A 57,671-nucleotide genomic window follows, 5' to 3' on the forward strand; every position below is an offset into this window, starting at 1 on the left:
CATTCGTATCTTGAAAAGCCTCTGCTCTATTTGAATCAATGTCTTGATAGTCGATTATGTATGAAAACTGTTCCTTCGTAAAATCCATTCTTTCACCATTAATTACATTATAAAAATGCCAGCCTTCATTAAGCCAAGTTTTAAAAATTTCGCCTCCAAGAAAATCATTCACTACTAATGTGGTGACTCCACATTGTCCTCTTGCTGGATTATCTTTACTCCATTTTGAGCTTGATTGATGTGACCATGATTTTTTTAAAGCTATTAATAATTCTTTTTTTGTATACATTCCTCAACAACCTTTTCCAACTATTTTTAGTGAGGAATTCATTATTTATCCACACAAAAAATCGTATTAATACTTGAATAAAAAGCATGTTTTGATAAATCTCCATCAAAACATGCTAACACTTACCTATTATCCACCATGTCTATAGCCTTCTTCTGAGCCCATTGCATCTGATTTTGTTACATGTACAGTACCAAACGGATGATTTGGAGGAGCATAAATTGTGAAAAGCTTTAACGGCTTATTTCCTATATTTATGACATTATGCCATGTTCCCGCTGGAACCATTATGGCAGAGTCTTCACTCACATTTCTTTGAAAGTTTAAATAATCCTTAGTTGGACCCATTTGAGATATGCCTTGCCCTTCTTCAATACAGATAAATTGATCCACATGAGGATGCACCTCTAAGCCAATATCATCCCCAACATTGATGCTCATAACGGTTACTTGTAAATGCTTCCCTGTCCACAATGCTGTGCGATAGTTTTTATTTTGCTTTGAAGCCTCTTCTATATCAACAACAAAGGGTTTCTGTCCAAAATCCTTCCGGACATTTCTCCAATCATCGGAACAATCGCTTCGCCCCCCTTGTTCCATCTGATTGGGATAGGCCCAATAAGCGGGTTGGTAATTATAATGATACATTTGGTAATTTCCATAATAAGGATGATACATTGCCTCAATCCCCTTTCACATTATAAAATTATCCTATGCAAGTAGGGAAAGGAATGTACATTCATGAAAGTACTTAACAGTCGAGCTTATAAAAATTATAAAGGGGTGGAATTACATGTATAATCGTTTTAATGGAAAAATTAGAGCAAACTACAGCTATAAAATGGTTTCCAGGACGAGGGGTTGAAGAGAATTGGATTAATGAAGCAGAGGAGGAACTTGGATTTACCTTACCGCCCTCCTATTGCTGGTGGCTGAGAAACTATGGTAATGCATTTCTTGATGATAGCTATATTCAAACGTTAACTTCATCAGAGTTTCGAGATATTTCTGATGAGGATTGGTGTAAACAGCATCCTCATAGGCTAGCGTTATTTGTCCCTGACTCGGGTGAGCTGTACTATTTTGATACCTCATCAAAAGATTCAGATGGTGAATTTAAGATTATGTGCTATGACCTAATGAATGGAATTATATATGAATATGCCCCTACTTTTGCAGATTTTCTTGAAAAATTAATCGGTGAACGTATCTGAGATGACAACATTAAAAGTTGCCTGGATTCGTTTAGCTATCGAGGCAACTTCAAGTTATTATGGGGACAATTCCTTTTGTACATGTAATCGAAATTTCTCATCTGTTAAAAACTTCAATTGAAAGCTATTCATGTTTTTAGATAGCTTTGTCTGTTCTATCCTATTAAGATTATTGGCAAAAAAGGCGATTTCCGTTTGATTACCCTCCTTATCCTTTGTATACGCTGCTAATGTCAATACAAAAGCAGTAGAACCTCCCTTTTGACCTCCATGTAAAAGCCATTTTTGATTTTTTGGGTTTTGCATTAATTGTTCCATTACAGGATCTAGATATTTATGCACATCTTCATTAAAGTAATTTTTATGATTTAGCTTCTCTAAAATTGTTATATAATCTGCTGTTGTTGCCCTTATCAAACGATCAGACCAGATCTTTTGAAAATCCATATCTAGGGTTTGAAGAGATTTTTTCTTTTCCTCATTACTTAGGGGCTTTTTTAACCAAGCTTCATGAATAGACAATGCCCTTTCCCTATATTCTGTCATATCCATAGCCTTCATAGCTGTTAAGGTTTCCTTTTTTGTTAGACCCTTTTCTTTCATTAATTGAGTAGGTATGTACAATGAACTTACTATTGGATACAAAGGTTCATGATCCACTAAATTTAATTGCTCTAATACCTTATTAATATTTTCTAGGCCTAATAGCTCCATTAAAAATTCTGTATTTGCATTCGAACTATAGGCTATCATACCATTGGCTACTTCACTCAAGGATACAAAATTATTCTCTATTTTGTTATCTTGCTTTAATTGGTTTAGCCATACTTCATGTGCCCCACCATCTGTTTTGGGGATATAAAAAGTTTGTAGATCCTCTAAACTTACTAGTTGTTGAGAATTTATACGCCCCTCCGCTGCCTGTTGTGCATATTCTATCGCTACAATAATTTTAACTGTACTCGCTAACGGAAGAGGCTTCTTTGTATTAATATCTACCCATTTTTGTTGATTGTAATGAATCGCTAAGGATACTTGTTCATTATCTTTATTTTCCTTTATGAATTGTAGGACATAGTCGGGGTTATCCTTATTGAGGTCTTTCTGAAATATCCAAAATACTATGCCTATCGCTATTCCAATACAAGCAAATAGACCTCCAATAATCCAAAAAACTGTTTTCAAAATTACTACCTCCATGATTAACAGCAAAATGAAACTCTACTACCTTGTGGTGATTAATCATATTATACCCGAAATTATCATAATTATGGTAATTTTACTATATTCTAAACTGACATAAAGGAAGGCTAGCTCATTTTTAACCAGCCTTTACTAATTAATACTGCCTTAATGAATCAAGGAGGCTCTTAAATTATTGATTCCGTTTTCAACATAAGCCTTTAAGCACGTTAATGTATACACCCAGCCTTCCTTTTGCTGCATCATTTTAGCTACAACATCTGGATCTTCTTCATTTAATCCTGATTCCCTGACTTCAATAATTGTCCCTGACCCAAGCTCTGTAAGTGTAATGGTTACCACTGTCCCCTCGCCATGCTCCTCACCCCATGAAAATACTATTTTCTGATTGTTTTCCATTTCAAGTACAGTTATAACGCCTTTTGCATTGTATTCTTCATATCTTAATAAGATTCTTTTACCCTTTTCCCATCTTTCCGAGCTGCTGGAGAACCAAAAGTTTCCGATTTTATCTGGAGATACAATAGCTTCAAATACCTCGTTGGCAGGCATATTAATGATTAATTTAGTCAATACAAGCGTATTTAGCATTCTTCATCATCCTTTTTTTCATTAGTATGCTCCATTGTTATAGATTTCTTTAAAAATTAGGTTTACGATTAATAAATATTATTGATAAACGTTCTAAAAACGATATAAACTTGATATAGAAAAAATCAAACGTTTTGGTGGTGTGTGTAATGAAAAAATACTTTATGGATATATTCATTATTGCCGTTGGGTCACTGCTTTTTGCACTGGCCGTCAACCTATTTGTCATTCCAAATGATTTAGGTGAGGGTGGCGTTACAGGTTTAACGATTATTGCGTACTATCTGTTTGGATGGTCACCAAGTATTGTAAGCTTTGTGCTAAATGCGGCTTTATTAGTGGTTGGCTATAAATTTTTAAGTAGGCAAACAACGATTTATACGATTATTGCCGTTTCTCTCCATTCGCTTTTCTTACATTTGACAGAATCATGGTCCATTGCTTCAAATGAAATTATTGTGAATACTATTTTTGGCGGGGTATTTGCTGGAGTCGGTATCGGTTTAATAATTAGAGTTGGTGGAACAACAGCAGGTTCTACAATCTTAGCAAGAATAACAAATAAGTATCTTGGCTGGAGTATTAGCTATGGTCTTTTATTCTTTGATTTAATTGTCGCTTTTTCATCGTATTTTATTATTGGGGCAGAGGCATTAATGCTGACTATTATTATGCTCTATGTTGGAACAAAGGTGATGGAATTTGTTATTGAGGGTGTCAATCCTAAAAAAGCAGTTACCATTATTTCGAAAAAGCCAGAAGACATTGCGAGTCATGTAAACGGCTTTATGAATCGTGGCGTTACAGTGCTATCAGGACATGGCTATTATACAAAGGAACAAAAAGAAATACTTTATATTGTAATTAGTAAGCAAGAGGTCGTAAAACTCAAGAAAATTGTTAAAGAAATCGATAAGGATGCCTTTATTGCCATTCACGATGTCAGAGATGTTTTTGGACATGGATTTATAGAGTTATCTAAATCTTAAATAGAACGTTTAAACACCTTTTGTTGAAGTGCAAAAGGTGTTTTTTATACCAAGCAACCTACCACTGATTTATCGTCTTACCTGTAAGGATGTTTCTATTATTTTATCTAATAGGTTTGCATAGCTAATCCCCGCCCCAAGTGCGCTTTTTGGGAGTAGGCTGTTTTTTGTCATACCTGGTAATGTATTGACCTCCATAACATACGGAATGCCATCTTTGATTAACATATCAATTCTAGCATAAACACAGCATTTTAAAGCGTTATAGCTGGCTATTGCAGCTTCCGCAACACGTTCATGTATGGCAGTCGGAAGTTCTATTACCTCCTCAATTGTAGAAGCATCATTATATTTCGCCTCATAGTCAAAAAACTGTGTGGTATGTCGAATCGACAATATTGGTAATAGCTCACCACCCATTATCGAGCAGGTTATTTCCTCCCCCTCAATAAACTTTTCGATAATAATTTCAGCATCCCATTTGAATACTTCTGAAACCGCAGATACTAAGGCATCTTTATCATTTACTATTTTAACCCCTACACTGGAGCCACCCGAATTTGGTTTTATTACTAACGGATATCCCATTTTATCCACTTCATCTAGCCGCAGCTCTTCCATAGTCGAAAGATGGAGCCAATCTGGCGTTTCAATTCCTTCATAACGAAGAATTTTTTTCGATATATTTTTATCCATACAAATACCACTTGCTAGCATACCACTGCCAGTATACGGCACATCTAAGGTCTCAAGTACACCTTGTATCGTGCCATCTTCTCCAAATTTGCCATGAAGCGCTAACAGAGCAATATCAATGTTTCTTACCTTCTCTATAAGCTCTGTTTTGTCGTGTAGTTCAATTGCGACAACCTCATATTTATTTTTATCTAAATGGGCAATCATTTCATTCCCTGTCATGATAGAGACCTGCTTTTCAGAGGAAATTCCACCCATAATAACGCCAACTCGCATTTATTCAACTCCCCATTTCATTTTTCAAGGTATCTCCAATAATCTTAATTCCATGGACAATATCCTCTTCTTTTAACCGAGAAAAACCTAATCGAAAAGTATTACTACCTTCGCCATTGCTATAAAAAACATCCCCAGGATAAAAAACAACTCCTCTTTGATAGCACTTTTCCAATAGTGTACGAGCATTTATTCCTTGCTCTAACTCAATAAAAAGATGAAGGCCGCCATCTCCAGTCATTCTTTTAAAGGGAATGTATTTTTTGCAAGCTTGACGGGCTAGTTCATATTTTTTCTTATAGACTGACTTAGCCTTTTTTAAATATTTTTCGAAATAGCCATCCTGTAAATATTGATAAAGTACAGCTTGATCTAATGTTGATGTATGAATAGTCCGTGCCCTTTTCACACTTTCCAAACAATGAATAAGCTCCCTATCTGCTAAAATCCAGCCAACTCGTAAGCCTGGAAAAAGGATTTTTGAAAAGCTACTGATATAAATAACATTGTTACCTGCACCAATAAAGGTTATTAGCGGTGCTAAATGAGAGCCTGAATAACGTAATTCCTCATTAAAGCCATCTTCTACAATCGGAATTTGGTATTTAGAAAAAAGGCTAATGATTTCAGCCCTTTTTTCAGAGGAGGTCACAATTCCTGTTGGATTATGATAGGACGGAATCAAATAAGCAAAATCGAAATCCTTTGCTGCCAAGCTTTTTTCAACCTGATGTATATCGATACCATCATCCCTCATGTCAATTCCGTGGATATCAAAGCCATGCAAACGAAAAAGCTTTAAAGCGGCGTGATGAGTAGGATTTTCGCAAATCACACGCCCAGATTTTTTAGCAAAGGAAGATAGCAAAATGTCCAAACCCTCGGTAAAGCCATTTGTAATTAAAATATCCTTATTGGAAATATCGACTCCCTTCCTTTCCATATAGTGAAGAAGGTATTCGATTAGCGGTTTATAGCCCTTGGCGTAGCCGTAATTCAATACGATATCTCCTTCAAGGGACATCCGAGTTAAAAAGGCTCTTTTGAAATTTTCCATATCAAAAAGCTTTTCTTCTGGGGCAACACTGTTGAAGGAAATCATGCCTTTTTCCCAGTGACTATCCTCCTGCTTCATCAAATCTAATTCATCAGCTAATAAAGTAACCTTATTAAGCCTCTCCCTCCAATGAAGCTCCACAGATGTGGTTTTCACTGTTACGACCTTTCCTACGAAATTCCCTTTTCCTTTCACTGCATAGATAATGCCATCTTGCTCTAAATCTGCATATGCATTTAGTACTGTATTTCTACTGACCGATAATAATTTACTAAGTTCACGGGTAGATGGAAGCTTCTGATGCTCCAGCAGATGTCCCTTGATAATCATTTCTTTTAAATAATCCTTTAATTGAATATAAACAGGACGATCACCCACAAGCTTAAAATCATTAAACACTTCCTGACCCCCTTGCTTTATTTTTGCATAACTGTCTTTCACTCAAAAGGTCCACAGCATATGGAATTTTCTTTAGCAGTGGTTGCTACTTTTCCTAGTTTTAATCTAAAAAACCTTCTGTCGCTGACATTGACAAAAGTAAGGAAGCCATTCGTAGTATTTTTCGAATGGCTTTTTCATAGCATTAGAATTATGAATAAGATTTCTAAAAATGTCAGTATATTTTCCCATTAACATCACAATTAAATTCAATGGTGAATGCTTTTTCGAAATGTAAACCATTATAGTCAAAATTTCCTTCAATACGAATACTAAAAGTTCTACCACCATCTATTAAAGAAACTCTATAGGATGTTTGCTCCCATGTGCCCCTAGGATAAGCCAGCTTTGTTGAGATATTGTCAGCTTTTATAAACAATTGTCGATCATAAATCTCATTATATTGTGTCTCAAAATGTCCTGTAACTTCTATGGTTTTCAAAATATCCGGGAAGTAAATATACGTTGTTTTAGTTGTACTGCCATCTGCATTGGTAATTACAGGTTCTGGTGTTATTAACATATTATCAATTTTCTCACGTTCTGTAGCCAAGTGCTCCTCTAACCATGAATGAACGTCATTTTCAAATTGTTGTGGTGTAATCCAATATTCATCTTTATATTCCTCTATTGGTACAACCCCAAAGGATAAACCTGTTTTTTTCTGCATCGCTCTATCTATAATTTCTAAATATTGCTCATAATATTGTCTTTTTTCTTCATCCGTAAGCGAAAGCGGTTCTTTTGGAGTTTCTTCCACAGACTGGGCTGGTGGTTCAATAATTTGCTGTTGCCCTTCATCCGTAATAGACATTGAGGTATCATTTAAGGGCGGGCTAACTTTTTCTACCGATTGAATTATAGGTAATAGGCTAATTCCTATTAGAATAGCAGCAACTATTGAAACAATTAAGGGCTTAACATGATATTTAGGCTGATGGGACTTCTGTATTTTTGTACGAATATTTGCCTTTTCCTTCTCTGATAATTTTATAGAAGCAGGAAGAGATCGCTCCAGTTCATGTTTAATATTCATATTCAATTTCTCCCTCCTCTATCGTTATTTTTGCTAATTTTCTCCCCCGTGCTAGCCGTGTTTTTATTGTGTTAGGAGAGCATTTTAAAACATCGGCCATTTCAGTAATTGAAAGTTCAACATAATAATGTAGCCATAATACTTCTCGGTATTTAATTGGTAAAGAGCTCACTAGTTCGCCTATTGATTGATTTTGCTCCTTCTGCAAATAGTCCACTTCAAGGGATTCACGCTTTAACCATGTCCTTACTTTTTCCGTCACTTCCAATTTTCTATAGTGCCAGCTTTTTAAATAATTTTGACACTCGTTCACAGCTATTCGATATAAATACGTTTTTATGGAGGAACGCCCTTCAAAGGTCTCTAAGCTTTTATAAAATTTAATAAAGACATCCTGTACAATATCTTCTGTTTTCTGTAATTCTTTTACATATGTATAAACCAACCGCTTTAAATAATCACCATGTTGCTCCATCGCCTCATACAGCAATTGCTCTTTGTCATCACTAGTCAAAGCATAACCTCCCCTCTTATAAAGTTAGACAAACCTGGAAATGAACCGGTTTCATTTTATCAAAAGGAAAATACTCACTTTTTCTATGGTATAGTATGTTTATGGTTAATTTTTCTAAGATTGAAAGGGGCTACGAAATGGAAGAGATTTTAACGATTTCGAATTTAACGAAAAGTTATGGGAACAAGGAAATATTAAAGGGGATTGACCTCCATGCATCTAGAGGAGAAATTATAGGCTATATTGGCCCTAATGGTGCTGGTAAAAGCACAACTGTGAAAATAATTTTAGGGCTAGAGGGTGACTATGGTGGAGATATCAGGCTCTTTGGTGAGAGCATTAAAGAAAATCAACTAGCCTATAAACGAAGAATTGGTTATGTGCCAGAAATCGCTGATGTTTATGATAATTTAACAGGCTACGAGTATTTAACCTTTATTGGACAGTTATACGGACTTGATTTAGAAGTAGCCGCTGACAAATCAAAGTCCCTAATGGAATTGTTCGGTGTTGGAGAAGCCTACCACGCTAGAATTTCCTCTTATTCTAAGGGAATGCGACAAAAGCTATTAATTATCGCCAGTCTATTACATAATCCAGACATCCTATTTTTAGATGAACCCATTAATGGCTTAGACGCAAATAGTGTCATGATTTTTAAGGAAATCTTAACACAGTTAGCTGCCCAAGGAAAAACGATATTCTATTCATCCCACATTATGGATGTCGTAGAGAAAATCAGTAGCCGAATTATCCTGTTGTACGACGGGAAAATTGCTGCTGATGGTACGTTTGCGGAGCTGCAAGCAGAGAATACAGAGGGAACATTGGAAAGAATTTTCAATCAATTGACAGGCTTCCACGAACATCAGGAAATTGGTGAGAAATTTGTTTCCATTGTACAAGAGGTACGATGATGACAGATTTTAAAACCCTACTGTTGCTTGATAAATTCCGCATTATTTTTATCAAATTGGGCATTGATTATGACATGATGAGGAAAATCCTCCATGTAAAATTAACAATGGATGAGCGTAAAGTACCGACAATATTTAACCAGAACAAGAAGAAGGAAGATCAAAAATACGGCTATATTAAGTCCTTATGGATTTATGTTTTGTTCGGGCTTATACTCATTCCACTGATGAGCTTTGGTCAAAATTTCCTTTTCCAGATGAGTATTTCATATGCCATGATTATTTTTTTAATTATGACATCCTTGATTTCGGACTTTTCATCAGTCCTACTGGATGTACGCGACAGAAGTATCCTTTCGACTAAGCCAATCTCTACAAAAACGATTAATGCCGCAAAGTTTATGCATATTTTCATCTATTTAACTTATTTAACAGTGGCATTAACAGCCATTCCACTTGTCGTTAGCCTCATCAAACAAGGACTTGCATTCTTTATTTTAACAGTGTTTGAAATTTTTCTAATCAACCTATTTATTGTAGCGCTTACCGCCATTCTCTATATGATGATTCTACGATTTTTTGATGGAGAAAAGCTGAAGGATATGATCAATTATGTTCAAATTGGACTATCCTTAATGCTGATGATTGGCTATCAAGTACTGATTAGATCCTTTGAATTTGTCAATTTAGATATGACGGTAGTATTTCATTGGTGGAGTATTTTCCTTATACCAATGTGGTTCGCCGCTCCCTATGAGTTGCTATTAAATGGTAACCAATCCTTAATGACTATAGTTTTTTGTTTGCTAGCAATCATCATACCTATTATTTCAATATGGCTATATATCAAACTAGTGCCAACCTTTGAACGTAATTTGCAAAAGCTATTAAATACAAGCAAGTCAAAAAAAGAAAGGAAGAATCGACTAAAGACATTTTTGTTAAACATCATTTGTGGAACTAATGAAGAAAGAGCTTTCTACCGCTTCGCCTCCCTGATGATGAAACAAGAGCGAGAGTTTAAACTAAAAGTATATCCATCTTTAGGCTTTTCCTTTGTCATTCCATTCATTTTTATGTTTACTTTTTCTAGGTCTGAGGAAGTTGATTATTCTGTTAGCATGAGCTATTTAAATATCTATTTCAGCATGCTAATTATTCCGTCAGCTGTGCTTATGCTTAGTTATTCAGCGAAATATAAAGCTGCTTGGATTTATAAGGTCTTTCCACTTAAAGATTATACAGACCTAAAAAAAGGTAGCTTAAAAGCATTTTTGATTAAATTGTATATTCCATTATATATTGTACTAAGCCTCATTTTCTGCTTCATCTACGGTCCGAGAATTATTCCAGATTTACTGATTGTTTTAGTGACGAGCTGCTTGTACACCGTCATTTGTTATATCACTATAGGGGGTAACATTCCTTTCACAAAGCCCTTTAATGATATTGGCGATGCCCAGAGCTGGAAATCTCTTATATTGCTTCCTCCATTAGGTGCTCTAGCGGGATTGCATTACTTCCTTGCAGCTCAAGTTTCTTATGGAGTATTAATTTATTTATTCGTGCTTGTCATCACGAATTTCTTTCTATGGAAACTTGTATTTAAGCGCACATAAAAGGCTTGAGCCTAGATTACTGGGCTCAAGCCTTTTTATTTTAAAAAACTTTCTTCTCATATATACGAATAGATAATAGCCATGATCCAATATATAAAATAACAGTTGTAAGAATAGCTAAGAAATACATTTGCGCTTCTTGTAAAGTCAAGAACTTTCGTGCTAGTTCTCTTAATATATCATTTACAGGAACTAGTAAACTAATTGTTAACATATAGATACCCAATAAAACACCTAAAGCAATCAATAAATAATGCGTTTTAAATTTATAGGAGATTGGAAACATGAATGATATAGCGACCATAACTAGACCAATAATAAACAACATTTCTTTCCATATAAAAAGACCCCCTTTTCCATTTATGAGGAAATCCCCCGCATAAATCATGAAAACAAATATTGTTGTAAATATCAGTGAACCTATATATTTTGAACTGACAATTTCCTTTCTCGTATATGGTAGAGAATTGAGCAGAATATTAGCGTTGTCTTTTTCATCGTAAGCGAAAGCATTTAGTATAAATATTACACTATAAAGAAATCCCAAAGGTATTAGGGAGGGTACACCTGCCAATAAGTAGATTATTATAGTAGCAATGTAAAATAAAATTATTTTCTTTTGTATTAAAACATCCTTAAGTATAAGGTTAATCATCCAATTACCATCCTTTTTTTCGTATATTGCATATGAGGGTACGCTTTTTCACAATAACCGTATCTCCAAATATATTCACCACACGAATTTAACAGCTGTCTCCATCACTCATTCTCTGTATACAATAGTGTAAGCATTTCTTTGAGTTCTGCTAAGTCAATGTTCATTTCTTTAGCATTTTGAATGGCAATCAACAGATTTTCTTCGACTACCTTTATTTTTCTTTCTCTCATCATTTCCTTATTTTGTTCAGAGATGAACGAACCTTTTCCCACAATAGAATAAATAAACCCGTTTTTCTCTAGCTCTTCATAAGCACGTTTTGTTGTAATAACGCTAATTTCTAAATCCTTTGCAAGCTGGCGCATAGAGGGCAATGACTGCCCTTCTTGTAGTTCACCTGTTAAAATAAGCTTTTTGATTTGAGCATAAATCTGCTCATAAATCGGCTCTTTTGAACTGTTTGAAATAATTATTTGCATACAAATACCTCTTCTTTATTTTTATGTGATTAGCACATGAAGACATCAGTTATTTTCGTTAGCATGAACCATTAGAATTTTTATTTCAACACACTAATTATTTCGTCCGCTGTAAAATGGAATTTATAATGTCTTTCACATAAAGATTACATTGTATATTGTTTAGAGTATAATTTTCTGCCTCACGGAAATTATCCGTTTATTGATAGAGGACCTTGTTTAAGCACGTAAACAGCTTGAGCCTACATCGCTGGACTCAAGCTGTTTCTTTTAAAAAACTTTTCTCGCATATATACGAATAGATAGAAGCCACGATCCAACATATAAAATAATGATTGTAAGGATAGCTACGAAATACATTTGCGTTTCTTGTAAAGTCATGAACTTTTGTATCAATTCTCTTAATGTACCATTAAGACTAGGGGATAAAAATTTAATGATTAAAATATATATTCCAAATAAAGCACCTACAGCAATCATTAAAGATTGCGTTTTAAATTTATAAAAGATTGGTAGTATAAATGACAAAGTGACCATAACAAGACCGATAATTAGCAATATATCTTTCCATAAAAACAATACCTCTTTTCCATTTAAGAAGAAATCACCTATAGAAGTAATGAATATAATTAGTGATGTATATACCAATGCACCTATATATTTCGAACTAACGATTTCCTTTCTCGTATATGGCAGCGAATTAAGCAAAATATTAGCGTTATCTTTTTCATCATAAGCAAAGGTCTGAGTGATAAAAGCCATACTATATAAGAATCCTATCTTTACTAGGGACACATCTATAAATAAATAAAGTATAATTGTAGCAATGTATATTAAAATTAATTTCTTTTGAATTAAAACATCCTTAAGGATTAGATTAACCATCCCATTACCATCCTTTTTTCGTATAGTACATAATATCTTCAAGCGTTGGTTTTTCCATAATGACAGAATCCCCAAATATGCTCGCCACACGATTTTTATCCGCAGTTAATGCCTCAAACCCTGTGTTCGATTTTCGGATGGCAACAAACTCTCGTTCCGTTTCCTGATCCAATAAATTCAATGTCCCTTTGACAATGGCATACTCCTCTTCAATCTTGTAAAATTCCTTTGTGAATATATGCTCACCATTATGAACAAAGGTAATATAATCCGCAATTCGATCTAAATCAGTTGTTATATGAGTCGAGAAGAAAATCGTTTTATCTTCATCTTGCATTAATTCATGTAGAATATTTAGTAGCTCTCTACGAAATATCGGATCAAGCCCAGCAGTTGGCTCATCCATAATAATTAATTCTGCATGATGAGCTAGGGCTATGGCTAATGAAGCTTTCATCTTCATCCCCTTCGAAAAGGTCTTCATATTTTTATTCAATGGTAGTTCGAACTGATCAACATAACGTTGAAAGGCGTTATCATCCCAGTTTTTATAGGCTGGTTTAATAATCCTTTTCATATCCTTTAATGTTACATTTTCATAAAAGACATTTTCGTCATAGACAAAGCCAATACGTTCCTTTATTTCTTTTTCATGCTTCTTGTAATTCATGCCGAACACTGAAACAGTGCCACTATCTTGCTTTAGTAAGTTCATAATCAATTTGATTGTTGTAGATTTCCCTGCACCATTTCCACCGATAAATCCAGTTACAAAACCCTTTTTCACGTTGATAGAGAAATCCTTTATCTGAAATCCCTTAAAAGATTTATGAACATGCTGTAATTCAATGACATTTTCCATCATCCATCCTCCGTATACAATAATGTAAGTATTTCCCTTGAGCTCCTTAAGGCAAATGTTCCTCGCCTAAACAATGTATATATACTTTATATACAATATACACACCATAAACTTGTTTTGCAAGTTTTAATTTTTTAATGTTCAATATAAAATTTCTATTTACATAGTAAATCAATATGTAATTGTAACGTACGTTTCTCTTATCGAAGTATAAAGGCATACAGTCAAATTAAATGACTGTATGCCTATAATCCTTTCTTCCCCGATGGCAATTTAAATCAACACACAAATAGCCTAGAGATTATTACATTTTAAAGATTCTGCTTAAAAGTTAGAACTTTCTATAAATTTTTCTGACTCGTCAGCAATTCGCTTAAATTCAACATCATGAATATAGTGTGCGCAATCTAATTTTATGAATTCACCATCTTTATACTTACTAATAAAATCCTTTTGAAAGTCAAGCCATGTATCCTTATCCCAGCCTGTTCCTTGCCCATTCGATGAAAATAAAAGTATAGGGACATTTGGAATTTCTAATGTCTCTACCTTTTTTGCATTTGCCTTTATGTTCTTCACTTCATTAATCATATTTTTAGTTACTGTTCTGCGATAAAAAATTACCCTATACAGTTCCTTCTCTTCCTCAGTCAGATTCCCATACTTCATCGCATCACTCTCAGAAAGATCTGGAATCCATCTTGTAATACCAATCTTTGCAGCAAGGGCGCTTAAATGAACCATTGGCATATTTATAGCATAATCCTCATATGCAGCAGGAACAGCCATATCCAATCCAACGATTGCTTTTACCTCGTCTGGATAAATCTGAGCCCAATACAGAGCTTCAATCCCAGACATTGAATGAGGAAATAAAATATAGGGTCCCTCAACACCTGATTTTAATAGAGCTTCCCTTGTTTCCTGTAAAATCGTCTCTATATCTCGATTAACATCTGTAATGTCACTAAATCCATAGCCTGCCTTTTCAACGACAGCAATTTTATATTTGTCACTTAACAAGGAATACAATGATTTAAAATCTAAAACAGGTGCACTGGTGCCGCCTCCAGACATAAATACTAGTGTTTCTTTACCTTTTCCTTCTATGTATACATGCATTTTATGGTCATTAACCTCTACCATCTTCCCAAAGGGTGTAAATCGATTTTCTTCTTTTGATAATTGTATTTGATGATACGTATAACTAGTTGTAATGGTTAACAGAAATAATGCCATTAATATGAGTAACATTTGTACAATTCTTTTGAACACCCGCTTGTTATTCATCCCTCTCCTAAGCTAACCAGAATTATTTTGATTTTTTAAAGTCACCTCTATCTAAATACATTAAAAATAAGAAGCCTACAAAGCTAATTCCTAAAAGGATAGCTGCCCATGTTGTTTTAAAGTTTACAATGAAACTAAACAATGTAAAGATAGCTAATAAAATATAGCTATAGGGTTTTTTCAAAAATTTCACTGTTTTAAATGTCACTCCTTTTATTCTTAACGTTCTAATATATAGGAGACAAATCGTAACTCCTGACCATTCATTTCAAATTTCTCGTCACTGATACTTACCTGTTTAAATCCATTTCTTTCAAGTACTCGCTGGGAAGCAATATTATGAGTTGTTGTTTTTGCCTTCAACTTCTTGATAGTGCCCTCTGTTTCTAATAATAGCTTTAAAGCTCTAGCTCCTATCCCATTTCCCCCGTACTCTTCACCCACTCTATAGCCGATTTCAGCAGAATTATTAGTTGCATCAATATCCACTAAATTTATCCTTCCTACAATATTACCCATGTTGTCTCTAATTAAATAAAATATTGATTTTTGTTCCTGTTGCTCTGCTAAAAGCTCTTTATGTCTCTCTTGAAATGTTTCAAATTTATAATAATCTTCCCCACGGCTTGGTACCATTTGCTCAAAAAATAATCGATTATTCTTTTCAAAAATAAATAATTCTTGCGCATCATTTTCCTGTAATTTATAAATAGATATTTCCAAATTTACTCGCCCCTCTTGTCTTTATCAAAAGATGTTTTCTGTTGTATAATTTGTTACAAAATAACAGATAATCTTTAAATATTATCTTAACGAAGAGTTTAGATATTATCAAACTTTTAAAGAAGGCTCGTTAGTTGATAGAACTTATATAGAGGAGAAATGATTTTATGAAACGCATTTTAGCATGGATTGTCGCTCTTGCTTTGCTAATTGGTACAGGTGTCTATTATTATGTAAACGTAGATAAGGATTATGTGTACTTACATGAATTCTATGATTTCCCTATCCCAAAGGAAGCAACGTTAGAGAGTGAAAGTGCGAATGGAAATGGCTTTACATGGGGAAAATCCACAGGTACAGAGGTTCCTCTTGGCTATCGTATAATGATTAAAAAGAGTGGATGGAAGCAGGTTAAAATGGATGGTCATAATGTCATTTATAAAAAAGATGACAAAGTAATAAATCTATCATTAGCAAATAAATATATCGGCGTCCTGAAATAGAAGATAAAAATTTACTTCTATAATCTAGTAAAGCTGATTCATCATTTTGAATCAGCTTACTGAGCAACATAATTTATATCAATTTACTTTCTTTCAGTAAATCATACATGATGGTATCTTTCGTTTTATGAATACCTATTTTCCCTATTTGCTTTAAGATAATGGTGCAACTATGAGATATATTAACAAATAATACAAATTTGCTTGCAACACAAGTTGGTTCTAACATTAGCATGAGCTGTTAAGCGTGTATTAATTCTTACTGGTTAATGTTAATTTTCCAAAGCCTTTAATAGTTAAACTTACTTGCTTTTTTTCATCCCAAATACTATAAGGATATACTAAATTAACTATAGTTTTCCCATCTATTGATTTTATATTGGCTCCTCGTGCATAAAAGGACTCTCCCTTTTCATTTGTTAATGCCCATTCAAAAAATTGATTTTCATCCTCATAAAGATCTGCGTCGACTATTAAAGATACATGCATAGAGCCATTCGTAAGGGTTGCTGATTGAAGTTGAATGCCCTCAACAGCTTTTTCCGCTTCAAATGATTGTGTTACAACCTTCATTGGTTTCAATGTAAATGGCCATTCTCCATTAATTGAAACAATCCCTTTATTTTCTGTAATGAAATGAATTGTTTCAATTACTAATTGAGCGTTATCTAGAGAAGGCCACGCCCGTTCATTCGACTGTAATAGAAGTTCATAAATTATGGTTTCATTGGTTCCTTTCAGCATTTGCTCCTCAGCATTATCCGTAAAACCTTTTGAAGTAAGAGGCTTTGTATCTGAAATAAGGGCATCAATTTCTTTTCCCGTAGAATCATACATACGGTATTCAATGCCTACGTGATTAATATCCTTTATATCCATATTTTTCGGCAAAATTTCCATTTGCAACCCTACACGGTAAGCATCAGTAAATATATTTTCAAGTGTAACCGTAATATCTTGTGAACTTTGCGATACACCGACATATTGCACTTCTCCATTTTGACTAGCAAGTTCAATCCCAGCGTCATCAAACCCTAAAAACGCTTTTAGTTTGGCCATCGCTGTATCATTAGATAAAATCACACCCAAAGCGAGCACTACACATGCTGCCGCAGCTGAAATAGGCTTCAACCAACGTTTTTTTGTCTTTTTCTTTGATTTAGAACGAATCTCGGTATAGGAACGATTAAAAGCTTTCTGCACAATATCTGGTATTTCTTGCTCTCTATTCATTTCCTCATGTAAACGCTCGTCTAATGATTTTTTCATAGTAATTGTGCCTCCTCAACATAATAATTATTTTTCAGATATTGCTTCGCTCTGGAAATCCTCGACTTAATCGTCCCTTCTGATTCATGAAGAAATTCGCTTATTTCTCTTGTCGTGAGTCCATTCACATAATAAAGTGTTAAAGCAATGCGATAGCTCTCATCTAGACTCTCTAATGCTTCATCGAGCTCAAGAGAAATTTGATCTTGGTGTCGCAGTTCATGAAAAGTCGTCACATCCAGAGGCACAGTACGCTGATCCTGCCTGATAAATCGGTAGCAGTTATTTAAAAGAATTCGACAAATCCATGTATTAAAATATTTCGCTTCTTTTAGAGAATCTATTTTTTCAAACGCTGTCAGAATCGTATCTTGTAGAAGGTCTGCAATATCCTCATCTTTCAAACCAAGTCGTTTAGCCGTCCGATAAAGTGTCATTTCGTATTGACGGATTAATTGTATAAAAGCTTCTCCATCTCCCTTCTTTGCTTTTTTCACTAGAAACTCGGATTGCATGTCATCACCTCTTTTTTCTCTTATATACCGTTAGAGCATTTTGATTGATAGTTAGTTGCATTCATTGATTGATTATTTAATAACACTAAAAAGCAACAAACGAAACAAATTTTCAAGCAATTAATCCTTCTATTCATGTACTTAAAAAAAGCTTACTGTTTATCTCCAAAAATAGGTATTTTTGACGTATTTAAAGCTTCATAAAATTGTCGGAAAATAAAAGGACTTTTAGACCCCAATTCGTCACAATATAAGTAATAAGTCTATTAATTTTTATTGACATACTTGTTTTATTGCATAATACTATACTTAAAATTTGAGTTTTTATAGGTATAAAGTTCCGAAAAACTCGAAGGGGGAAAAATATGAAAAGTAAAAGTATTAAGCGACGATTATTGTTTTTTACATTAGGTTTGCTGTTATTGTCATCTGTAATCAATTCTGTATTAGGCGTGTGGATTGTTGGGAAAAATAGTAAAGAAGTTTTAATTGAGAAAGCCAATGAACAGGTCTATGAAATCGCAAAGCAAGCAGAAACTATATTAAATTCCAAGAGTGATCCCATCCAATCTTTACAAGACTTTGTGGAGTTAAAGGCACAACAAGATAATGTGACCTATGCCATTGTCATTGATACCAATGTAAAGGCTGTGGCGCACAGCGATAAAGGAAAATTAGGAAAAACATATGATGATACATACACAATCGATGGTGCTAAACACGGAAAAAAGCAATTTACAAGATGGTATGCGGAGGTTCAAGGTATATGGACATATGACATCATGGAGCCTATATATAAAGATGGCGAGCTGTATGGAGTAATTGATATAGGAGTGCCTGAAAGTGGTATTCAATCTATTACAAACTCCGTACTAGGCTATCAGATTATTACAGGGATAGTAAGTTTTTTAATTATAGGTGCTTTAATGTGGTGGATTATTGGTCGCATTGTTGCTGCCATTAAGAATCTCGAAAAGGTTATTCATCAAACAGCTGGCTTAGATTTTACTGAAAATCCTGAGTTAGATAAGCTATTAAATCATCCAGATGAGATTGGTCTCATGGCAAAAGGCATCTCTAGCATGCGCTCTGCATTAAAGAATGTTACCATCAACATACATAATACTAGTTCCGAGTTATCAGATTCCTCAAAACTTCTTATTCAAATAGCAGAAGATACAGTACGTACGACTGACGAAATTAGTTCAGCCATTAATGAAATAGCAAAAGCTACAGAAGAGCAGGCTCATGATACAGAAAAAAGTGCTGAACAATTAAATCAACTATCTGGAAATATTGATCGTGTTATTGAGCATACAGAGAAGATTGCTTCCATGACAGAGGATATTGATCATTTAAGTAATCAGGGTGTAGAAACTGTCAGCCAACTCTCTATTTGGTCAGAGAAGAATCGTGAATCTTCACAACAGGTAAGTTACATCGTTCAAGAAGTAGATAAAACTTCATCTGATATATCAAGTATTGTTAATACAATCACAGATATCGCTACGCAAACTAATTTATTAGCTCTAAACGCTTCTATTGAGTCAGCTCGCGTCGGTGAAGCAGGTAAAGGTTTCGCGGTTGTTGCTGATGAAATTCGAAAATTATCTGAACAGACATCCATTGCCACTGAAGATATAAAAAATAAAATCTCCGCCATTCAGGACATTTCTAAAAGTGCTGTACAGGAAATTAGTACAAGCCTTAGCATTGTCGAACAAAATGCAAAAGCTACAAAGGATACTAGTGAGATTTTTAATACAATAAAGACAGCTCTAGATCAAACAAGTGAAGTGGCACAAGAGGTGAAACATTTATCTAATGAGATGGATGAACGCAAGGAACAAATCATAAGTGCAGTTCAAAACATATCAGCTTCTGCCGTGGAAACTTCTGCAGGAACAGAACAAGTTTCTGCCTCCGCAAATGAACAGCTTAAAAGCATCGAGACAGTCTCTGAAAAAGCTAAAAACTTAAATGCTATTGCTGATGCTTTAAGAGACGAAATGAAAAAATTCACTATTTAATGTAAAAAGCTGATTCAATTATGAATCAGCTTTTTTTGTCTCTATATCAATTTACTTTCTTTCAGTAAATCATAGATGATCGTGTCTTTCGTTTTATGAATACCAAATTTACCTATTTGTTTCAAGATAAATGGAGCATCTACATCTGTTAATTTTTTCCCATCCAGTAAACGAGCAGTTGAAGATAATAAAGTACGAATGTCAAAAGTAGATGCAAATACTTCTGGAACGCCTCGATCAATATCTAATAATTGATAAACTGCTTCCATCGCCGTCCTTACTGAATATTCTGTTGTGAATACAGTGTCTCTTTCTGTTTCACTAAAGTTCCCTATGAAAGCTAAGTTAGCAGATCCTTTAGGGACAACTAAAGGACGATCTCCCATTGCTCTAGGCATGAAGTAAGATGTTATATAAGGCATGTAACATGGAATTGTATTACAAGAATTCTGTGCTAAATCTGGTATTTCATCTACAGGTACACCCATATGGTACAGCCACTCTTGTGCTATCTCGATTCCAGAACATTCAGTGATACTCTTTTTAATAAAATCACCAGGTTTATTAGATAGTAAACCATAAATCCAAACTACTAATTGGTCTTTTGGTTGATCTTTAAAATGAGGTTGTCTGTTCAACGTATAGCTTAGCATCCAATTAGAATCTGTAGCCGTTACAATACCACCTGTCACTACCTTACCTGCATACGGATCTCTTTTACTAATTTTTTCAATATACGGAGCAACTCGATCATCCAATGTAGTTAGTGTTGCTGAAACAAACCAACTTTCTTCCGGAAGATTGTCGCAGAATTTTTCTGGTCGACCAAATTCAGAATCTTGAGAAGCGATGTTTTTCCAAAGTGACCAGCTTCCGCCTAAATCAGTACTTACAGGGGCTGGTGTATTATTGTCACCATAAGTTGTACTCTCCGTGATACTACCATTTGTAACAAACACTAATTCATTTTCTGTTAGCTCAATATTCTTTTTCACACCATTTTGTTTTAATACTAAAGTGTGTGCTACTTTTTTATCGCCAACTTTATCAACTAAAACATTCTCTACAACCGTATTAAATTGGAAATCAACATGATGGCTTTCCAAATATTTAATCATAGGAAGTACTAAAGATTCGTACTGATTATATTTTGTAAATTTCAAAGCAGATAAATCAGGTAGGCCCCCAACATGATGAATGAAACGCATAATATAACGACGCATTTCCATTGCAGAATGCCATTTTTCAAAAGCGAACATCGTAGACCAATAGAGCCAGAAATTGGATTCAAAGAACTCTTCAGAGAAAACATCTGTAATTTTTACATCCTCTAATTTCTCTTCAGGAGTAAAAAATAATTTAATCATTTCTTCAGATGCTTTATCAGATAATGTAAACTTCCCATCATCCTCAAGTCTTTGTCCCCTATTTTCAATTAATCTACATTTTGAATAGTTAGGATCCTCTTTATTTAACCAATAAAATTCATCTAAAACAGAAGCGTTTTCAATTTCTAAAGATGGGATTGAACGGAATAAATCCCATAAGCACTCAAAATGATCTTCCATTTCCCGACCACCACGGATAATAAAACCTCTAGTCGGATTTAGAATACCATCAAGGCTTCCTCCTGAGATATCTAGCTCTTCGAGAATATGAATATTCTCTCCCTTCATTTGACCATCACGAATTAAAAAACATGCGGCTGACAGTGAAGCTAGCCCCGAACCAACAAGATACGCTGACTTCTCATCAACACCCTCAGGTTTTTTAGGACGTGCGAAAGCCTCATAATTACCATTACTGTAATACATAATACCGCCTCCATAAACTATTATCGTGATATAGCATACCACCAATTCACATGATAATGGTAAAATGAGAGAGAAATTAACAAAAAATTCAATTTTGGAGTTAAACTCAAGTTTACATATACCCTATTATTGGACATAACAATTCATTGCATTTTTATAAATTATTCTTTATACCAAAGTGATTATGCAAAGCCTGAATATTAGATTACCCTTGTAACGGATAACCTTTAGAGCACTTGGATTGATAGCATGATTTCCTTTATAATATAACCATAAAGCTGTTAAAGCATACAATCTTTTCAGAATAGCCTTGCATAATTATTATATCAAGAAAACAAAAAGATGATTCAACAGTCAAACTTTATTTTTTGTCCTCCCCTTAATTACCATAATTAAATGTTAATAAGCAGATGGCAATATAGAGGCCCATTATAGAGCTTCTAAACCATCTGCTTTTTGTTGGAGGCGTTTTTAGAAAGATGAGAGAAGTTAGTAGCTAAGTGTTCTTCTCTACACTTCCCCTTTTTTACGTGCTGCCATTTCATCTTTCATTTCTTCTTTTAAACCTTCAATTGACTTTTGACGTCGCTTATTCTTTTCTTTAATCATTTCACTTTGCATAGGATCTGCAAATTCCAAACTAATTTCCGCTTCATGAAGTTTTTCTTCAGTGTTCTTAATGATATCACCAATTCGTTCAACGTTATTGGATCTATCATCTGGTTTCGAGTGTCTTGAATTAGCCAAGGTAACCTCCTTAAAATTTTGACGTAAAATTAGTTTGGATTTTTTTTATGTTTATATGTGCACTATTTTGAAAAGTGTGTTTGCCACATGAAGAGACTCTGGAAGTAATCAGGCACTAAAGCGTATACCTAATAAAAAGGCAGAATCCACCTTTTTGGTTAAATGAAAGCTCTGACCCAATCAATCCATCAAAGTAGCGTATCTGACTGATGAATAGATTATGATGAATCTCCGCAAGCAGTGGTATTGGACGCATCAAGATTATTGATAGGAAATATAAGAGAAGGGTGGCTCTAAAAAAGCTACCCTTCAATCTTTCTCATACCCCCTTACTAACCTCCACCGGCTAATAAGATACTTGAACTAAAAGTCCAGATTATAAGAGCAAATAGAAATGATGTTAATGCTATTCCTTCGTTTTGTTTGGAGAAATGCTTTAAAAAGCGGAACATAAAAAAAAATGCAATTACAGGCATTAAAAATAGTGCAGAGAATAAAACTATTGCCTCCATATCCCTAGTCCTCCTTAAATATCAATAATAAAGCTGACTAATATGCTCTAAATGAGCAAACACTCTTCAAATAATTACCATCAAACAAAATAAAAAGACAGAAACCACCTTTTCAGTTAAAATGAAAGCTTTAACCCAATCAATCCACTAAAGAAGCGTATCTGTCTTTTGAATAGATTAACATATCACCAATAAATCAACAAAGAATTTCATGATTGGCGATTGTCCTTTTACTTTTCAAAACCCATTTTCTGTCAATCATTGAGGCAAACCGAAGGAGATTCATGCCTTAACCCACCACCAAAATTATCTTACAACACTTGGGCATTTCCTTAGGAATGAAACCTATCTTCTAAGACAATTCTAAAAATACATGTGGCAAAAATCGCCGGAGAAGAACCTGTCTCTTACCTAACGACACAATCGCCAAGAAAACAAATCCTTCTTCACGGGCGACTCGACCAACTGTAGTTGCAGTTATCACGTCTCGCACACTGATGGGAAAAGTATTTGTGGGCATCAAGTCGTGCAACTAATGATGATATTTGATTAATCGATAAAGAAATAACCAATAGTAAAATTCAATTTTCGTTAGATATGATGAATCAACTGCAATAGTATAGAACTACACAGCCTGTCATTAGTATCTCTTTTAGAGTTTATTGATAAAACGGCTTTACTTCGTATCCGTTTTTCTCCAAATGGTAGCGAACGCTTTTCTCGATTAAGAAGTGACCTGAACCAACAACAACAAAGTACGTACCTTTTTTCTCTTTAAGTAGGTTCATGATTTTCTTTGCCATTTGTTCATCACGTAAACCAAATAGCATTTCGTTGTATTCTGAAGATTCTCCTTCCATCGCTCGGAAGCTTTTTGCGAAGTTTTCAACCTCTCCTTGCTTCCAGCTTGTAAACCACTCTCCGAGGAATTCAGACTGATTTTCTCCAGATGGCGTGAGTATGCTATCCAGTACAGCGACTAAAGATTGTTCCTGTGCCTCTGGTGATAACCCGTCAAACATATCAACCTGTGCTTTAGTACCCTCTAATTCAATCACTGGCTTTTGTTTTAGCTGTGCATTCAATAAAAAGTATATATCAATACCATGCATCGCCATTTCTTGTGGCGTCATACCATAGGAATCATCCATAGCCAGCAATGATAACGTATTTGAAAGCATCCAAGGCTTTTGTAATGCCAATTCTTCCATCGGGAGATCATAAAGCGCTGCAACTTTCTCTAGCTTTGCATAAGTTTCTGGCGCAACAGCATCTTTCAGTGTTAAGCCATCTGTATACATTGCCTTTTCTGAATAGTATTCAAGCCCTTTTGTATCCAGAATATTTGCCTCTACTAACAGTGCATCCGCTTCTTCAAACGCTGTCATTAGTTTTTTATTGAATGGATATAAATCTGGTGTACCTAGATGAATGGAACCCAGTAAATAGACAAGTGTATCCTCATCCTCCACTACCCAGGCTACTCCCTTCGATCCTTGCTCTGCAAGCTCATATGTATTCTTAATAAATCGAACAGCTAGTAGAACTGCCTGCTGTGTCGTTGCCTTTTTCTCTAACTGTAACCCGTTTTTAGAGCCTTGTAATATGTTATGCTCTTTCATAAATTGAACGGCATCTGTGCCAACAGGTAAATCATAGCGTGCCACGATATTATACAAGCGATTCACAATATCACCGCGTGTGTTATCATTTTTCACACTGACTGGCTTATATTGTTTATTTTCTTTTAAGCCCAAAGAGGCAATTTTCTTTTCTGTTAATGCCAGTAGTTCATTTACCTTCTCCACCGGAATTTCTTGAAGGAAGCCCTTATAATACCAATCAGTTGGATAAATCCCGTATTTTTCACCCTCGTTTAATGTTTCAATAGCCCAATCACTAATCAAAGGTACTAGGGGTGGTGATTGCTCCTCCGCATGAACCGCTGGCATAACCGCAGTCAGCATTAATGAAGCGCCAAGCAACGCAGCACTCGTTCGTTTCATTATCTTTTTCATCATATCTTTTCTCTCCCTTATTCATATTTGCTAAAGCAACATTTGAAATTATACCATATAAAACCCATCTATTTTATACTTAATGTGGTAATGTTTACAATATTGTATGACCTTGAAAATTAGATCGAAATAACGAGAGATTAGCTGTACATTCTGGAATAATTCTATAAATCATTTTAGTTTTTAGGTCCATTTCTACTTTTACTTAAGACTTTTTTACATTTACCAAATGGGGAATAGAAAAAAATCCTGCATATAAACACAGGATTTTATAAATTATTAGCTACTACATCATATGTAGCTTTTAGTATAAAAATTAATTAAAAATTTAAATCTATCTAGCATTAATGTGGAAATTAATGTAATAAACAGTCTTAAACATATAAGAAGTTTAACAATTAAGGATGCAAATATTTTTCCAGAACAAGAGCTGCTAGATTGTTTAAATAAAATTCCGAAATATAAAGAAATAATTGTTCACTGTTGGGATTCAGGTATAACACAGCTGCTAAAGTAGCTATATTTTTATTAGAACGAGGTTATAAGGTAAAAGAGTAACCAGTGGGATTGCGGCTTAGTAATGGGGTTCCCGGTCCCAAGATGTTAATCTTTCTAACAGTTGTGGGTGCTGACTCTAGTACTGTATTGTTGTTGCTTCATATGATTAGGTAATGTGGAAATTATCATTGAAAGTAATAAGCCACAAATATAACACTCTCAACTTACTAGAGAGTGTTTTGTTTATCATTTTGAAAATAAGATTAATTTTGCAAACGTAACCATAAAAAATAGGTTCCTAGAGGTTTAGTAGTCGAAGCAAGAATTGAATATTATTGGGTCTTCATTTCCTCAATATAATTTAAAGATTCTAGTTTCCGTTTTAATATTTCTTCTTTGCTGTCTGCCATTTGACCATGGCCAGTGATGAGGAAACGGATATCGTGATTTTCTAATATAGACTCAGTTTTTTCAAGTGTTTCCACAAATGCCTCGTTACTATGAATAGACGGATTTTCTACGTCAGAAAAGTAATCACCCGCGATCCATAATCCTAAAGGTTCTACGACGATAAATAAACCATCATCACAGTGTCCATCAGCTTTATAAAATGTTAAGGAAGTATTGCCAAATTCTAATACTTGTCCTTCTTTATACACCACAATATCTACATGCGGATAGATGATCGGATAGTCTCGAGAGATATAATGTTTTACATCAAAGTCTTTCAACTGTTGTAAAATATTTTCCTTATCCTCTCTATCTTTAAAAACATCTCTTGCAATAACAGTTGCTTCTGGAAAAACACCATATCCAATAATATGATCCCAATGGGAATGTGTAAAAAGAAGATAGATAGGACGATTATCTTTTATTCCGTTTACGAACTGTCGAATTTCTTCTACCTCAATAGGCAATAAATTAGGATCTACAATTACGATACAATCATCTGTATGTATGACAATTGAAGTTGTTTGGTATAATTGACTTTCAAATAATGTAAAGTCCTTTTCTTGATATCGAATCATTATTTTTCTTTTCCTTTCATTGTTCACTTTTTCCCTCTTTTTATGTTATTATTTACTAATTCCCTAGTTAATGCAACATTTACTATTTTCATTTTACATCCTCTTTACAATCTACAAGACGTACTGTACTCTGATAAATAAATTTTTGTTTTGGGATTAACTAAAATAACAAAATATAAAAACCCCCAAAATGTAAATAAGTTGAATTTTTTGCTATAATTAAACTCAATAATCAATTGTAAATTCAAAATATAAATAGCCTTGATAATGAGCTTTATGCAAAATGGTATCTAGTAGTTTTTAAGCAGTTGGGTGTTGTAAAATTTGCAGATGTAAATTCATTGTTTATTCTATCAAATGTATGGCCTAAAATTGCAGAATGTTTAGATAGTAAAGACTCTAAACCTTACAATGGTTGGATTGATATTTATGAGTTTATAATCGGAGGTAGATTTAGACGAGAACGTTAGTAATCCTTTTCTGGATATTTATATACATTTATTTCATGAATAAAATAGATGTTGAAAAAAATATCTTTTACTTAATTTATTCATTAATTATTGTTCTTAGCGGTATAGTGATTATATTTAAATTATTCACAAAAAAATAGGAAATGTATAAACTAGTACGCTGTAGATCACATTTTACTTATAGGGGATACTTCTAAAATAATAGAAGTGGTACAAGCTTATGAATTTGGAAAATATGAAATAAATGTAATTAAAGTAACGAAGTGATTTAGTTGAAGATTTGTATTCCAAATTAATCAATTTTAATTATAAACAGGTGAAGCCACGTATTTTTGACCAAACTTCGTTCAAAATACGTGGCTTATTTTTATACAAAAACTAAGGAAGTCGGCAACATTTATAAAAAATATCACGTATGTCGCGTAAATTTTAATCGAATTTGCTGTTTTCTATTTTAAGATTCTATAGCTCGAAGTTACATTGTTCAGAGTAGTACACCGCTGTATGACCTCTTTGTAGCCTCTTAATATCCAATTTATCACTATTCTTTGTATGGTTACTTTTGGGTTTTGTTTGAATTTTCAAGACACATAATTGAATTGATAATGAGTTACTAAGTAATCACAAAGTCCTCTTCTTAAAAATAGACGGTAGAACCTCTAACAACCGTTCACGTGTAATAGGATCACAATGATTCCATGTAAAATCTACGAAATGAGTCTTACTGGGAGTTAACTTGGCTAAAGTGGCGATCTGTGGACAGTGAGTAATAGTTCGTAATTCTAAGGGAGAAGTTAAGATAAAATTGCGTTCTCCAGCATAGTGATTTATTTGATGTTGCTGAATTTCTATCCATGCTTGCCCTTGCTCAATTAACTGCATTACTTTGGGAGTGGGACGAAAGCCAAGCGATTCATACAAGCTGGCAGCCAATCCAGTCTGACACATAACATAAAATTTTGCACCTAACTTGAGATAAACAGTAGCCGTCTCTCCAGCAACATAAACATCTGCTAATTGCCTACGTACTAGCCTTACTTTGTCTTCATATGTAGTAATCCACTTCTCTGCCGCTTTACTCCGTTCAAATAGTTTAGCGATATACCGTAACCGCTCGAACAGTCTAAACTTCTTGTCTAGTATAACAGTTGGAGCAAGCGCATCTAGTTCCTGCAAATCTTGTGGATAGTAGCTAAGCAATATGAACTCAGGCTGCAACTGTGCTATTTTATTCGGATCTGCCCAATGCCCGATACTATGAATATTTCGTAGCCTATTGTGATATATCACGTTATCTTTCATAATAGAGATGGCCGCTCCTATAGGAGATATGCCTAAAACGAGTAATTCCCCAAGTGTAAATTTGCCATCAGTCACAATACGTGTCGCATCTTTAGGAACATGAATCTTTCTACCAAATGAATCGATAACTGTTCTTTGTTGAGTAAGAAGATGAACATTCGCATATTCACGCGGAGTGTTTCCAGTTAATTTATGAAAACACCGACTGAAATAGTATTCATCTTTAAACCCAATTTGTCGAGCTATTTTTCTCAATGGCTCAGTGGAATTACTCAGAAGTTTTTTTGCCTGGTTTATACGTACATGGGTCAAATAATCAGTCGGCTTTTTACCGGTCAATGTTTTAAACTTTTGACTATATTGCCATCTCACCATTCCAGCCATGTTAGCTAGTTGTTCAACTGTCAAGTCCTCATCATAATGCTGTTCTATGTACTGTACAGTTTGTTGAACCAATTTTGTCTTTTCTTCGTTCTGTAACTGGTTAGCTTGTTCATCTAACTGAACCATCATAGCTAGTATTTGCTGAAGTCTACCTTGCAACATCGCCATTTCTAATGTGGATAGAGAGGAACAAAATCGATTATTTATCCATGCTTCATTTCCTAATACCTGCTTGACTTGAGAAAATAACAGATGATAGGGATAACCATAAAGCAAGGGTGGATGAGCAATTCGGTTCAAAGTCATTCCTTCTACTTCAAAGGTTTCAAAGGTAAAGCGAGCAAGCTGTGCCTCTTTATTACTTGACTCTACCGTGTAGCTTTGTACAGGTAAAATGAGAGCGCAGCTTCCTTGTCGTAGATCGATTGCCATTTTGTCTACATACAGTCGTATGTCATGACTGAGTGCTATCAATAATGTGCATAAATTTGTTTCATGATTATTTATTCCCTCATTATGGCTACTAGCTGACATTATTCGATCAACTTGAAATCGATCATAGTGTTGTAGCCTAATATATAAGGATGCTAGATTCATAAGCAACTCTCCAACTATTGAAAATGATTCTCATTATCGTTATTGTAACATATAATGACCCACTATCAACGATTGTTCGAGTATGTGCTATTTAGAATACTAGCGGTTTAAAAATTGATTGGACGGATACAATTTTTACTGTTTGCGCATCCACTCTGGTAGCTTTTGGAACAATTGCTCCAAAGCTAATAAATTATCTGTATTCCATTCATTAGGAACAACATAAACTTTTCCCTTTTTGACCGCAGGCAAAGTTCCCCATATCGGGCTTTGTAGCAGCCGATCAGCTTCTGCTTCACTTTCACTATCCTCTTGTACAATTACAAACAAATGATCACCAGCAAACTCAGGAAGCACCTCTTCGGAAACCTCTAGGAAAGATACCCCTTCTACATCAATAATATTCTTCTGTACTGCTGGTGGGACAGCAAAGCCATTTTTCCCATAAATAATAGCACCTAGACTACGATCACCCATAACATAAAGCGTCTTTCCTAGCTGATAGAAAACTGTTACGGTCTCCCCTTCTGTTAATTGAAACTTGTCAAACATTTCTTTAGACTTTGTTTCAAACTTAGCAAGCAATTGAGCTACTTCTTCCTGCTTACCTAGGATATTCCCCATCTCTTTTACTCGTTCTGTATAAGGAAGAGCAGGATTAAAGGGAATCGTAGTAGCGATTTTTGACAATTCTTCATTAAGATTTGGATCAGCCTTGTAATAGCCATTAATAATCAGATCAGGTTTTAAAGTCAAAATCGTCTCTAAGTCAGCAGGATTTCCAATATCAACGATTCCTTCAAGTTTGCCTTCATAGTAACTAGGAGAATCTTTGGGAAGATTATTACCAACAATTGGAATATCCATCGCCAAGAAATCACCAACTGTCTGACCAATATAAACCACTCGTTTTGGATCTGCAGGTATTTCAACCTGTTCACCTGTAATCGTTGTATATTGAACTGTTTTCTCACTTTCCTCTTCCTGCTCATTAGACTTGTTGCTATTAGCATTAGAAGTACTGCATGCCGATATTATCAACAATAGGAGGAAACTCCCTACCCATAGTATAATTTGCTTTTCACGATGTTTCTTCACACTTGTTGCCCCTTTCCTTTCTTACTCTTAATTGAAAATGATTATCATTTACAACATTATTATAGTTTGTGTGAATAGGAGAAACAATGGAAAAAACGCAATGATTTAATTGGATAAATGTCAATAATCGTTTCAAAACAAAAATCTGTTCACTTATTTCGTTTATAAGCAAACAGATGCACATTACACATATATTTTGTATTTTTAAAAAGACTTATTATATTGTAACAAACTTAATTGTCTAAAAACATATTCTCCACACGGGTGACGGTTAACCTTTGTTTAAATGTTTCTGTTTCGGAAAAAAGTATCTGCCCAGCAACGTTTTTTTCTTCCTGCTGTCGGGCAGAGGACAGATTCTGCAATTACAAAATCAAATGGCCTTTGGGAAGATTATAAATCAAGTCATATCATCCCGAAGCGCGTCAATAATATTTTCTCTTTTTATCTTGCTAATGGCATACAGCATTGTCATGAACACCACAAAGAGCACGCTGAACACGCTGATTGCCATACTGCCCCATGGAAACACAAAATCGATATTGTCCGCCCCTCCGACGAACATTCCTTTGTAAATCAACCAAGAAGAGATTGCTGCTATGGGAAGTCCGAAGAGTAGCGCCCTCATGCCATAAAAGGCACACTCGAAATTCATCATCTTTTGGAAATCGCGTTCAGACATCCCCACAAAGAGGTGCCCTTTAATTTTAAAGTCACCATGTTGATTCTATTCGTAACTTGTGTTGCTTTGAAACATTATATTTCTTTGCTTCACGTTTATAACCCACCATTCAGCTGTAGGTACTTGAACACTCCCTCGCATATCATTTCAATAGAAACAAAAAAGGACCACTACTGCGTTTAGCAAGTGAGCCTGATTTATCCTCAAAAAGTTGTTTTTCGTGGAAAAGTCATCTTTATTATCGTGCAACAGAATTCAGGGTCTACTCCTGATTTGATATTGTCATATGAGTTCCTTTATAAGAAGTTGTATTATGAATATATGTGATACGAGATGTGAGCCTCTGCTCGAAAAGCTGCTACCAAAAGATAAAATCCAAATATAGCAATATAAAAGGGGGGAACGATTGATGGATCGCATTCAATATTTGTCTCAGTTTAACCTGCTGCGTTCACTTTCCATGGAAGATTTGATCACAATGGACGAATTGACTTCGATCACAACTTTTCCAAAACATACGTTCATTCAAACACCTGAAACGTTCACTGAAGAGCTGTACTTTGTGAAGAAGGGAAAAGTACGTCTTTATCAACTAAATAATGAGGGCAAGCAATTCACTTTGGATATTTTGAGCGAGGGGAACATCTTTGGTGAGATAGGTGATATTTCATTGGGTACACGGGAACTATTTATTGAAACGATCGAAGAAAGTGACATTTGTGTAATGGACAAAGAGCGGTTCGAGAGCTACCTCATTCGATGCCCACGATTCATGATGAATATGATTAAAGCCATGAGTGAACGGTTATCATACATGAGCAGCCTCGTCCAAAATCTAGCCATTGGAAAATTGCATGATAAAATCATTCATGTTCTGGTGGAACTTTCTGATCGGTTCGGAGTTTGGGATGAAGGTAACGATTACTGTCGAATCGACATGCTTATTTCCCATCAGGAGATTGCTCACTTGGTTGGAGCTTCAAGAGAAGCCGTGTCCGTGGCTCTAAAGGAACTTTCGGAGACCAGTATAATCCGTACAGGATTCCGTACAGTGGCCATTTGCCGTACCATTCTCGCGTCAGGGCAAAGTTTGCTCAAATAATAGAAACTTGTAACCTAAATTACATCTTTTCATTTCGTCCACCCCGTATTATTGAGAAGAGTTAAATAATATGACGAAATGGAGAGATCTCGATGAAAAATTCACCTCTTTCACCCTTACACTTTGAATTGGATAACGCCACTAAACAGATGGAAAAAATGCTCACTCCAGAAACGGTAACGATGTTTGAACAATCAATCATTCAATTGAGAGCATCAGGTCTCGCCACTGGCCTGAAGGTTGGAACAAAAGCGCCCGATTTTTCGCTGAAAGATCAGAACGGTACAAATGTTACCTTGTTTGATTATACGGCACACGGCCCTGTTATCCTGCTGTTCTATCGGGGAGTTTGGTGTCCGTTTTGCAATATTACTCTACGCGCTTATCAGCAAGCATCAGAACTATTTGAAGCATCAGGAGCTCGGATACTTGCGATAAGTCCGCAATCCCCAGACTATTCAACGACTATGCAAACGAATAACAGTATCACCTTTCCAGTTTTAAGCGATACTGGTAACAAAGTTGCATCTCGATACAACATCGTATTCGAGCTTTCCGAATCGATACGCAACGTTTACCAGTCCCTTGGTATTTCACTTGACGATTATAATGGCGATTCCTCTTGGACGCTTCCACTTCCAACAACTTTTGTCATTGATCGCGCGAACATCATTCGCCTAGCCTATATCGAAGCTGACTATAAACGGAGACTGGAGCCTTCAAAAGTATTGGACATGCTGGCCTCCCTTTAAGGTCTGTAATCATAATTGGGGCTTCTCATGCAATTTGATGACAAGATTCCGATTCCGAATTCTAGTGTAAATCTGAAGGGAGCCTGACAGAATCATTTACATCTCAATCTTCTTCTGCCTGACTTGTTTTTTTCTCATAACAGAATGTGGGGTCTTATAATTCATAACTGTTCCCTCCTTACTACATGACAAAAGCGAAGAGGCAAGTATAAGACGCCCATCTAAGACTTGAGAAAACGATAAGGATAGGTAAAGATCATCTGGTCGTATAAGACTGATTAGTGAAGACTACCAATCAGTGGAGAATGGAAAACCCCCACTGATTGAAGTTTCACTTTATTATTTTTGTACTAATTTAATAATTTGTTCTGCCATGTGCTCTGCTTGATTGATAACAGAGATTGGATCTGCTGAGAAGAAGTACTTCCCATCAAATGTAATCACTTTGTTATTTTTTACGACATCCAAGTTTTCCCATGTAAAAGTCGTTTCATATTCTTGACCATAATCTAAAACACCTACATAATCACCTACATAGTCACCTACAATTTCCCATGAAATACGTTGCTTCTGCCAATCTCCGTTGCTATCTTCAATTAGCTTTTGAATAGATGTCGGTGCTTTAAGCTTTAATAAATCATACATTGCTTCACCGCCTGAATTACCACTTGGAATCACCGCAATTTCTTTCTCTGCTAACGTAAAGAGTGAGAATGTTATGCCTTCTGGGATTACGGCTTTGATTTTTTCTTCAGCTACCTTTGCACGTGCCGTGTAATCTACTATAAACTTCTTCGCATCCTCTTGGTGATTTAACATTTCGCCAATTGCTATAATTTCTGCTTCCACATTGTCGTAGCTAGCCGTACTGAACACAATAGTCGGTGCAATTTTTTTATATTGCTCTATATTTTTTTCAGCAAATGTAATAATTAAATCTGGTTTTAGACTAGCAGCAGTTTCTAAATATACAGATCTTCATTTCCAAGATCTACAATGTCCTGTCCTTGATAGTAATCCTTTAAAAATTCTCCATAATCAATGACCTTTGTTGTTGAAGCAACTGGTACAACACCTACAGCTAATACGTGGCCTAAATCCCAATCCACAATTACACGTTGTGGGTCCATTGGTATTTCTACTTTACGCCCAACCGAGTCTGTTACAATACGTGTTGTTTCAGTCATTGTAGATTCCTTGTCATCTTTTGTACCTTCTTGTTCTTGAGATGTATCCTCATTTTTGCTACCACAAGCCGCCATTACCAGCAGTAGACTTATTAACAACATTATCATTACGGATTTTTTTATGTACTTATCCATTATCCTTCTCCTTTAAATACGTATTGTATTTCATTATATTGAAAATGATTCTCATTTTCAATTAATTGTTTTAGAATATTATGGAACTATACAACATTTAAACAACTATATTTTTTTATCTACAGATTCCAAAACCACGAAAGTACCATCTACTCAATGAGCTTTAACGATAAGTAAAATCCTTGAAAATTAATATTTGGAAAAAACTAATACTTAAAGGTGGTATAAGGGGCTTTCTCAAAAACAAAGTATTTTACGATAAATAAAAAGAATCCATTTTGAAAAAAAGACTGATCAAAATAGATTCTTCTAAGTAGATATTAATATCGGTTTTATATAAAAATTCGATCATTTTCCACCTGTGTCCTTCATAATTGGGCCCTTTTGAATTTTCCTCAATTTTGGCTGAGTTGTTCCGCCAAACCGATTAGAAGTCCTTCGATTCCACGAATGTAGCAGAGCCGATACGAGTCCTCATACTGAACCACTTCGCCAACGAGCTGAGCACCATGCTTAGTGAGTCTGGATACCATTTCATCAATGTCTTCAACGGTGAACATGACGCGTAGATAACCGAGTGCGTTTACAGGAGCATTTCGGTGATCTGAAATAGTAGATGGGGTGAGAAATCGAGAAAGTTCAAGTCTGCTGTGGCCATCTGGGGTAACCATCATAGCAATTTCTACGCACTGAGAACCCAATCCCGTTACGCGACCAGCCCATTCACCTTCGACAGTGGCTCGCCCTTCGAGATTCAAGCCAATCTCCTCGAAGAAAGAGATTGCGTCATCAAGGGATTCTACAACGATGCTGACATTGTCCATTCTTAGTAATTTGTTTTTTTTCATAGTCTAATCTCCTTATGAAAATTTATTATCTAATCACCTTCATAATTATTCTATTTAAAAATCAATCATAAAGTTGTTTGATTTTGTTTTAAAAATATAAGAGCCTGCTACAATTTAGTTGGCAGTTATTCGACTAAAGCACCTGTTAGTTTAACTAACCCTTTAGCTCTCTCGCCTACATTGTATAGCGCTTTCTTTTTCAGAAATACCCTTTTGTATTGTAACTTTATTAATTTTAACACCATTTTCTGGAGTATCAGTCAACGTGATATGGATTCTATCAAAGGGAGTGTCACCATGATGTGCACTATAGTTTAACGCACTTGCATGAACAATATGTCTCCTTGTATCGCCATCTATTCTTTCAACTTTATCTATTTTGGGACACATGATAAAATCTGAGTAAGTTTCATCAAGATAGGAAAAATATCTGGTATATAAAGTTTCTTCAAGCAACTCTTCTTTTGGTGCCCCAACACTTTCATATTTCCAGCCAACTAAGAGCCAATCATAAAGTTCTACTGATTTCAATCGAACCTTTTTATTATTACTTGTATATATAACCTCACCATCTGCAATTGTGCATGTCTTCAATTGGTTTAGGGATACACAATTATAAGCTGGTTCAATAACTGCAACATCTCCGTTTTTCATTTTTATTTTCAATATCGAGATAATGGAAGTTTTATTTAACTCTAACTCAATTGCTCCTTCGGAAGGACTTGATGTGTTTATCCAGTTAACAACCTTACCGATAATCACTTCCTCATATCCATCATTTTCCTTAAACAAACGAGTTTCCCCGTTTAAACGGTTTACTTGAATAAATGAAACATCCTCTTTTTCTAATTGTGGTTGAATACTCGCCTTTACTAACAGCAATTGCATCGGGAAAAATAATCCAAAAATCACCATGACTGGTATGACTAACTTTCTCAAGAATTATCGCCACCTCTAATGTGAATTTTGTAGGTATTTTCCCCTTATTATGATAAATAAATACTTAAAGAATATAGATGCAAATAATCAGATTCCGATACAAAACTGAACGTCATTCAAAAGCCTTTCTTGTTACTAAATCGCCCTTTAACTCAATAAAATATTAAGCAACTTTTGTCTACACATACCTTACAATATATTAAAAAACCACCTTATAGTGTAAAATTACACCATAAGGTGGTTTTACCTTAACTTTAATATGGGGGATATATAAATTGAAGAGGTTGATTATAGGTATTTTATCTTTATTTCCAGTTCCTTTCTTATTTCATTTCTACGAATATAATAGTCATCTTGCTAGGCAACACGCTGATTTTTTGTTTCCGGTATTTTTAGTGTTCATAATTGTTGTAGGTATATCATCGAGAAACATTAAACTTCCTTTGTTCTTTGGCTTGAATTTTATTATGACCATTATTTCTTTGATATCTGGCTATTTTTTTATAGTTGATGATGGAGGTTGGTTTAAACCCTTTGGCAGAGATGCTGCCATTATATTTGTTTCAATTATTTATATTTTAGGGCAATTAATTATAAGAGTATTTAGCAAGCACGGTCATACTAACAGCCAAAGTAATAAGTAAATATGAAACGAAATGAAGTAATTCTTCGTTATAATGGGTTGCTAATGGGTGCTTTTCTTCAACATGGAATTCCACTGTAGCTTTAAAATAAAGTTTGGTTAAATTAACCCAACCTGAGAAAAAGTTTAAAGAGCATGGATTGAAAAAAGATCAATCAAAACATGCTCTTATTTAATGTGGTAGATTAAATTCTTTATAAAAAAGTTTGATTATTTTTGAAACCCTTGTTGCACAAAAGCCCCCATTAGCCATCCATGAAGCGTAAAAATCAGCACTTCACCACAGAAAATGAAAGATGATTATGTTCTTTATTGGGAGTTCAATAAGTAATACCATTCATTTAAGAGAGGGCTAACTACCATACGCAGCTTCGGCGATGTTGACCTGTAATCAGGGAGCAAAGACCTCTGGATTATCGTTTCGCCATGCGCCTATGCAGCCAATTAGACAGACCGTGTAGCTTCTCATCACACTATCAATTTCACTGTCCGCATATTCAATTGCGATATTTATTCCCGGCTTTCGCCATGCCAAAATTCGACCGGAAAATCCAGGCCACTTACATTCTTCATCCATTTCAGGTTGACCATATGCCTTTATTAACTGATCTGGTGTTGAGCTCATCGTGATTCCCTTGGGAAGCTTTCCGGAAAACGGAGCTTTAATTCTGTCATCCGACCCGGGCGCAAGAAAATGTATGGCGCCAATGATCCATTCATCTTGATCTGTATATTTGAGTCCAGTCAGATCATTTATTTTGGGTGCGCGATAAATATCGATGCGTATTGATGTTTTCACAGACCAGATAATATCGTCTTTGAAATAGCTGTTCGGGGTTGGCATTCGCTTGACACCGAATGATTGCAGCAAAGCTTGAATATTTCTGGGATTATACGGATGGCCAAGCATTTCAATAAGCAATTCAGATGGTTCTTTCATGTGTATATCCACTCCTTTCGCTTCATGTAAGAGACACAACGTGATGAAATCGTAGTATCCTTGAGCGAACTTTTTTCTGATAATACCATCCCCCGTCTCGATGCCAGGGTAAAATAGTTGGCTCTGTATTAATCCTTATATTCTACATTGCTAACAATTCCCCCTTTTTCTACTATACTGCGCAGTTATACAAGTAGGGGGTGAACAGTTTTGCGGACGGGATCAAGTCCCACGGGCCAGACGTTCTACCCCGACTACTGTAATAATAAGACCTATAAGAAAATGGTCAACCAGAAAAATCTGGCTAACCTTATATTACCAACAGACCATAGTGGAGTAACTTGAAAGGTATTAAGGTATTTGGTTTTTCTGTTAAAGTATAGTTGAGATTGTGAAGGATTGTCCTTAAACTAAACAATAGAAAGAGACTTAAAGGGGTATTCTAGATGGATTATAACTTTATTGAAAACATTCAATCGTTTTATTCTGACCTTTCCATTGAAGACTTCGGGCTCCTCATATTAAAACAGTCGGTAAAAATGGTGAAATTCGCTGAATATGAGGGGAAATTATCTTAGCGTGAAATGGTCATTTATTGGGTTGTGCATTTCATCCGGAATTAAACGTGATTCAAGAATTCTAGAATATTTTGTATCCTATGGTATGACTTGCGAAATCTGTTTTCATATAGTACAGTATGGTTAAAATTTAAATAACTGAACACGATGATGGGAAGTAGTAGCAAGCACGTTTTTTTAAGAGAGTCAGCGGTTGGTGGAAGCTGATAGAAGCACTTGTGAATCCGTCCTGGAGTTGCACAGTCGAAGTAATGTAAGTAGGCTGTAGCCGGCTGAAATGCCGTTATGAAATAAGTGGATTAGGTATATGCCTAATCAATTAGGGTGGCAACGCGGGTAGCTCTCGTCCCTTCTTAGGGATGGGGGCTTTTTTGTGTTTATTTTGATTCAAAGCGGAGCTATTCGAGTTTAGCTTGCAACGCAATTACACCAAGACTTAATGGATGCAGTGTCATTAAACTACTGGAGGTATGACTATGTTAGATATTAAACGCGTACGCGATAATTTCGCGGAAATTAAAGAAATGCTATTAACACGTAATGAAGATTTAGGCAACTTAGATGACTTTGAGGATTTAGATGCAAAGCGTCGTGAGTTAATTGCTAAAACAGAAGAATTAAAAGCAGAACGAAATAAAGTATCTGAACAAATTTCAATTATGAAACGCAACAAGGAAAATGCAGATGAAGTTATTGCTCGTATGCGTCAAGTAGGCGATGAAATTAAAGAGCTAGATGTTCAACTAAATGATGTTGAAGAGCGCTTTAAAGATATGATGATGCGCTTGCCAAACATTCCACACGAATCTGTACCAGTAGGGACAACAGAAGAAGACAATGTAGAAGAATATACTTGGGGTGAAATTCCAACATTTCATTTTGACATTAAAGCACACTGGGATCTTGCTACAGATTTGAAGATTGTTGACTTTGAACGAGGTGCAAAAGTAACAGGTAGCCGTTTCTTATTCTACCGTGGTCTTGGAGCTCGCTTAGAACGAGCACTGATGACTTTTATGATGGATTTACATGCAGAAGAGCATGGTTATGAGGAAATGCTGCCACCTGTCATTGTTAATCGCGATAGCTTAACGGGTACTGGAAACCTTCCTAAATTTGAGGAAGATTTATTTAAATTAGAGGAAACAGATTATTTCATGATTCCAACAGCAGAGGTACCTGTAACAAACTTCTATCGCGATGAAATTTTACTGGCTGAGGCTTTACCACAAGGCTTTGCTTCTTATAGTGCGTGCTTCCGTTCAGAGGCAGGCTCTGCGGGTCGTGATACACGTGGTTTAATCCGTCAGCATCAATTCAACAAAGTGGAATTAGTACGCTTTGTAAAACCAGAGGAGTCATATGAACAGCTAGAGTTGTTAACAAGTCATGCTGAAAAAGTACTGCAATTACTAGGCTTACCGTATCGTAAACTAAAAATGTGTACTGCTGATTTAGGATTTACTGCAGCGAAGAAATATGATTTAGAAGTTTGGATTCCAGCACAAAACATGTACCGTGAAATTTCTTCTTGCTCTAACTTTGAGGATTTCCAAGCACGACGAGCGAATATCCGCTTCCGTCGTGAGCCAAATGCAAAACCAGAATATGTTCATACATTAAACGGTTCAGGTCTTGCCATTGGTCGTACAGTTGCCGCTATCCTAGAAAACTATCAACAAGCTGATGGAAGCGTAGTAATTCCTGAAGTTTTAAGACCATACATGGGTGGTAAAGAAATAATTGCACCAAAATAAATAACGGGTAAAGGCTATTTTAGATATCCTTTAACAGGTAATTGTATTGCCTTTTTGTCGATTTACAGATGCTTTTAATAGTATCAAGTGGTGTAAACGCCGTGGAATTGAAAAAAATGCTTTATTTCTTAAAGGAATTTTAGCGAGACTAAAAAAGATGTTACTATAATCAAGGATGGGGTGCATTAGAAAAAATTTAGAAATGACATTTTGCAGCTCTTTCGTATTTTCCACTATTCCGCAATCTGGCGCTTTTCTTTAATAAGGAAAGCGTCTTTATTCATGGAAAGGACCAGATTGTTGAGGAACGTTTTCAATAAAATTGGATATTATTGTTGAATTATAGAGTAAGATTGTGAAGTTTCTCACTTAAATTAACGTACAGATTAGTTTAATAAAGACTATACAATAAATAGATTGCCATGTATAAAAATCTAAGGGAGAGACGCAAATGGAAAACTTTGAAGATCTTTTGCCAAGACATAAGCATGATCATGATAGAGTAGAAATGATAAAAAAAATGGATAGAGATAAAATATTGCCTTTACTGCCTAACCTTCTCGAATGGATTCAAGATATGAATTGGCCAGTGACACCAAGGGTATTAGAATTACTTTTAACTTTTCCAGAAGAAATTGCCCCACATGTGCAAGATGTTTTATCTTCAGATGATGATAACTGGAAGTGGTTTATTCTACATTTTTTAATTATCAAATTGCCAGTAGAGTCAAGAGTTCAGTTTAGAGAGTATTTAACAAGAGTGGCTGAAACACCTACAGATAATGAACTCGCAGAAGAACTTAATGAAATTGCAAAAGAGATTTTGGAAACAATCTAGAAAAATATCCCTATTTAATTAACGAGGTGCTTTACTTTAACAAGCAAAAGACAAATCACAGAATTGATATTCAGCGATCGGGTGCATTTCTCTAATAAGGAATGCGTCTATTTGCATTGAAGGGCTATATTTTTGAGGAACGTTTTCATTCACTTTAAGGAAACATTTACCCCCCATTTTCATTCTCTATATTGAGATTATGAATAATTGTATTTAAAACAAAAAGGGAGCTGAGATTATATTTCTAGCTCCCTTTAGTCTGTATTTGTAACAAGTCCTTAGTCGATTTTTTTAAGGAAAGTACTTGTGGCATCATGGATCTCTGTGACATGCGTTTGAAAGAATCCATGAGAGCCGTCAATCATTTGGGACTCGGCATTTGCACCAAGTCGTTTTACGTGACTTTTTTGAATCTCATCTCCATCTTTTACTCGTTTTTGAAAGTCTGAGGATATTAGTTTCAGTACAGGTACTTCTGAAGGGAAGACGATGCTGTTTACCTCATTGACATTGTCATTTAAACTCAAAGCCTGATTAATGATCGTATCGTTGACAATATGATAAGAAAATAATTTATTATCACTGATTTCTTTTTCGGTATAGCCATTTTCAACTGTTTGATCAGAAGGTAGCAATCCATTGATGATTCGATTAAATCCAGTTGCTTGAAGTAACGTATTAAAACCATATAGGATTTAAATTGAGGTTAACATACATCTCAATATATCGGCTCTGCGTCTTAGCGTCTGGCTCTTTAACTATGATAATTTTAAATTTTTTTATGTTTACTAAACTTTCTTGTTTACATTTTGGACAGTAAAGAGGAAAACTAATTAATATTGTATTTGCATATACTTTAGTGCGTGTTTTTGAACTACAAATTGGGCAGTATATCCATTTGCTTTTTTCAATCATATACCCTTCGCCTTTCCTGTCTAGCTCCTCATATAGTTATATTTTACACAAGCAAATTTTCAAAGTGTATATGCACCATATATATTTTTACATAAAAAAGGAGACAATCAACATTAGAAAATGCATGGCAATATGAGCAAACATATGTGCAAGCATCGCAAGTTCTAGATTGTGCTTCCAATAAATCCAGCCAAAGAAGAAGCCGGGTAAACCATTCAATAAGATCATTCGGAACCAAATAAATGCGGTCATTTCTGTCACACTTGCAGTTCCACTATAGTGACCTATTGCAAATAATAATGTGCTAACAAATATTGCAAGGATAAAGACCCAGTTCGAAGGTTTTGCTGATTTTCGATCAAATAGTTTCCAAAAAATAAGAACCAACAAGCTCATAAACCCAAAACGCATTAATAGTTCCTCAACAATCCCTCCGTAGAGTAAAGCTGCTAAAAATTCTATTGCATTATAAGGATGTATTAGTTCTTTTAGACCCTCCGGCATGAGTGGGAATAAAAGATAATCGATTCCTCTTATAACAACTCCTGCAATCGAACCGAGTATGATAGCTAGTTTAATACCTTTTATCCACTCTGACTTTGACTTTTCTCTAGCATTCGGGTGCATAATCACAGATTTTAAACCAACTTTATGAGCAGTAAAAAAACCTATAACAAGAGCAATGATTAAGAAAATATAATTGGGAAGTGTGCCAAGTAAGGCTAACATTTCAGGTGATCCTGAAATCCCCATCATTTCCCTCGCTTGCTCTAATTGGGCCGGGTATGTCGATAGTGTCGATAGTGCCTTAAGATATAAGGGAACGAATGCAATGATTCCAAGCAAGAGATAAATGAATAGTCCTTTAACACTTTTTTGCTTTGTCATAAGTAACCTCCTTGATTTCAGTATAAGATTCTTATAAATATCAATATTTGTTTTATTTACTATAAGACTCTATTAAACAGTTCATTCTTGTTTCCCTCCTTCAAATTGTTTATTCACCCTTAATACGATTACGTTCTTCTAATCGTTCACTCAAGAAAAAATAAACAAAAAAATCTCAGGAATTTGATCCTGAGACCTTTCTTTTAAATATTTTTCTTGCAAAAATAAGATAGATAATAAGATACATTGGAAATGTAATAAGGCCTAAAAAGCCCCATAGCCAAGCATTGTGTCCCCTCTTCCGTGCATCCCAAAACATCCATGAGCCCTGGCAAATCAGAATGAATGCAATCAAGACCAATAACCAAAGCGGTGTGTTACTTAGTTCGTTTGAGCTCATTCATTACTGACCTTCTTTCTAGTTTTTTTAAGCGCTAAGGGCAATAAGATAATCCCCACAAGCTGAAAATAAAGAAAAAGAATTGGCTGACGATAAACGACAGCAATCCCAACCGAAAGCACAAATACTGCAACAGAGATAAACATGAGGAGGTCTTTCCATTGTTTTTTTCGTATTCTTTTTTTCTCTAATTCGACATTTTGTTGAAACCATTGTAAGTTTGGAGTAGATACTGGATTCCATTGATCCAGTTTTTCTAAACCATCTATTAATTGCTTAACCGTTAATTCATCTTCATCATCCAACATAGAATTATTATTTTTAGAATCATACTCCTTCAAGTTCAGCCAACTCCTTTCGTACACTTTTTAGACCATTTGAAACTCGAGATTTTACTGTTCCTTCTGCAATACCCATCATTTTTCCAATTTCCTCATATGAATATCCGTAATAATGCTTTAACACGATTGGCATACGTATTTCTTCATTAATTTGAGCAAGTACATCAAGTACATCAGTCCATTCTTCATTCATAATGGCTGCATTCCATTTCATTTTTCGGAGCGCTTGTTCCTGCTCTAGCCAGTTTTTCTCCCGCTTCTTTCTACGCTGTTGATCGATAAAAAGGTTCGTTGCGATTGTGATGAGCCACGAGGAAAACTTGGATTCACCATTATACAGTTGGATTTTTTCAATACACTTTATCATCGTCTCTTGTGTTAAATCTTCTGCGATTTGTGGATGAAGGGTAACTTTCATTAAATACTTTACGAGGAACGAATAATTCTGTTGTAGCAGTTTCGAAAGAGCCAATGTATCTCCTTTTTTCGCCTTTCGAATTAAATCCTTTTCATCCATGAGATCTACTCCATACAATAATGATTTATATGTAATACGACTAACTGGGAAAAATCGTTCATTTTCACAATATAGAATTACAACAAGAAAGCTTAGCCACCTATTAGTATTTATTAAGTTTACTTGAAAGCTATATATTTGACCAAAAACCAAAGTATTGTTGCTCATTCATGTGTTTGTCCCTTATGTTGGATTTGGATTGGTTACTACAGCCTAACCATTATAAAGGATTTTTTTATGGAGAAATATAATTACAGAAAATTCAGCCTAAAATTGAAACCTAAGCTATTTTAATGCGACGCTAGTGTCTTGATATAAATGAACAATAGATAACATTAATTCTTTGGGATGTTTATAAAAGGCCATACAAAAATGCCCCCAATTAGGTAGACAGATGAATTTTTTTATTTCATCTGTCTACCTAATTGGGAGCATATCAATAATAGCAGTCTGTTTTTCTTAATACGTATAATTAAAACAATAATTACTTTTTAAACAGTTATTTATAGTAGAATTAATAATAACGTTATTGTAAGAAATGGAGTGAATAAAGTTGGGAAGGGAAGAAAAGAAAAGACAAACTAAATTAGCTATAACAAACGCTGCTTTCAAATTATTTTCGGAAAACGGATATGAGTCGACAAAGGTTGAAGATATTGTGAAATTAGCTGGAGTTTCTAAGGGTACTTTTTTTAATTATTTTCCGACAAAAGAGGCAGTCATAGAGGATTTCGAAAGAATTTCAATCTATTCAGAAGCTGAAAAATTAATGAATATCACAAGTCCAGTAGTACCTAAACTACTCTCTTCGTTAATTAATATCGTACATAATTTAAACTATACAAGGTCATTAAGAAGAGCAACTTTAATGGCAACTCTCTCAAGTGCTAATAATTTAAATAATCACATAGATAATATGAATAATCTTCGTGCTTTATTGATTCCAATTTTTAAGCATGGACAAGAAACGGGGGAATTTACACAAAAATTATCCCCTGAAACACTGGCAGACTTAACTATTCAAATGTTTATTGGTGTATTAACCCACTGGTGTCTTGGTGGAGGCGAAGATGATCTTATTACACAACTTATGATGAGTTTTGATGTATTCTTTAAAGGAATATCTTCATAAAGATCCTGTTGATTTCCAAAGTAATCCTGCGAGAATAGCCTGGGTTATAAAAACTCGCAGGAATGTTGTCAAAGAGAGAATTGGAGACAAGCAGAGCACTAATATATACTCTTCTTATTAAATTTATCGACTAAACTTTGAGAACGTCTATGATTTGTACCAGAGAATAGTAGACTAATAACCGGTAATTTTCGAATAATAAAATACGATATTAAATGGCTAAATACAATCCCAAATAGTGATGCTAATACGAATTTTATATAGCCTGAAACAGGTACACTAATTAAAATATATTGAATTCCAATTAATACCGGAATATGAATAATGTAAACACAAAAGGAATTTTTAGCTAGTGTCTCAATCCATTTTGATTTTCTATTTAATTTACGTTGAAATAATTCAATTAAACCAATTGAAAGTCCTGTACATAAAAAGGTCTCATAGATTGCATAAATAAGTGAACTACTATCCCATCCACCCCTTGAATGTGGTACAAACCCAATGACATTTAAAGCAATTAATAAAACCCCTATAAATAACCATAAATTACCGACACCTTTAGGGATATGATAAATCCAGTTACTATTAGCAGCTGTTATTCCCAAAACTACAAATGCTAAATATTGAGGAAAGTGTGCATACTCCATTTGGATAAAACCTAGTACACCAATCCATTCATCAATCGAATAACTTGTTCGAACTAAAAAAGTGATAAACGATACGATAATAACAAATATAAAAATATGTTTATGTGTTGGGTAAATTAAAATTTTTGGTAAATTAATATTTTTAAAAAGATTCATTAATAATAGATATATCAGTGAATAAATAAGAAGATGTTCAATAAACCAAAGATGGCCAAAATTTAGGTCTGGCCAAGATGGTCCTGCCCAATTTAATGGTTTTTCACCAAATCCTAGATAAATATTTTTATAGTATTCATATAACGATAGGTTAGGGTAACCACGAAATTCATTATAATAAAAGTACATTATTAAAGGAATTATTACTATAAATCCAAACAATAAAGGTATACCAATTCTCTTCAACCGATCTTTCAAAAAACCTATATTCCCTTTGTGTTTATACGCAAGAGGAATAAAATAAGCAGAAAGAAAAAAATAAAGACTCATATTAAAGGCAGAGTTTATCCCAAAAAAAACGCCCAAGTCAGAATCGACACCCAAATCTCGTACATACCAAAAACCATTTGACCCGCCATAAGGTTGACCTGCATGGTGGACGATTACAGTGCAAGAAAGAAACACTTTTAAAAAATCCATAAAATGAATACGTGTATTAGACAACTTACATTTCACCCTTTTTTCGGAAATAACCACTAAACTATTTATAATACTTTTTAGACTCACGGTCAATATTTATCTTGTTATTTTATTGATTAAATTTTAGAATATTTATTTTACAATTATCATTTATGACTACGGGTCAATTTATATGTGGTTAATTACGTGGAATTTCACTTTATAAAATGTTTAGTGCAAAATAAAAAAGGAGCAGAATGTAACTGGAAATTCTAGCAGTTATGGGTCCTTTAAAACGTAAAAAAATATCATTGTCCGTACCCTTCAAATCTACTAACCTTCTAATTGGCAAAAAAGTCGATTAGGAGGAATGGAAAGGATACTTACAATGATACAAGTTCATCATATCAAATTTTTGTATGAGGAGAAAATGCAAGAATATGGCCCAGTTGCGGAAAAAGGTACAATTCACCTTCAAGAATTGCGCCCGATTGTTGAAAATCGTTATTGAACTAAAGCACTACACTTAAGTGAATTTTCTCACAAATGTATGATATTATACAGTTGAATAGAAAGACAAATTAGAATTTGGAGGTTCACTATGAAAAGTGAAGATAAACAATATGCTTTAACTGTTATTACTAATATATTAAAAATAATGCACAATAAAGAATATGAAAACATTTTAAATTATGTGGATGAATCTGAAGTGGATGATATTAGTGAGTTATTCTATTATGTTCAAGAAACATTAAACTTAAATGGATTTGATTCATTTGATGAATATGGCGCTCCCTGTAATTTCCACCCAAAATACGAATATTCACAAATCAACTTCTATGAATTCAATGATAACAGTGGATTTGCTGTTGATTATGCTTTAACTTCAAATTCAAAATTGGCAGATATGTGTTTACAAATGGAGTTTTTATATACTGATGACGGATTAAAAAGTGTTTTTATCACAGTTGACCCACAGTAAAACAATATATTAAAAGGAGAACATATGGAAATATACAATATTAATTTGAATATTCATTATTCTGCTCCACAAGAAGTTTGGGATAAGTTGGAGCGTTTATATAGAGAAATGCCTAACTGGAACAACTTTGTAAACGGCTGTCCACAGTGGTATGGTTCAGATGGTAAATTGATAGAAGTAAGTATTGAACCAAGTGGATTACAATTCTATGCTAAGTTACCATCAGAAGAATGGAATGAATGGATTACAATATTTAAGAATAGAGCTACAAAATTATTGGGATATGAAGTTGGCGAACCAGAAGACGGTTTTGAATTTCACTATTATGATTAACCCTACAAATTCTAAGTTGTCCATAAGCTTAATTTGAAAATACATATGACACTTCGGTGTTTTTTTATATCATCACCAACTCTTCCAGTCACACCTAATTGCTATTCAACTAAATGCTTCGTTAGCTTAAGTACATTGTTTCACAAACTCAAATCAAGATTAACATAAAACCCCATTTTTAATTTAGAAGTGTTAATCAATTAAATGGCCTTTTAATAGAATAACAATTTGAGATTTTAATTATTGGCTAGAACATAAAAGAAAATCACAAATCTAAAAAAACTTTTATTCTGTAAAGAACCTACTCATAAACACTAAAAAACCTTTTGCCAATATTTTATAGGCAAAAGGTTTTTTTATCAGTCTTTTTTACGTATTATCAAACTTTTTTCCAAGTCTACAATCACTGTAGCTTTATAATAAAGTTTGATCAAAAACATCTCACAAACCAGCATTTTTCTATAAATAAAAAGACTCCATTTTGAAAAAAGATTGATCAAAATGGAGTCTTATATTGTAATACTAAGATTGATTTTTATAAAAAAGATTGATTATTTTCTTCCTATGTTGTTCCATAATCGCGCCCGATTGTTGAATATCAAGATAGTGTTCACTGTTTTTTACTTGTTAAACTAAAGCACCCGTTACTTGAATAAGAAAAACAATATTTATTACTTCTATTCGTTAATATTAAGTATCTTGTAATAAGCAAAAATGATGGTGGAGATACCAATCCCAAAAAGGATACTTCCAGCAGCTAAGAAATTATTTGTATAACCTTCAATTACAATTAGGTATTGCGAAGTGTCCATCCCACCTTGTGTAACTATCCGATATTCAGCAAGTGATAATCCAATATCAACACTGAAAAATAGCAATATAAAACCAATTGCAGTTATTACAGAACCTAAAGACACTAAACCTTTTAATTTATTTTTTGTCATTACTCTTCCTCCAATCTATTCTTTCACTAAATGCACCGTTAGTACAATAAGAAAAAAGAGCTGTCTAAAACAGCTCAATGATCTTCAAGTAAAGCGCCCCATTAATTGAAGAAATTATCTAATTAAAAATCTTTAATCCATTCATCATCTAAAATGACACCTTTTTCATCGATATAACTCATAGTAAATGAACCGTGTTGTAATTTATCTTCGCTTTTTAGAAAAGCTATGAATTCATTTAGGATTTTTTCGTCATCTTCACTCTTTTTACGAGTGACAGTAATACGAATAATCGGTGCAACATCAAACTCTTTATAACTTTTAGAATTAAGAGGGTCGATACCTAATTCTTGCCCGATATTATCATCGGTAAAGAAAACAAAGAAATCAGTTGTTTCTCCAAAATTCTCTTTAATAAAAGGGCGTATTTCACTTTCTAAGTCATCTGCCCATTTATCCGCAATGTAAGTGTCCACCATTTGTTTTGTTTCATCATCATAATAAACTAAAAATTCTGTATTCGTTTTCTTATCCTTGACCTTAGCAGCATATTCAAATTCAAAGTTCCCCATATTATCATACAGAGTGTCATATATCTCGAAGTTATCATTAAAATTATCTTCTAAATATTGTTCAGCTTGAATTCTTACTTCTTCTTCTTTATCTTTATCAGGTTTCATTTCTAATATAAAGGCAACTACAAGTATTCCAATTCCTAATAATATGACACCTAAAATGCCAAGAGCGATTTTAAGATATTTATTCAAAACATCTCCTCCTTTATTGAATACTACGGCTGGGAGAGGAAGGTCGATAAACTATGGTGCCTTGAGCCCTTCCGTTAGTCTGACTCCAACGACCACGGTGTATCACTGACTGTCGCTCCCTAATCGCCACGCGAATGGCAGAACAAATCCTAGCTGAAATCGGAACTGATGTAGAAAAGCAATTTCCCAGTGCAGCACATTCTAACAATACTTAACGGTAAATCGTGGGAAAGGTTTCAAATATAAACACTAACCGAATTTCATTAACCTGTATTATTCAACAATATGGCCCTTGAATGCAAATAGACGCATTCCTTATTAGAGAAATGCGCCCGATTGTGGAATAACTTTATCTACCATATGAAGTCCAAATTCTATACATTTTTTTACCGTCTACCTCAATCTTATCTCTATGCATTGTAACATGTACATTCGTGTATTCCGCCCATTGTGGTATTAGTTCCGTTAAACAATCCATTACCTTTACATCAGGAGTTGCATAACCGATATTTTCTTTTCTCAAAAAGCCATTTGAGAAATCTTGATATAATGAGTCCGTCCATTCATAAACTTCAAACTGAGAATCAAAAATCCGCTCATCTTCTTGATATTGTCCGTTTACCCAGTATATTTCCATAACAATGCCTCCCCCTAATTAAATGCAGCGTTCAATAACACTATGTCCTATAAAGACAAAGACACTTTCCTAGTTTTCCGAGAAAGCGCCCGATTGTTGAACATCACATTAGTCTATTGAATAGTATCATTGTACTGTGCAGTAGTGGTTAAACAAAATAAGAATCATAAATCATTTCAAACTCCCCCTAAATTTTCATAACATTAGGATCATTTTAGGTGTAGACTATGTTCCCACATACCATATGTGTGGAGTGTATGTGGCAACACATGGGTGCTGGTTGGGTTTAAGTAATTGGTTAGGTCCTACCATAGTAGAACCTAGTCTTTTTGTTTATCTTCAAACAGTTTTTTCTTCAACTAACGCATTCCGTTAGTTGAAGTGAAATGTTTCACAATATATTTTTTTCATGGATATACACTTCAATTTTCCAAAGGTTCATCATTACTATTCCGCATGATTATCTCGTTTCACCCACCACTTTCTTTTTTCTGAAATCCCCCTCCATTCCCTAAATAATACCAAACCGCCGTCATATCGGCTCCGCCCAAAAAAGAATTGCATATTGAGTATAGTTGTTAAAAAGTTGATATCTGTATGTTTTTATAGTTATAAGGAGATGTTCATTCTCAGTTAAACTAAAAAACTTTTGAAGGAGAGGGATTAAAATGAAAAGCATTATCGAAGTTCAAAATGTAAGTAAGACTTTAAATAAACGAAAGGTTATTCAAAATATGACGTTTAATATTATGAAAGGAGATATATGCGGCTTTATTGGTCCAAATGGGGCCGGTAAAACTACACTTATGAAAATGGCTACCGGACTAATAAAACCTAACGATGGGGAAATTTTAATAAATGGGATTGATGTTCAAAAGGATAGAGAAAAGGCACTGTCTGGGGTTGGAGCAATAATAGAAGTTCCAGTGTTTTTTGAATATATATCAGGAAGAAAGAATCTCAGAAATCTTGCTAGATTAAATAGTGGAATGGATCGTAAAGAACAGTTAAATAAAGTTGAAGAAGTATTAGAACTTGTTGGACTAAAAGATAGGGGCAATGATTTAGTAAAAAACTATTCTTTAGGAATGAAACAAAGGTTAGGTATTGCACAGTCATTACTTAATAATCCATCCATTGTTATTTTAGACGAACCTTCTAATGGACTAGACCCCGTTGGTATGAAAGATTTGCGTGAATTAATACTCAGTCTTGCAAAAAAATTCGAAATTACTTTTTTTATCTCTAGTCATCTTCTCGATGAGCTTCAAAAGATTTGTAATAAATATATATTTATTAAAGAAGGATGTATTAAATGGGTTGGGGATGCTGACTGCCTATTAATGGATAAAGAAAAAGATTTAGAAGAGATTTTTTTAGATTTTATGGCATAATTCCCGTTTTCATCGAAGAATAAGTTGAAAAATCCTGAAAGTTTAATAGATCTGAAACAAAGGATGGTTTTAATGTTTAAATCATTGTTTATATATGAATTTGAAAAGTTTTGGTTTAAAAAGATAAATGTGGTCTGTTTTATAGCGATACTTATAGTGAATTTTTTAGCACTGAAATTCGCTTTACAATCTAACAAAACAGCAGAAATGACAGATATAGTATTTAGTTCAAGTCTTAACTTTCACATAACTAGTTTACAAGAAATGCTTATAACTGCTTTTAACGCAATTGTCATAACTTTTTGTATTTTGAGTTTTCATGAGGAATATAGAAAAGGTTATCTAAGAATGACATTTACCAGAGGAATTTCAATAAGCAAGTTATATATAGCAAAGTCATTAGTAATGTGTCTAAATATATTTTTAATAATTTTAATCCATTGTATAGTCTCTTTACTTTTTGCTTTAATATTTCTTCCTAAAGCGAATGTTTCACCATTATTTTTTAAAGAAGGGCTATACAGCGTAATAGATGTCATTTTGTTTTCTATAAAATACTATATTTTGGCATATTTGAGCCTTTTGACTTTTGGAAGTATTATCGAGTTTTTATCAATTAAATGTAAATCAATAGCCGGTGTTTTGGGCCTAAGTCTAGGCTTTGTATTTCTTAATATTGTTTATATTGCTTACGTACCTATCGTATTTAAAAACTATGCGGATAGTGATCCTATAGTACTGAATTATAGTTCAATATCCACTATGTTTATCCAAGCAAAAGGAGCAGCATATTTTGCTGCTGGAATTACAGATGTTTTTTTATATAGTATGATTATCATTTTTCTAATTTTCAAATCTTTATCATATTTAGCTTTTACGAATAAACATTATTTAGAGTAATGGAGGACAGTTTTATGCTAAGAATTATTAAATCAGAATTCGGGAGAATGTTTTATAAAAAAAGCACAAAGATTATATACGCAATAACTATTTTATTTCCCATTTTAATCTTCTACTTTTTTCAACAGCGATGGGGTAACGACTATTATACAGTTGATGGCGTACAGTATTCATTAAATAATCTTAATTACCCAGTAACACAAATGCTCGAATTTAATGCGTTATTTATTTTCATTATTTTACCACTGTTTTTTAGCGAATCTTTAAGTTCCGAAATTGACTCTGGCGGGTACAAAATGATCCTACTCAGACCTTTCAAAAAATGGAAGCTATTAATTGGAAAATGGATTGCGTTAATGCTAACATATATGAGCATGCTTTTGTTTGTATTTCTTATTAATTCCCTGATAGGATACTTATTTATGCCTAATGTAAAATACACAAGTTATTATAATATCAATGAAAATTTATATCTTTTTGACTCGATCTTTTATAATCTAAAGTTCTATTCAATTATATTCATAGTACATCTATCTATTCTCCCTATAATTTCATTATTAAGCATCTTGTTTAAAAAAACATTTCTGTCCTTTTTTGGAAGCATAGCACTACTGGTTGGAGGTATTTATATATCCGTACCTTTACAAAATATTCTTTTTAATACACCAGATGTTGCTTACTCTATTATAGGAGGAACATACGAACTTATAAATATGTTGATATTTATATTCGTTACCTTTTTAATATTCGGTGTATCTTTATGGATGTGGAACAAACGAATAGGTAGTATTGTATAAAGAGCCTACCTTTGTTTCCGTAGTGTCGGGGAGCCAGTATTTCTAAGTACTTTCAATATCGTTAATAGTTCCATCCTCTAATAATGCCAAACACCCCTAATTTTATCGATATTGGGGTGTTTGTTAATAAAAAAGCGTCAAATATTTTAATCTATTAATTATAGGTATATGGAGTTTGTATTTTAGTTTTATGCATTAATGATTGTGGCAAGAAAATTTCGATACTCGCACCACCCATACCATTATTAAAGCCTTTAATCTTTCCATTGTGTTTTTCTACAATGAGCTTACAAATATAGAGACCTAGCCCCGAACTATTGATAGACTTAACTCCTTCATCACCTTTATAATCTTTATTGAATATGTATTCAAGCTCCTTTTCATTAAACCCGTTTCCAGTATCAGAAATTTTAAAAGATATGCCTGCTTCTTCTTTCTTTATTTCAAATTTTATTTCACCATTATTAGTAAATTTAATCGAATTTGAAATAATATTTTCAAATACTTCATTCATTCTTATAGGATCAAAGCTGAACGTATCTTCTTCATGAATAGATGATACGATTTTAAACGAAATATTTTCCTTTGAACAAATTTGATCAAAGTTATCTTTTATTTTCTTTGTAAACTTACTTAAAGATACATCTTGAATAAACAATGAAAAATTGGTTCTTTCCAAGTCCCAAATCTCGTTTAACTGATTAATCATAACCCGTATTCTATCAGCATTATGAACTATAATGTCCATAGATTCTTTTTTTTGATTACTTGTTAAACTTTGTTCATAACTAGATATTAATTCTAAGTGGCCATTAATAATGGTTACTGGTGTTTTAATATTATGTGTTAAAGAGAGAATCATGTCTTTACGTTGTTCTTCCATCGTCCATTGTTTTTTTAATGAATCCTGGAGAGTTTTTCTCATATCTTCAAACGATTTTAATACTTGTCCTATTTCATTGTTGTAAGAGGTATTGATTGCAAAATCTAATCTACCGTGTTTAATTGTTTCACTGGCATTAATTAATTCTTTTAAAGGCTTATTAATGCCCCTAGCAAACAATAAAGAAAAGATAAATGCTGTGATAAAAGTGCAAAGTATCATTATCGGGAGAATTATAAACAGATTAAAAAAAGCTGTATAGCTTGTTTTATCAATTATCTTATTAATAAATTTCGAATTAAGAAACAACTTATTTTTATACTTTAATATAAAGGCACCCTCTATATTTTTACTGTGTAATGGTATATAAGAAATTATATGATTTTCATCTGTTACTATATTAATCTCCTTTGTAGGGCGATTTTGTATAATATTAGATAGTTCAATAGGCATGGAATTAGACGTGGAGGTGTAAGGTATATTATCGTCAGTTATAAAAAGCCAATAATCAAAGTCGTCTGGTATCCTACGTTTCAGTTCTTTTTGATAGTTCTGATTCAAAGCATTCTCAGCATTTAATTCAACATAATCCTTTATTTCGTTGACTTGTTTGAGATCATGAAATAAGAAAATACTAATTAAGAGAAGTATGATACTAAGGAAAGCAGCTAAGAAAGCACTTATTATGAAAAACAGAAGAAACTGCGTTTTTAACTTTAAATTTCTATTTAGGTATTTCAATCTTCCCATTTATATCCGACCCCCCATACTGTTTTTATATAACAGTTATCAAAGGATGTATTCGCGGAAATTTTAGAACGAATTCTTCTGATATGCTCAGTGATAGTATTAATATCACTATCGCTAGTATATCCCCATATTAATTCGAAGATTTTTTCTTTGGAAAACACTTGCCCTGGATGAGTAGATAGAAGTTCTATGATTTGATATTCTTTTTTAGTCAAGTCAATTAGTTGTTCGTTTATCTTAATACTCTTCGCTGAAATATCAACTTCAACTTCCCCTGATTTAATGAATGTTCTTTCATATTTTCTATCTAATTGTTTGATATGTACTTTTACCCTGAGCATCAGCTCTTTCAAAGAAAAAGGTTTGACTATATAATCAACTCCTCCTACCAAGAAACCCTTAACTCTTTCATGCTCGAGACCCTTTGCTGTTAAAAAAATAACCGGACAGGAGTTAACTTGTTTAATCTCTTCACAAATTGTGAAACCATCTATATCAGGAAGTCCAACATCTAATAATATGATGTCAAATTCCCCCTTAATTTTACCTAAAGCTTCTTTTCCATTTAAAGCATAGTCTACAATATATCCCTCTACTTCTAGAGCAGGCTTTAAGAAAGAAATAATGTCTTCATTATCATCTACGATAAGTATTTGTTCCCTCAATTAAAAAAACCCTCCCTTGTGTATCAATGAATGTGTAAACATTTTAAATTAGTATAGTGCAATACCCCCGATTCACTGGACCGGTAGATAAAGAACATTAATTTTATAAAAGTGTGTTAAGTTAGCTTGTTTAACAATATTTCACCTCTATGCCGAATAGCTTTAGAACTTAGCTTTGATCACAATAACACCTTGATTTTCGATTATCTTTAATGCTTTACTTGTTCTGGTGCCATTATCATTAATAAGATTCACAAGTATTATATAGGATGCCAATCAATTAGAATTTTTTCTGTTCGTCCATATGTACGAAAATAAGTATGTATCATTATTTTAAGATCTTGTCGAAAGGGCTTACCACCCCGAATTTAATTTCCGGTTTATTTATATTATACTACTTATTACCACCCATTGGTGCTTAATTAGGAGTAAGAAAATCCCCTTTGTTCAACTAACCTGCTTCGTTCAATAACTTCAACAAAAAAGAACGAATTTCACCATCGGAAATTCGTTCTTTTTCTTTATAGTAATTAATTCCAACCATGCAACAGCTTCACAATGAGTGGAGTGTATGAACACATTGGTGCTAGTGATTTAATTATATAGTTTGGGAGGTTTAAATCGTTGTAAAGTAATCTTTTATAAAAGATTGTAATCAACAATATGGCTCGATTGTGGAATAAGAAAAAAGCCTACATATCAACACAGGATTTTTAATCAAACTTAATTATAAATGATCAATCTTTATCTTAAATTATCAAACTTTTTCAAATGATCAAACTCTTTTATAAAACTACAATAATATTCATATTGGATAAATTTTAAGAATCACTATTAATACTAATGAAGCAGTCCTTTGTTATTTTCAATCCACTTTTCCATTTCTCTTTCTACCGTTCTATTTTGCCATTCAAACCAAATACCAGAACATTCACTACAATGACTGTCTACTCCTATTTTGTTATGAGTATCCTTACATGTAAATAAAGTTATTTTATGACAGCTAAAACAGTAGATTTCTTTCTCTTTATAAAATTTCATAACTAATTCCTTTCATTTTATTTATATTTATTTCCATTTTTAAATTAATCATTCAAAATATGTGATGGCTCAAAAAAATTCAAAAAAAAACGTCATTAAGGAATTTTTATCCTTAATGACATTAAACAAAATTACTTTTTCGATTTTTTTGTCTAATAAACTCCATGTTTACAAACCAATATTTTTATAACTGATAAAGTGACAATATTAATTATATTTTTTTGCAGGAATAATTAATTTTATTTCTTATGTATCATATTATAAAAAACAATCTAAAAAAAATTCAAACCTTGATACAGCAACAACTTCTCTGTATCAAGGTGTATTTTTAGTGTCACAATATCTTATATTTATATGTCAAATTTAATTATAAAAAGTGACAGCATAAGTTATAACTCACAATATTAAAAGACAAACAACCTTATTCCACTGTCACCGATTTAGCCAAGTTACGTGGTTTATCGACATCGCAACGGCGGTGTAATGCAGCATAGTAGCTAATTAACTGTAATGGCACCACAGAAACAAGTGGTGTTAGTAATTCATGGACATGGGGAATCACTAAGCGATCACCATCTTCATCAACGCCAGCCATCGCGATAATGCATGGATATGCGCCACGGGCTGTTACTTCTTTCACATTACCACGAATATTCAGCGCTACATCTTCTTGTGTAACAAGGGCGAATACTGGTGTACCTTCTTCGATTAAGGCAATTGTTCCGTGTTTAAGTTCACCACCAGCAAAGCCTTCTGCCTGGATGTAAGAAATTTCTTTTAGCTTTAGAGCACCTTCAAGACTTACATAGAAGTCAATATTACGACCGATGAAGAATGCGTTGCGTGCGATTTTTAAATAGTCTTCTGCGATATCTTCTAATACATCCTTAGAATCGATAATTGTTTGGATACCGTTTGCGGCAATTGCAAGCTCCTGTTTTAAATCGAATTCTAAGCCTGTGCCATTTGCCTTAGCCGTTACATAGGCTGCTACAGCAAGCACGGCTACTTGTGCTACATAAGCTTTTGTTGAGGCAACCGCAATTTCTGGCCCTGCATGTAATAACAATGTATGATCTGCTTCACGTGATAGTGTAGAGCCAGGTACGTTTGTAATCGTTAATGTTGGATAGCCGAGCTCTTTAATTTTTACAAGTACTTGACGGCTGTCTGCTGTTTCACCCGATTGTGTAATAAAGAT

The 57,671-nt window shown here is 34.1% G+C and carries 61 protein-coding genes, 1 pseudogene and 1 other annotated feature (2 of these 63 cut by a window edge); of the genes and pseudogenes, 20 read left to right on the forward strand and 42 right to left on the reverse strand.

Annotated features, from left to right (window positions below):
- Nucleotides 1–289, reverse strand: partial view of a YunG family protein gene (locus QNH24_RS24700; protein WP_283869994.1) — the 5' portion only. 62 nt of this gene lie to the left of the window's left edge; 289 of the gene's 351 nt are visible here — the first part of the coding sequence; it begins with the start codon at nucleotides 287–289; its stop codon lies off the left edge, out of view.
- Nucleotides 290–418: 129 nt separating this feature from the next.
- Nucleotides 419–967 (reverse strand): cupin domain-containing protein, encoded by a 549-nt coding sequence (locus QNH24_RS24705; protein ID WP_283869995.1) that lies wholly within the window; start codon nucleotides 965–967, stop codon nucleotides 419–421.
- Between the two features lie 131 nt (nucleotides 968–1,098).
- On the opposite strand from QNH24_RS24705, the gene QNH24_RS24710 reads away from it, so the two are divergent.
- Nucleotides 1,099–1,503: an SMI1/KNR4 family protein gene (locus QNH24_RS24710; protein WP_283869996.1), complete on the forward strand. Its 405-nt coding sequence runs from the start codon at nucleotides 1,099–1,101 to the stop codon at nucleotides 1,501–1,503.
- Between the two features lie 57 nt (nucleotides 1,504–1,560).
- Here QNH24_RS24710 and QNH24_RS24715 read toward each other — a convergent pair whose 3' ends face one another.
- Both QNH24_RS24715 and QNH24_RS24720 read right to left on the reverse strand, forming a co-directional pair.
- Nucleotides 1,561–2,688 carry a serine hydrolase gene (locus QNH24_RS24715; RefSeq protein WP_283869997.1) on the reverse strand — a complete coding sequence of 376 codons (1,128 nt, stop codon included), beginning with the start codon at nucleotides 2,686–2,688 and terminating at the stop codon, nucleotides 1,561–1,563.
- 165 nt (nucleotides 2,689–2,853) lie between these two features.
- The gene (locus tag QNH24_RS24720) at nucleotides 2,854–3,297 is read right to left on the reverse strand and encodes an SRPBCC family protein (protein ID WP_283869998.1); all 444 of its coding nucleotides are present in this window, start codon (nucleotides 3,295–3,297) and stop codon (nucleotides 2,854–2,856) included.
- 149 nt (nucleotides 3,298–3,446) lie between these two features.
- Between QNH24_RS24720 and QNH24_RS24725 the strand changes: the two genes are divergently transcribed.
- Nucleotides 3,447–4,286: a YitT family protein gene (locus QNH24_RS24725; protein ID WP_283869999.1), complete on the forward strand. Its 840-nt coding sequence runs from the start codon at nucleotides 3,447–3,449 to the stop codon at nucleotides 4,284–4,286.
- 69 nt (nucleotides 4,287–4,355) lie between these two features.
- On the opposite strand, the gene QNH24_RS24730 is transcribed toward QNH24_RS24725, so the two are convergent.
- From QNH24_RS24730 to QNH24_RS24745, 4 genes are all read right to left on the reverse strand, one after another.
- Entirely contained in the window at nucleotides 4,356–5,258 is a 903-nt protein-coding gene (locus QNH24_RS24730; protein ID WP_283870000.1) for a D-alanine--D-alanine ligase, read from the reverse strand.
- Nucleotides 5,259–5,262: 4 nt separating this feature from the next.
- Entirely contained in the window at nucleotides 5,263–6,714 is a 1,452-nt protein-coding gene (gene pdxR / locus QNH24_RS24735) for a MocR-like pyridoxine biosynthesis transcription factor PdxR (RefSeq protein ID WP_283870001.1), read from the reverse strand.
- A 214-nt stretch (nucleotides 6,715–6,928) separates the two neighbouring features.
- Nucleotides 6,929–7,789, reverse strand: a complete 861-nt coding sequence (locus QNH24_RS24740; RefSeq protein ID WP_283870002.1) for a hypothetical protein — start codon at nucleotides 7,787–7,789, stop codon at nucleotides 6,929–6,931.
- A complete protein-coding gene (locus tag QNH24_RS24745) occupies nucleotides 7,779–8,303 on the reverse strand; it encodes a sigma-70 family RNA polymerase sigma factor (protein ID WP_054771276.1) in 525 nt (174 codons plus the stop codon). The genes QNH24_RS24740 and QNH24_RS24745 overlap by 11 nt, the downstream gene beginning before the upstream one ends.
- 137 nt (nucleotides 8,304–8,440) lie before the next feature.
- Between QNH24_RS24745 and QNH24_RS24750 the strand changes: the two genes are divergently transcribed.
- Together QNH24_RS24750 and QNH24_RS24755 are read left to right on the forward strand one after the other, a co-directional pair.
- Nucleotides 8,441–9,220 (forward strand): ABC transporter ATP-binding protein, encoded by a 780-nt coding sequence (locus QNH24_RS24750; protein ID WP_283870003.1) that lies wholly within the window; start codon nucleotides 8,441–8,443, stop codon nucleotides 9,218–9,220.
- Entirely contained in the window at nucleotides 9,220–10,839 is a 1,620-nt protein-coding gene (locus QNH24_RS24755; protein WP_283870004.1) for a hypothetical protein, read from the forward strand. The genes QNH24_RS24750 and QNH24_RS24755 overlap by 1 nt, the downstream gene beginning before the upstream one ends.
- A 40-nt stretch (nucleotides 10,840–10,879) precedes the next feature.
- Here QNH24_RS24755 and QNH24_RS24760 read toward each other — a convergent pair whose 3' ends face one another.
- From QNH24_RS24760 to QNH24_RS24790, 7 genes are all read right to left on the reverse strand, one after another.
- Nucleotides 10,880–11,494, reverse strand: coding sequence for an ABC-2 transporter permease (locus QNH24_RS24760; RefSeq protein ID WP_283870005.1), 615 nt, complete (start codon nucleotides 11,492–11,494; stop codon nucleotides 10,880–10,882).
- 104 nt (nucleotides 11,495–11,598) lie between these two features.
- Nucleotides 11,599–11,976: a GntR family transcriptional regulator gene (locus tag QNH24_RS24765; protein WP_054771273.1), complete on the reverse strand. Its 378-nt coding sequence runs from the start codon at nucleotides 11,974–11,976 to the stop codon at nucleotides 11,599–11,601.
- 270 nt (nucleotides 11,977–12,246) lie between these two features.
- Nucleotides 12,247–12,861, reverse strand: coding sequence for an ABC-2 transporter permease (locus QNH24_RS24770; protein ID WP_283870006.1), 615 nt, complete (start codon nucleotides 12,859–12,861; stop codon nucleotides 12,247–12,249).
- A gap of 4 nt (nucleotides 12,862–12,865) precedes the next feature.
- Nucleotides 12,866–13,723, reverse strand: coding sequence for an ABC transporter ATP-binding protein (locus QNH24_RS24775; protein WP_283870007.1), 858 nt, complete (start codon nucleotides 13,721–13,723; stop codon nucleotides 12,866–12,868).
- A 324-nt stretch (nucleotides 13,724–14,047) separates the two neighbouring features.
- Nucleotides 14,048–15,013: an alpha/beta fold hydrolase gene (locus tag QNH24_RS24780; RefSeq protein WP_283870008.1), complete on the reverse strand. Its 966-nt coding sequence runs from the start codon at nucleotides 15,011–15,013 to the stop codon at nucleotides 14,048–14,050.
- A gap of 22 nt (nucleotides 15,014–15,035) precedes the next feature.
- The gene (locus tag QNH24_RS24785) at nucleotides 15,036–15,206 is read right to left on the reverse strand and encodes a hypothetical protein (protein ID WP_283870009.1); all 171 of its coding nucleotides are present in this window, start codon (nucleotides 15,204–15,206) and stop codon (nucleotides 15,036–15,038) included.
- Between the two features lie 26 nt (nucleotides 15,207–15,232).
- Nucleotides 15,233–15,736 (reverse strand): GNAT family N-acetyltransferase, encoded by a 504-nt coding sequence (locus tag QNH24_RS24790; RefSeq protein WP_054771270.1) that lies wholly within the window; start codon nucleotides 15,734–15,736, stop codon nucleotides 15,233–15,235.
- A gap of 167 nt (nucleotides 15,737–15,903) precedes the next feature.
- Here QNH24_RS24790 and QNH24_RS24795 point away from each other — a divergent pair, with 167 nt between their 5' ends.
- The gene (locus QNH24_RS24795) at nucleotides 15,904–16,239 is read left to right on the forward strand and encodes a hypothetical protein (RefSeq protein ID WP_283870010.1); all 336 of its coding nucleotides are present in this window, start codon (nucleotides 15,904–15,906) and stop codon (nucleotides 16,237–16,239) included.
- A gap of 252 nt (nucleotides 16,240–16,491) precedes the next feature.
- Here the strand turns inward: QNH24_RS24795 and QNH24_RS24800 are convergent, their stop codons facing one another.
- Together QNH24_RS24800 and QNH24_RS24805 are read right to left on the reverse strand one after the other, a co-directional pair.
- A complete protein-coding gene (locus QNH24_RS24800) occupies nucleotides 16,492–17,508 on the reverse strand; it encodes a DUF4179 domain-containing protein (RefSeq protein ID WP_283870011.1) in 1,017 nt (338 codons plus the stop codon).
- Nucleotides 17,505–18,023: an RNA polymerase sigma factor gene (locus QNH24_RS24805; protein WP_283870012.1), complete on the reverse strand. Its 519-nt coding sequence runs from the start codon at nucleotides 18,021–18,023 to the stop codon at nucleotides 17,505–17,507. Before QNH24_RS24805 ends, QNH24_RS24800 begins: the two co-directional genes overlap by 4 nt.
- 365 nt (nucleotides 18,024–18,388) lie before the next feature.
- On the opposite strand from QNH24_RS24805, the gene QNH24_RS24810 reads away from it, so the two are divergent.
- Nucleotides 18,389–20,053 carry a methyl-accepting chemotaxis protein gene (locus QNH24_RS24810; protein WP_283870013.1) on the forward strand — a complete coding sequence of 555 codons (1,665 nt, stop codon included), beginning with the start codon at nucleotides 18,389–18,391 and terminating at the stop codon, nucleotides 20,051–20,053.
- A 41-nt stretch (nucleotides 20,054–20,094) separates the two neighbouring features.
- Here the strand turns inward: QNH24_RS24810 and QNH24_RS24815 are convergent, their stop codons facing one another.
- The 8 genes from QNH24_RS24815 to QNH24_RS24850 all read right to left on the reverse strand — a co-directional run bounded on the left by QNH24_RS24815 (nucleotide 20,095) and on the right by QNH24_RS24850 (nucleotide 31,203).
- Nucleotides 20,095–21,867 carry an oleate hydratase gene (locus QNH24_RS24815; RefSeq protein ID WP_283870014.1) on the reverse strand — a complete coding sequence of 591 codons (1,773 nt, stop codon included), beginning with the start codon at nucleotides 21,865–21,867 and terminating at the stop codon, nucleotides 20,095–20,097.
- 510 nt (nucleotides 21,868–22,377) lie between these two features.
- The gene (gene tlp, locus QNH24_RS24820) at nucleotides 22,378–22,614 is read right to left on the reverse strand and encodes a small acid-soluble spore protein Tlp (RefSeq protein WP_054771266.1); all 237 of its coding nucleotides are present in this window, start codon (nucleotides 22,612–22,614) and stop codon (nucleotides 22,378–22,380) included.
- A 332-nt stretch (nucleotides 22,615–22,946) separates the two neighbouring features.
- Nucleotides 22,947–23,126 (reverse strand): TcpD family membrane protein, encoded by a 180-nt coding sequence (locus QNH24_RS24825; protein ID WP_283870015.1) that lies wholly within the window; start codon nucleotides 23,124–23,126, stop codon nucleotides 22,947–22,949.
- A 659-nt stretch (nucleotides 23,127–23,785) separates the two neighbouring features.
- Entirely contained in the window at nucleotides 23,786–25,147 is a 1,362-nt protein-coding gene (locus tag QNH24_RS24830) for a TraB/GumN family protein (RefSeq protein ID WP_283870016.1), read from the reverse strand.
- Between the two features lie 827 nt (nucleotides 25,148–25,974).
- Entirely contained in the window at nucleotides 25,975–26,670 is a 696-nt protein-coding gene (locus QNH24_RS24835; protein WP_283870017.1) for an MBL fold metallo-hydrolase, read from the reverse strand.
- Nucleotides 26,671–27,761: 1,091 nt separating this feature from the next.
- Complete coding sequence (locus tag QNH24_RS24840; protein ID WP_283870018.1) at nucleotides 27,762–29,423, reverse strand: AraC family transcriptional regulator; 1,662 nt, start codon at nucleotides 29,421–29,423, stop codon at nucleotides 27,762–27,764.
- A gap of 135 nt (nucleotides 29,424–29,558) precedes the next feature.
- Nucleotides 29,559–30,521 (reverse strand): ABC transporter substrate-binding protein, encoded by a 963-nt coding sequence (locus QNH24_RS24845; protein WP_283870019.1) that lies wholly within the window; start codon nucleotides 30,519–30,521, stop codon nucleotides 29,559–29,561.
- A 400-nt stretch (nucleotides 30,522–30,921) separates the two neighbouring features.
- Nucleotides 30,922–31,203, reverse strand: a complete 282-nt coding sequence (locus tag QNH24_RS24850; protein ID WP_283872941.1) for an FtsX-like permease family protein — start codon at nucleotides 31,201–31,203, stop codon at nucleotides 30,922–30,924.
- 409 nt (nucleotides 31,204–31,612) lie between these two features.
- Between QNH24_RS24850 and QNH24_RS24855 the strand changes: the two genes are divergently transcribed.
- Both QNH24_RS24855 and QNH24_RS24860 read left to right on the forward strand, forming a co-directional pair.
- Nucleotides 31,613–32,305 carry a Crp/Fnr family transcriptional regulator gene (locus QNH24_RS24855; RefSeq protein WP_283870020.1) on the forward strand — a complete coding sequence of 231 codons (693 nt, stop codon included), beginning with the start codon at nucleotides 31,613–31,615 and terminating at the stop codon, nucleotides 32,303–32,305.
- A gap of 92 nt (nucleotides 32,306–32,397) precedes the next feature.
- Complete coding sequence (locus tag QNH24_RS24860) at nucleotides 32,398–33,057, forward strand: peroxiredoxin-like family protein (RefSeq protein ID WP_283870021.1); 660 nt, start codon at nucleotides 32,398–32,400, stop codon at nucleotides 33,055–33,057.
- A 339-nt stretch (nucleotides 33,058–33,396) separates the two neighbouring features.
- Here QNH24_RS24860 and QNH24_RS24865 read toward each other — a convergent pair whose 3' ends face one another.
- From QNH24_RS24865 to QNH24_RS24880, 4 genes are all read right to left on the reverse strand, one after another.
- A complete protein-coding gene (locus QNH24_RS24865) occupies nucleotides 33,397–33,990 on the reverse strand; it encodes an ABC transporter substrate-binding protein (protein ID WP_347342983.1) in 594 nt (197 codons plus the stop codon).
- A 29-nt stretch (nucleotides 33,991–34,019) separates the two neighbouring features.
- On the reverse strand, nucleotides 34,020–34,379 hold the full coding sequence (locus QNH24_RS24870; protein ID WP_283870022.1) for an ABC transporter substrate-binding protein: 360 nt from the start codon (nucleotides 34,377–34,379) through the stop codon (nucleotides 34,020–34,022).
- 395 nt (nucleotides 34,380–34,774) lie between these two features.
- Nucleotides 34,775–35,227, reverse strand: a complete 453-nt coding sequence (locus QNH24_RS24875; RefSeq protein ID WP_283870023.1) for a VOC family protein — start codon at nucleotides 35,225–35,227, stop codon at nucleotides 34,775–34,777.
- Nucleotides 35,228–35,389: 162 nt separating this feature from the next.
- Nucleotides 35,390–36,166, reverse strand: a complete 777-nt coding sequence (locus tag QNH24_RS24880; protein ID WP_283870024.1) for a hypothetical protein — start codon at nucleotides 36,164–36,166, stop codon at nucleotides 35,390–35,392.
- A 275-nt stretch (nucleotides 36,167–36,441) separates the two neighbouring features.
- Here QNH24_RS24880 and QNH24_RS24885 point away from each other — a divergent pair, with 275 nt between their 5' ends.
- Entirely contained in the window at nucleotides 36,442–36,810 is a 369-nt protein-coding gene (locus QNH24_RS24885; protein ID WP_283870025.1) for a hypothetical protein, read from the forward strand.
- Between the two features lie 390 nt (nucleotides 36,811–37,200).
- On the opposite strand, the gene QNH24_RS24890 is transcribed toward QNH24_RS24885, so the two are convergent.
- Nucleotides 37,201–37,749, reverse strand: coding sequence for a hypothetical protein (locus tag QNH24_RS24890; protein ID WP_283870026.1), 549 nt, complete (start codon nucleotides 37,747–37,749; stop codon nucleotides 37,201–37,203).
- Between the two features lie 446 nt (nucleotides 37,750–38,195).
- On the opposite strand from QNH24_RS24890, the gene QNH24_RS24895 reads away from it, so the two are divergent.
- The 4 genes and pseudogenes from QNH24_RS24895 to QNH24_RS24905 all read left to right on the forward strand — a co-directional run bounded on the left by QNH24_RS24895 (nucleotide 38,196) and on the right by QNH24_RS24905 (nucleotide 40,922).
- Nucleotides 38,196–38,327, forward strand: coding sequence for a hypothetical protein (locus tag QNH24_RS24895; RefSeq protein WP_283870027.1), 132 nt, complete (start codon nucleotides 38,196–38,198; stop codon nucleotides 38,325–38,327).
- A 138-nt stretch (nucleotides 38,328–38,465) separates the two neighbouring features.
- Nucleotides 38,466–38,681: a binding site (T-box leader), on the forward strand.
- Between the two features lie 122 nt (nucleotides 38,682–38,803).
- Complete coding sequence (gene serS / locus QNH24_RS24900; RefSeq protein WP_283870028.1) at nucleotides 38,804–40,084, forward strand: serine--tRNA ligase; 1,281 nt, start codon at nucleotides 38,804–38,806, stop codon at nucleotides 40,082–40,084.
- A 43-nt stretch (nucleotides 40,085–40,127) separates the two neighbouring features.
- Nucleotides 40,128–40,253 (forward strand): annotated as a pseudogene (locus QNH24_RS26365) (aminoglycoside phosphotransferase family protein); the annotation flags it as partial.
- Nucleotides 40,254–40,535: 282 nt separating this feature from the next.
- Nucleotides 40,536–40,922, forward strand: coding sequence for a DUF5071 domain-containing protein (locus QNH24_RS24905; protein WP_283870029.1), 387 nt, complete (start codon nucleotides 40,536–40,538; stop codon nucleotides 40,920–40,922).
- Nucleotides 40,923–41,200: 278 nt separating this feature from the next.
- Here the strand turns inward: QNH24_RS24905 and QNH24_RS24910 are convergent, their stop codons facing one another.
- The 5 genes from QNH24_RS24910 to sigY form a co-directional block, all read right to left on the reverse strand.
- Nucleotides 41,201–41,557, reverse strand: a complete 357-nt coding sequence (locus QNH24_RS24910; protein WP_283870030.1) for a hypothetical protein — start codon at nucleotides 41,555–41,557, stop codon at nucleotides 41,201–41,203.
- A gap of 43 nt (nucleotides 41,558–41,600) precedes the next feature.
- Nucleotides 41,601–41,837: a cysteine-rich KTR domain-containing protein gene (locus QNH24_RS24915; protein WP_430674543.1), complete on the reverse strand. Its 237-nt coding sequence runs from the start codon at nucleotides 41,835–41,837 to the stop codon at nucleotides 41,601–41,603.
- 87 nt (nucleotides 41,838–41,924) lie between these two features.
- Nucleotides 41,925–42,725 (reverse strand): CPBP family intramembrane glutamic endopeptidase, encoded by an 801-nt coding sequence (locus tag QNH24_RS24920; RefSeq protein WP_283870031.1) that lies wholly within the window; start codon nucleotides 42,723–42,725, stop codon nucleotides 41,925–41,927.
- 396 nt (nucleotides 42,726–43,121) lie between these two features.
- A complete protein-coding gene (locus QNH24_RS24930) occupies nucleotides 43,122–43,466 on the reverse strand; it encodes a YxlC family protein (protein WP_283870032.1) in 345 nt (114 codons plus the stop codon).
- Nucleotides 43,453–43,983, reverse strand: a complete 531-nt coding sequence (gene sigY, locus QNH24_RS24935; protein ID WP_283870033.1) for an RNA polymerase sigma factor SigY — start codon at nucleotides 43,981–43,983, stop codon at nucleotides 43,453–43,455. Before sigY ends, QNH24_RS24930 begins: the two co-directional genes overlap by 14 nt.
- 553 nt (nucleotides 43,984–44,536) lie before the next feature.
- On the opposite strand from sigY, the gene QNH24_RS24940 reads away from it, so the two are divergent.
- A complete protein-coding gene (locus tag QNH24_RS24940; protein WP_283870034.1) occupies nucleotides 44,537–45,115 on the forward strand; it encodes a TetR/AcrR family transcriptional regulator in 579 nt (192 codons plus the stop codon).
- 98 nt (nucleotides 45,116–45,213) lie between these two features.
- On the opposite strand, the gene QNH24_RS24945 is transcribed toward QNH24_RS24940, so the two are convergent.
- Entirely contained in the window at nucleotides 45,214–46,422 is a 1,209-nt protein-coding gene (locus QNH24_RS24945) for an acyltransferase family protein (protein WP_283870035.1), read from the reverse strand.
- A gap of 325 nt (nucleotides 46,423–46,747) precedes the next feature.
- On the opposite strand from QNH24_RS24945, the gene QNH24_RS24950 reads away from it, so the two are divergent.
- The 3 genes from QNH24_RS24950 (at nucleotide 46,748) to QNH24_RS24960 (ending at nucleotide 47,692) form a co-directional block, all read left to right on the forward strand.
- Nucleotides 46,748–46,888, forward strand: coding sequence for a hypothetical protein (locus tag QNH24_RS24950; RefSeq protein ID WP_283870036.1), 141 nt, complete (start codon nucleotides 46,748–46,750; stop codon nucleotides 46,886–46,888).
- 90 nt (nucleotides 46,889–46,978) lie between these two features.
- Entirely contained in the window at nucleotides 46,979–47,359 is a 381-nt protein-coding gene (locus QNH24_RS24955) for a DUF7668 domain-containing protein (RefSeq protein ID WP_283870037.1), read from the forward strand.
- A gap of 24 nt (nucleotides 47,360–47,383) precedes the next feature.
- Nucleotides 47,384–47,692 (forward strand): hypothetical protein, encoded by a 309-nt coding sequence (locus tag QNH24_RS24960; protein ID WP_283870038.1) that lies wholly within the window; start codon nucleotides 47,384–47,386, stop codon nucleotides 47,690–47,692.
- Nucleotides 47,693–48,369: 677 nt separating this feature from the next.
- Here QNH24_RS24960 and QNH24_RS24965 read toward each other — a convergent pair.
- The 3 genes from QNH24_RS24965 to QNH24_RS24975 form a co-directional block, all read right to left on the reverse strand.
- The gene (locus QNH24_RS24965) at nucleotides 48,370–48,636 is read right to left on the reverse strand and encodes a hypothetical protein (protein WP_142509674.1); all 267 of its coding nucleotides are present in this window, start codon (nucleotides 48,634–48,636) and stop codon (nucleotides 48,370–48,372) included.
- A gap of 122 nt (nucleotides 48,637–48,758) precedes the next feature.
- Nucleotides 48,759–49,403: a hypothetical protein gene (locus tag QNH24_RS24970; RefSeq protein WP_283870039.1), complete on the reverse strand. Its 645-nt coding sequence runs from the start codon at nucleotides 49,401–49,403 to the stop codon at nucleotides 48,759–48,761.
- 349 nt (nucleotides 49,404–49,752) lie between these two features.
- Complete coding sequence (locus QNH24_RS24975; protein WP_283870040.1) at nucleotides 49,753–50,040, reverse strand: hypothetical protein; 288 nt, start codon at nucleotides 50,038–50,040, stop codon at nucleotides 49,753–49,755.
- A 668-nt stretch (nucleotides 50,041–50,708) separates the two neighbouring features.
- On the opposite strand from QNH24_RS24975, the gene QNH24_RS24980 reads away from it, so the two are divergent.
- From QNH24_RS24980 to QNH24_RS26370, 3 genes are all read left to right on the forward strand, one after another.
- On the forward strand, nucleotides 50,709–51,434 hold the full coding sequence (locus tag QNH24_RS24980; RefSeq protein WP_283870041.1) for an ABC transporter ATP-binding protein: 726 nt from the start codon (nucleotides 50,709–50,711) through the stop codon (nucleotides 51,432–51,434).
- 72 nt (nucleotides 51,435–51,506) lie between these two features.
- Nucleotides 51,507–52,334: an ABC transporter permease gene (locus tag QNH24_RS24985; RefSeq protein ID WP_283870042.1), complete on the forward strand. Its 828-nt coding sequence runs from the start codon at nucleotides 51,507–51,509 to the stop codon at nucleotides 52,332–52,334.
- Between the two features lie 14 nt (nucleotides 52,335–52,348).
- A complete protein-coding gene (locus QNH24_RS26370) occupies nucleotides 52,349–53,131 on the forward strand; it encodes an ABC transporter permease (protein WP_353051138.1) in 783 nt (260 codons plus the stop codon).
- A gap of 154 nt (nucleotides 53,132–53,285) precedes the next feature.
- On the opposite strand, the gene QNH24_RS24990 is transcribed toward QNH24_RS26370, so the two are convergent.
- From QNH24_RS24990 to glmS, 3 genes are all read right to left on the reverse strand, one after another.
- Entirely contained in the window at nucleotides 53,286–54,764 is a 1,479-nt protein-coding gene (locus tag QNH24_RS24990; RefSeq protein ID WP_283870043.1) for a HAMP domain-containing sensor histidine kinase, read from the reverse strand.
- Nucleotides 54,752–55,429 (reverse strand): response regulator transcription factor, encoded by a 678-nt coding sequence (locus tag QNH24_RS24995; protein ID WP_283870044.1) that lies wholly within the window; start codon nucleotides 55,427–55,429, stop codon nucleotides 54,752–54,754. The genes QNH24_RS24990 and QNH24_RS24995 overlap by 13 nt, the downstream gene beginning before the upstream one ends.
- A 1,462-nt stretch (nucleotides 55,430–56,891) precedes the next feature.
- A protein-coding gene (gene glmS / locus QNH24_RS25000; RefSeq protein ID WP_283870045.1) for a glutamine--fructose-6-phosphate transaminase (isomerizing) crosses the window boundary here: on the reverse strand, nucleotides 56,892–57,671 show its final stretch. It continues 1,023 nt past the right edge of the window; only the last 780 of its 1,803 coding nucleotides appear in the window; its start codon lies off the right edge, out of view; its stop codon occupies nucleotides 56,892–56,894.

It is taken from the genome of Lysinibacillus pakistanensis (genome assembly GCF_030123245.1).
GTDB lineage: Bacteria > Bacillota > Bacilli > Bacillales_A > Planococcaceae > Lysinibacillus > Lysinibacillus pakistanensis.

Coding starts and splice junctions, on each gene's coding strand:
- QNH24_RS24705 (WP_283869995.1), bottom strand. CDS start 967: ATGTATCATCCTTATTATGGAAATTACCAAATGTATCATTATAATTAC.
- QNH24_RS24710 (WP_283869996.1), top strand. CDS start 1,099: ATGGAAAAATTAGAGCAAACTACAGCTATAAAATGGTTTCCAGGACGA.
- QNH24_RS24720 (WP_283869998.1), bottom strand. CDS start 3,297: ATGCTAAATACGCTTGTATTGACTAAATTAATCATTAATATGCCTGCC.
- QNH24_RS24725 (WP_283869999.1), top strand. CDS start 3,447: ATGAAAAAATACTTTATGGATATATTCATTATTGCCGTTGGGTCACTG.
- QNH24_RS24730 (WP_283870000.1), bottom strand. CDS start 5,258: ATGCGAGTTGGCGTTATTATGGGTGGAATTTCCTCTGAAAAGCAGGTC.
- QNH24_RS24740 (WP_283870002.1), bottom strand. CDS start 7,789: ATGAATATTAAACATGAACTGGAGCGATCTCTTCCTGCTTCTATAAAA.
- QNH24_RS24750 (WP_283870003.1), top strand. CDS start 8,441: ATGGAAGAGATTTTAACGATTTCGAATTTAACGAAAAGTTATGGGAAC.
- QNH24_RS24755 (WP_283870004.1), top strand. CDS start 9,220: ATGACAGATTTTAAAACCCTACTGTTGCTTGATAAATTCCGCATTATT.
- QNH24_RS24760 (WP_283870005.1), bottom strand. CDS start 11,494: ATGATTAACCTTATACTTAAGGATGTTTTAATACAAAAGAAAATAATT.
- QNH24_RS24765 (WP_054771273.1), bottom strand. CDS start 11,976: ATGCAAATAATTATTTCAAACAGTTCAAAAGAGCCGATTTATGAGCAG.
- QNH24_RS24770 (WP_283870006.1), bottom strand. CDS start 12,861: ATGGTTAATCTAATCCTTAAGGATGTTTTAATTCAAAAGAAATTAATT.
- QNH24_RS24775 (WP_283870007.1), bottom strand. CDS start 13,723: ATGGAAAATGTCATTGAATTACAGCATGTTCATAAATCTTTTAAGGGA.
- QNH24_RS24780 (WP_283870008.1), bottom strand. CDS start 15,013: ATGAATAACAAGCGGGTGTTCAAAAGAATTGTACAAATGTTACTCATA.
- QNH24_RS24795 (WP_283870010.1), top strand. CDS start 15,904: ATGAAACGCATTTTAGCATGGATTGTCGCTCTTGCTTTGCTAATTGGT.
- QNH24_RS24800 (WP_283870011.1), bottom strand. CDS start 17,508: ATGAAAAAATCATTAGACGAGCGTTTACATGAGGAAATGAATAGAGAG.
- QNH24_RS24805 (WP_283870012.1), bottom strand. CDS start 18,023: ATGCAATCCGAGTTTCTAGTGAAAAAAGCAAAGAAGGGAGATGGAGAA.
- QNH24_RS24810 (WP_283870013.1), top strand. CDS start 18,389: ATGAAAAGTAAAAGTATTAAGCGACGATTATTGTTTTTTACATTAGGT.
- QNH24_RS24815 (WP_283870014.1), bottom strand. CDS start 21,867: ATGTATTACAGTAATGGTAATTATGAGGCTTTCGCACGTCCTAAAAAA.
- QNH24_RS24825 (WP_283870015.1), bottom strand. CDS start 23,126: ATGGAGGCAATAGTTTTATTCTCTGCACTATTTTTAATGCCTGTAATT.
- QNH24_RS24830 (WP_283870016.1), bottom strand. CDS start 25,147: ATGATGAAAAAGATAATGAAACGAACGAGTGCTGCGTTGCTTGGCGCT.
- QNH24_RS24835 (WP_283870017.1), bottom strand. CDS start 26,670: ATGATTCGATATCAAGAAAAGGACTTTACATTATTTGAAAGTCAATTA.
- QNH24_RS24840 (WP_283870018.1), bottom strand. CDS start 29,423: ATGAATCTAGCATCCTTATATATTAGGCTACAACACTATGATCGATTT.
- QNH24_RS24850 (WP_283872941.1), bottom strand. CDS start 31,203: ATGTCTGAACGCGATTTCCAAAAGATGATGAATTTCGAGTGTGCCTTT.
- QNH24_RS24855 (WP_283870020.1), top strand. CDS start 31,613: ATGGATCGCATTCAATATTTGTCTCAGTTTAACCTGCTGCGTTCACTT.
- QNH24_RS24860 (WP_283870021.1), top strand. CDS start 32,398: ATGAAAAATTCACCTCTTTCACCCTTACACTTTGAATTGGATAACGCC.
- QNH24_RS24870 (WP_283870022.1), bottom strand. CDS start 34,379: ATGGATAAGTACATAAAAAAATCCGTAATGATAATGTTGTTAATAAGT.
- QNH24_RS24875 (WP_283870023.1), bottom strand. CDS start 35,227: ATGAAAAAAAACAAATTACTAAGAATGGACAATGTCAGCATCGTTGTA.
- QNH24_RS24890 (WP_283870026.1), bottom strand. CDS start 37,749: ATGAAAGAACCATCTGAATTGCTTATTGAAATGCTTGGCCATCCGTAT.
- QNH24_RS24895 (WP_283870027.1), top strand. CDS start 38,196: ATGGATTATAACTTTATTGAAAACATTCAATCGTTTTATTCTGACCTT.
- serS (WP_283870028.1), top strand. CDS start 38,804: ATGTTAGATATTAAACGCGTACGCGATAATTTCGCGGAAATTAAAGAA.
- QNH24_RS24905 (WP_283870029.1), top strand. CDS start 40,536: ATGGAAAACTTTGAAGATCTTTTGCCAAGACATAAGCATGATCATGAT.
- QNH24_RS24915 (WP_430674543.1), bottom strand. CDS start 41,837: ATGATTGAAAAAAGCAAATGGATATACTGCCCAATTTGTAGTTCAAAA.
- QNH24_RS24920 (WP_283870031.1), bottom strand. CDS start 42,725: ATGACAAAGCAAAAAAGTGTTAAAGGACTATTCATTTATCTCTTGCTT.
- sigY (WP_283870033.1), bottom strand. CDS start 43,983: ATGGATGAAAAGGATTTAATTCGAAAGGCGAAAAAAGGAGATACATTG.
- QNH24_RS24950 (WP_283870036.1), top strand. CDS start 46,748: ATGGAAAGGATACTTACAATGATACAAGTTCATCATATCAAATTTTTG.
- QNH24_RS24955 (WP_283870037.1), top strand. CDS start 46,979: ATGAAAAGTGAAGATAAACAATATGCTTTAACTGTTATTACTAATATA.
- QNH24_RS24960 (WP_283870038.1), top strand. CDS start 47,384: ATGGAAATATACAATATTAATTTGAATATTCATTATTCTGCTCCACAA.
- QNH24_RS24965 (WP_142509674.1), bottom strand. CDS start 48,636: ATGACAAAAAATAAATTAAAAGGTTTAGTGTCTTTAGGTTCTGTAATA.
- QNH24_RS24975 (WP_283870040.1), bottom strand. CDS start 50,040: ATGGAAATATACTGGGTAAACGGACAATATCAAGAAGATGAGCGGATT.
- QNH24_RS24980 (WP_283870041.1), top strand. CDS start 50,709: ATGAAAAGCATTATCGAAGTTCAAAATGTAAGTAAGACTTTAAATAAA.
- QNH24_RS24985 (WP_283870042.1), top strand. CDS start 51,507: ATGTTTAAATCATTGTTTATATATGAATTTGAAAAGTTTTGGTTTAAA.
- QNH24_RS26370 (WP_353051138.1), top strand. CDS start 52,349: ATGCTAAGAATTATTAAATCAGAATTCGGGAGAATGTTTTATAAAAAA.
- QNH24_RS24990 (WP_283870043.1), bottom strand. CDS start 54,764: ATGGGAAGATTGAAATACCTAAATAGAAATTTAAAGTTAAAAACGCAG.